53 protein-coding genes (2 of these 53 only partly in view) are annotated in these 55449 nt (G+C 72.7%); 32 read left to right on the forward strand and 21 right to left on the reverse strand.

The window, feature by feature from the left end:
• Together IEZ24_RS01350 and IEZ24_RS01355 are read left to right on the forward strand one after the other, a co-directional pair.
• A protein-coding gene (locus IEZ24_RS01350) for a S8 family serine peptidase (protein WP_242498539.1) crosses the window boundary here: on the forward strand, nt 1–411 show its final stretch. It extends 1062 nt beyond the left edge of the window; 411 of the gene's 1473 nt are visible here — the last part of the coding sequence; its start codon lies off the left edge, out of view; its stop codon occupies nt 409–411.
• Between the two features lie 119 nt (nt 412–530).
• Nucleotides 531–827 carry a DUF1905 domain-containing protein gene (locus IEZ24_RS01355; protein ID WP_129455919.1) on the forward strand — a complete coding sequence of 99 codons (297 nt, stop codon included), beginning with the start codon at nt 531–533 and terminating at the stop codon, nt 825–827.
• Here IEZ24_RS01355 and IEZ24_RS01360 read toward each other — a convergent pair whose 3' ends face one another.
• On the reverse strand, nt 828–1556 hold the full coding sequence (locus IEZ24_RS01360; RefSeq protein WP_242498540.1) for a CDP-alcohol phosphatidyltransferase family protein: 729 nt from the start codon (nt 1554–1556) through the stop codon (nt 828–830).
• A gap of 145 nt (nt 1557–1701) precedes the next feature.
• Here IEZ24_RS01360 and IEZ24_RS01365 point away from each other — a divergent pair, with 145 nt between their 5' ends.
• Entirely contained in the window at nt 1702–2250 is a 549-nt protein-coding gene (locus tag IEZ24_RS01365) for a hypothetical protein (protein ID WP_129455920.1), read from the forward strand.
• Between the two features lie 63 nt (nt 2251–2313).
• On the opposite strand, the gene IEZ24_RS01370 is transcribed toward IEZ24_RS01365, so the two are convergent.
• The gene (locus tag IEZ24_RS01370; RefSeq protein ID WP_129455921.1) at nt 2314–2655 is read right to left on the reverse strand and encodes a YciI family protein; all 342 of its coding nucleotides are present in this window, start codon (nt 2653–2655) and stop codon (nt 2314–2316) included.
• Between the two features lie 111 nt (nt 2656–2766).
• On the opposite strand from IEZ24_RS01370, the gene IEZ24_RS01375 reads away from it, so the two are divergent.
• Nucleotides 2767–3183 carry a pilus assembly protein CpaE gene (locus IEZ24_RS01375; protein WP_129455922.1) on the forward strand — a complete coding sequence of 139 codons (417 nt, stop codon included), beginning with the start codon at nt 2767–2769 and terminating at the stop codon, nt 3181–3183.
• A 7-nt stretch (nt 3184–3190) separates the two neighbouring features.
• On the opposite strand, the gene msrA is transcribed toward IEZ24_RS01375, so the two are convergent.
• The gene (gene msrA / locus IEZ24_RS01380; RefSeq protein ID WP_129455923.1) at nt 3191–3841 is read right to left on the reverse strand and encodes a peptide-methionine (S)-S-oxide reductase MsrA; all 651 of its coding nucleotides are present in this window, start codon (nt 3839–3841) and stop codon (nt 3191–3193) included.
• Between the two features lie 136 nt (nt 3842–3977).
• Here msrA and IEZ24_RS01385 point away from each other — a divergent pair, with 136 nt between their 5' ends.
• The 6 genes from IEZ24_RS01385 (at nt 3978) to ilvA (ending at nt 10305) form a co-directional block, all read left to right on the forward strand.
• Entirely contained in the window at nt 3978–4661 is a 684-nt protein-coding gene (locus tag IEZ24_RS01385; protein ID WP_129455924.1) for a hypothetical protein, read from the forward strand.
• Between the two features lie 103 nt (nt 4662–4764).
• Nucleotides 4765–5925 (forward strand): cystathionine gamma-synthase, encoded by a 1161-nt coding sequence (locus tag IEZ24_RS01390; protein WP_129455925.1) that lies wholly within the window; start codon nt 4765–4767, stop codon nt 5923–5925.
• 3 nt (nt 5926–5928) lie between these two features.
• The gene (locus tag IEZ24_RS01395; protein ID WP_129455926.1) at nt 5929–6252 is read left to right on the forward strand and encodes a YidH family protein; all 324 of its coding nucleotides are present in this window, start codon (nt 5929–5931) and stop codon (nt 6250–6252) included.
• Entirely contained in the window at nt 6249–7709 is a 1461-nt protein-coding gene (locus tag IEZ24_RS01400; RefSeq protein WP_242498541.1) for a glutamate mutase L, read from the forward strand. Before IEZ24_RS01395 ends, IEZ24_RS01400 begins: the two co-directional genes overlap by 4 nt.
• Entirely contained in the window at nt 7706–9100 is a 1395-nt protein-coding gene (locus tag IEZ24_RS01405; RefSeq protein ID WP_242498542.1) for an AI-2E family transporter, read from the forward strand. The genes IEZ24_RS01400 and IEZ24_RS01405 overlap by 4 nt, the downstream gene beginning before the upstream one ends.
• Entirely contained in the window at nt 9097–10305 is a 1209-nt protein-coding gene (gene ilvA, locus IEZ24_RS01410) for a threonine ammonia-lyase (RefSeq protein WP_129455927.1), read from the forward strand. Before IEZ24_RS01405 ends, ilvA begins: the two co-directional genes overlap by 4 nt.
• Nucleotides 10306–10384: 79 nt before the next feature.
• Here the strand turns inward: ilvA and greA are convergent, their stop codons facing one another.
• Both greA and IEZ24_RS01420 read right to left on the reverse strand, forming a co-directional pair.
• Nucleotides 10385–10876, reverse strand: a complete 492-nt coding sequence (gene greA, locus IEZ24_RS01415; protein ID WP_129455928.1) for a transcription elongation factor GreA — start codon at nt 10874–10876, stop codon at nt 10385–10387.
• 177 nt (nt 10877–11053) lie between these two features.
• The gene (locus tag IEZ24_RS01420) at nt 11054–11470 is read right to left on the reverse strand and encodes a DUF4307 domain-containing protein (RefSeq protein ID WP_129455929.1); all 417 of its coding nucleotides are present in this window, start codon (nt 11468–11470) and stop codon (nt 11054–11056) included.
• 37 nt (nt 11471–11507) lie between these two features.
• Here IEZ24_RS01420 and mca point away from each other — a divergent pair, with 37 nt between their 5' ends.
• The gene (gene mca / locus IEZ24_RS01425; RefSeq protein ID WP_129455930.1) at nt 11508–12419 is read left to right on the forward strand and encodes a mycothiol conjugate amidase Mca; all 912 of its coding nucleotides are present in this window, start codon (nt 11508–11510) and stop codon (nt 12417–12419) included.
• Between the two features lie 23 nt (nt 12420–12442).
• Nucleotides 12443–12691, forward strand: a complete 249-nt coding sequence (locus tag IEZ24_RS01430; protein ID WP_129455931.1) for a hypothetical protein — start codon at nt 12443–12445, stop codon at nt 12689–12691.
• Here the strand turns inward: IEZ24_RS01430 and IEZ24_RS01435 are convergent.
• From IEZ24_RS01435 to IEZ24_RS01450, 4 genes are all read right to left on the reverse strand, one after another.
• Entirely contained in the window at nt 12616–13314 is a 699-nt protein-coding gene (locus tag IEZ24_RS01435; RefSeq protein ID WP_129455932.1) for a class I SAM-dependent methyltransferase, read from the reverse strand. The two genes, IEZ24_RS01430 and IEZ24_RS01435, sit on opposite strands and share 76 nt — an antisense overlap.
• 74 nt (nt 13315–13388) lie before the next feature.
• Entirely contained in the window at nt 13389–15524 is a 2136-nt protein-coding gene (locus IEZ24_RS01440) for an alpha-galactosidase (RefSeq protein ID WP_129455933.1), read from the reverse strand.
• The gene (locus IEZ24_RS01445; RefSeq protein WP_129455934.1) at nt 15521–16336 is read right to left on the reverse strand and encodes a DeoR/GlpR family DNA-binding transcription regulator; all 816 of its coding nucleotides are present in this window, start codon (nt 16334–16336) and stop codon (nt 15521–15523) included. Before IEZ24_RS01445 ends, IEZ24_RS01440 begins: the two co-directional genes overlap by 4 nt.
• The gene (locus tag IEZ24_RS01450) at nt 16336–18393 is read right to left on the reverse strand and encodes a beta-galactosidase (RefSeq protein WP_129455935.1); all 2058 of its coding nucleotides are present in this window, start codon (nt 18391–18393) and stop codon (nt 16336–16338) included. Before IEZ24_RS01450 ends, IEZ24_RS01445 begins: the two co-directional genes overlap by 1 nt.
• A gap of 188 nt (nt 18394–18581) precedes the next feature.
• On the opposite strand from IEZ24_RS01450, the gene IEZ24_RS01455 reads away from it, so the two are divergent.
• Genes IEZ24_RS01455 through IEZ24_RS01465 form a run of 3 tightly spaced genes read left to right on the forward strand, consistent with a single transcriptional unit; the run spans nt 18582 to nt 21802 of the window.
• Nucleotides 18582–19910 carry an ABC transporter substrate-binding protein gene (locus IEZ24_RS01455; RefSeq protein ID WP_207206863.1) on the forward strand — a complete coding sequence of 443 codons (1329 nt, stop codon included), beginning with the start codon at nt 18582–18584 and terminating at the stop codon, nt 19908–19910.
• Between the two features lie 3 nt (nt 19911–19913).
• Nucleotides 19914–20861: a carbohydrate ABC transporter permease gene (locus IEZ24_RS01460; RefSeq protein ID WP_129455936.1), complete on the forward strand. Its 948-nt coding sequence runs from the start codon at nt 19914–19916 to the stop codon at nt 20859–20861.
• Nucleotides 20858–21802: a carbohydrate ABC transporter permease gene (locus tag IEZ24_RS01465; protein WP_191192795.1), complete on the forward strand. Its 945-nt coding sequence runs from the start codon at nt 20858–20860 to the stop codon at nt 21800–21802. The genes IEZ24_RS01460 and IEZ24_RS01465 overlap by 4 nt, the downstream gene beginning before the upstream one ends.
• Before the next feature lie 34 nt (nt 21803–21836).
• Here IEZ24_RS01465 and IEZ24_RS01470 read toward each other — a convergent pair whose 3' ends face one another.
• Both IEZ24_RS01470 and IEZ24_RS01475 read right to left on the reverse strand, forming a co-directional pair.
• On the reverse strand, nt 21837–22994 hold the full coding sequence (locus tag IEZ24_RS01470) for a phospholipase D-like domain-containing protein (RefSeq protein ID WP_129455937.1): 1158 nt from the start codon (nt 22992–22994) through the stop codon (nt 21837–21839).
• 33 nt (nt 22995–23027) lie between these two features.
• Complete coding sequence (locus IEZ24_RS01475; RefSeq protein ID WP_129455938.1) at nt 23028–28319, reverse strand: CHAT domain-containing protein; 5292 nt, start codon at nt 28317–28319, stop codon at nt 23028–23030.
• A 277-nt stretch (nt 28320–28596) separates the two neighbouring features.
• Between IEZ24_RS01475 and IEZ24_RS01480 the strand changes: the two genes are divergently transcribed.
• Both IEZ24_RS01480 and IEZ24_RS01485 read left to right on the forward strand, forming a co-directional pair.
• Nucleotides 28597–30864, forward strand: coding sequence for a hypothetical protein (locus IEZ24_RS01480; protein WP_165356129.1), 2268 nt, complete (start codon nt 28597–28599; stop codon nt 30862–30864).
• Nucleotides 30861–31619, forward strand: a complete 759-nt coding sequence (locus IEZ24_RS01485; protein ID WP_129455939.1) for a hypothetical protein — start codon at nt 30861–30863, stop codon at nt 31617–31619. Before IEZ24_RS01480 ends, IEZ24_RS01485 begins: the two co-directional genes overlap by 4 nt.
• Nucleotides 31620–31626: 7 nt before the next feature.
• Here IEZ24_RS01485 and nagA read toward each other — a convergent pair whose 3' ends face one another.
• The 3 genes from nagA to IEZ24_RS01500 are packed head-to-tail and all read right to left on the reverse strand — an operon-like array spanning nt 31627 to nt 34798.
• Nucleotides 31627–32757, reverse strand: coding sequence for an N-acetylglucosamine-6-phosphate deacetylase (gene nagA / locus IEZ24_RS01490; RefSeq protein ID WP_129455940.1), 1131 nt, complete (start codon nt 32755–32757; stop codon nt 31627–31629).
• A gap of 2 nt (nt 32758–32759) precedes the next feature.
• Nucleotides 32760–34031, reverse strand: coding sequence for a PTS transporter subunit EIIC (locus IEZ24_RS01495; RefSeq protein ID WP_129455941.1), 1272 nt, complete (start codon nt 34029–34031; stop codon nt 32760–32762).
• Nucleotides 34031–34798: a GntR family transcriptional regulator gene (locus IEZ24_RS01500; RefSeq protein WP_129455942.1), complete on the reverse strand. Its 768-nt coding sequence runs from the start codon at nt 34796–34798 to the stop codon at nt 34031–34033. Before IEZ24_RS01500 ends, IEZ24_RS01495 begins: the two co-directional genes overlap by 1 nt.
• 94 nt (nt 34799–34892) lie before the next feature.
• Between IEZ24_RS01500 and IEZ24_RS01505 the strand changes: the two genes are divergently transcribed.
• The 4 genes from IEZ24_RS01505 to IEZ24_RS01520 are packed head-to-tail and all read left to right on the forward strand — an operon-like array spanning nt 34893 to nt 37297.
• A complete protein-coding gene (locus IEZ24_RS01505) occupies nt 34893–35945 on the forward strand; it encodes an SIS domain-containing protein (RefSeq protein WP_224744652.1) in 1053 nt (350 codons plus the stop codon).
• Nucleotides 35946–35961: 16 nt separating this feature from the next.
• Nucleotides 35962–36195, forward strand: coding sequence for a glucose PTS transporter subunit EIIB (locus IEZ24_RS01510; protein ID WP_056908300.1), 234 nt, complete (start codon nt 35962–35964; stop codon nt 36193–36195).
• Complete coding sequence (locus tag IEZ24_RS01515; protein WP_242498543.1) at nt 36192–36662, forward strand: PTS sugar transporter subunit IIA; 471 nt, start codon at nt 36192–36194, stop codon at nt 36660–36662. The genes IEZ24_RS01510 and IEZ24_RS01515 overlap by 4 nt, the downstream gene beginning before the upstream one ends.
• On the forward strand, nt 36659–37297 hold the full coding sequence (locus IEZ24_RS01520) for an HAD family hydrolase (protein ID WP_129455943.1): 639 nt from the start codon (nt 36659–36661) through the stop codon (nt 37295–37297). Before IEZ24_RS01515 ends, IEZ24_RS01520 begins: the two co-directional genes overlap by 4 nt.
• A gap of 22 nt (nt 37298–37319) precedes the next feature.
• Here IEZ24_RS01520 and IEZ24_RS01525 read toward each other — a convergent pair whose 3' ends face one another.
• Nucleotides 37320–38309, reverse strand: a complete 990-nt coding sequence (locus IEZ24_RS01525) for a YihY/virulence factor BrkB family protein (protein ID WP_129455944.1) — start codon at nt 38307–38309, stop codon at nt 37320–37322.
• A 339-nt stretch (nt 38310–38648) separates the two neighbouring features.
• Between IEZ24_RS01525 and IEZ24_RS01530 the strand changes: the two genes are divergently transcribed.
• Genes IEZ24_RS01530 through IEZ24_RS01550 form a run of 5 tightly spaced genes read left to right on the forward strand, consistent with a single transcriptional unit; the run spans nt 38649 to nt 43695 of the window.
• Complete coding sequence (locus IEZ24_RS01530; protein WP_129455945.1) at nt 38649–39164, forward strand: SigE family RNA polymerase sigma factor; 516 nt, start codon at nt 38649–38651, stop codon at nt 39162–39164.
• Nucleotides 39161–40417 (forward strand): hypothetical protein, encoded by a 1257-nt coding sequence (locus IEZ24_RS01535; protein WP_129455946.1) that lies wholly within the window; start codon nt 39161–39163, stop codon nt 40415–40417. Before IEZ24_RS01530 ends, IEZ24_RS01535 begins: the two co-directional genes overlap by 4 nt.
• A complete protein-coding gene (locus tag IEZ24_RS01540; RefSeq protein WP_129455947.1) occupies nt 40414–41496 on the forward strand; it encodes a hypothetical protein in 1083 nt (360 codons plus the stop codon). Before IEZ24_RS01535 ends, IEZ24_RS01540 begins: the two co-directional genes overlap by 4 nt.
• A 59-nt stretch (nt 41497–41555) precedes the next feature.
• Nucleotides 41556–42719: a phosphatase PAP2 family protein gene (locus IEZ24_RS01545; protein ID WP_129455948.1), complete on the forward strand. Its 1164-nt coding sequence runs from the start codon at nt 41556–41558 to the stop codon at nt 42717–42719.
• Between the two features lie 52 nt (nt 42720–42771).
• Complete coding sequence (locus IEZ24_RS01550) at nt 42772–43695, forward strand: DUF1353 domain-containing protein (protein WP_129455949.1); 924 nt, start codon at nt 42772–42774, stop codon at nt 43693–43695.
• Here the strand turns inward: IEZ24_RS01550 and IEZ24_RS01555 are convergent.
• Together IEZ24_RS01555 and trhA are read right to left on the reverse strand one after the other, a co-directional pair.
• Nucleotides 43682–44089, reverse strand: coding sequence for a hypothetical protein (locus IEZ24_RS01555; RefSeq protein WP_129455950.1), 408 nt, complete (start codon nt 44087–44089; stop codon nt 43682–43684). The genes IEZ24_RS01550 and IEZ24_RS01555 overlap by 14 nt on opposite strands.
• A gap of 101 nt (nt 44090–44190) precedes the next feature.
• Nucleotides 44191–44931, reverse strand: coding sequence for a PAQR family membrane homeostasis protein TrhA (gene trhA, locus IEZ24_RS01560; RefSeq protein ID WP_191192796.1), 741 nt, complete (start codon nt 44929–44931; stop codon nt 44191–44193).
• An 80-nt stretch (nt 44932–45011) separates the two neighbouring features.
• On the opposite strand from trhA, the gene IEZ24_RS01565 reads away from it, so the two are divergent.
• The 3 genes from IEZ24_RS01565 to IEZ24_RS01575 all read left to right on the forward strand — a co-directional run bounded on the left by IEZ24_RS01565 (nt 45012) and on the right by IEZ24_RS01575 (nt 48304).
• A complete protein-coding gene (locus tag IEZ24_RS01565; RefSeq protein ID WP_129455951.1) occupies nt 45012–45791 on the forward strand; it encodes an isoprenyl transferase in 780 nt (259 codons plus the stop codon).
• Nucleotides 45792–46011: 220 nt separating this feature from the next.
• On the forward strand, nt 46012–47334 hold the full coding sequence (locus IEZ24_RS01570) for a PhoH family protein (RefSeq protein ID WP_129455952.1): 1323 nt from the start codon (nt 46012–46014) through the stop codon (nt 47332–47334).
• Between the two features lie 286 nt (nt 47335–47620).
• Nucleotides 47621–48304 (forward strand): aggregation-promoting factor C-terminal-like domain-containing protein, encoded by a 684-nt coding sequence (locus IEZ24_RS01575; RefSeq protein ID WP_165356130.1) that lies wholly within the window; start codon nt 47621–47623, stop codon nt 48302–48304.
• Between the two features lie 204 nt (nt 48305–48508).
• On the opposite strand, the gene IEZ24_RS01580 is transcribed toward IEZ24_RS01575, so the two are convergent.
• The 3 genes from IEZ24_RS01580 to IEZ24_RS01590 all read right to left on the reverse strand — a co-directional run bounded on the left by IEZ24_RS01580 (nt 48509) and on the right by IEZ24_RS01590 (nt 51267).
• Nucleotides 48509–49276: a DUF4396 domain-containing protein gene (locus IEZ24_RS01580; protein ID WP_224744653.1), complete on the reverse strand. Its 768-nt coding sequence runs from the start codon at nt 49274–49276 to the stop codon at nt 48509–48511.
• A gap of 183 nt (nt 49277–49459) precedes the next feature.
• Nucleotides 49460–50842, reverse strand: a complete 1383-nt coding sequence (locus tag IEZ24_RS01585; protein WP_129455953.1) for a class II fumarate hydratase — start codon at nt 50840–50842, stop codon at nt 49460–49462.
• Between the two features lie 107 nt (nt 50843–50949).
• Complete coding sequence (locus IEZ24_RS01590; protein WP_129455954.1) at nt 50950–51267, reverse strand: hypothetical protein; 318 nt, start codon at nt 51265–51267, stop codon at nt 50950–50952.
• A gap of 220 nt (nt 51268–51487) precedes the next feature.
• Here IEZ24_RS01590 and IEZ24_RS01595 point away from each other — a divergent pair, with 220 nt between their 5' ends.
• Nucleotides 51488–53383: a penicillin-binding transpeptidase domain-containing protein gene (locus IEZ24_RS01595; protein WP_129455955.1), complete on the forward strand. Its 1896-nt coding sequence runs from the start codon at nt 51488–51490 to the stop codon at nt 53381–53383.
• Between the two features lie 10 nt (nt 53384–53393).
• Here IEZ24_RS01595 and IEZ24_RS01600 read toward each other — a convergent pair whose 3' ends face one another.
• On the reverse strand, nt 53394–54077 hold the full coding sequence (locus tag IEZ24_RS01600) for a spermidine synthase (protein ID WP_242498544.1): 684 nt from the start codon (nt 54075–54077) through the stop codon (nt 53394–53396).
• A 103-nt stretch (nt 54078–54180) separates the two neighbouring features.
• Between IEZ24_RS01600 and IEZ24_RS01605 the strand changes: the two genes are divergently transcribed.
• The gene (locus IEZ24_RS01605; protein ID WP_129455956.1) at nt 54181–55050 is read left to right on the forward strand and encodes a MerR family transcriptional regulator; all 870 of its coding nucleotides are present in this window, start codon (nt 54181–54183) and stop codon (nt 55048–55050) included.
• A gap of 8 nt (nt 55051–55058) precedes the next feature.
• Nucleotides 55059–55449 carry the 5' end (the start) of an alpha/beta fold hydrolase gene (locus IEZ24_RS01610; protein ID WP_129455957.1) on the forward strand. 443 nt of this gene lie beyond the right edge of the window, so 391 of the gene's 834 nt are visible here — the first part of the coding sequence; it begins with the start codon at nt 55059–55061; its stop codon lies beyond the right edge, outside the window.

Raw genomic sequence — 55449 nt, forward strand, 5'->3', positions numbered from 1 at the left:
ACCCGCGACGGCGTGGTCTCCGACTACAGCTCGCGCGGCCTCGCCACCGACCCCTCGACGTGGCCTGACCTCTCTGCCCCCGGCGAGAACATCACGTCGTCGTGCCGCCTCTACCTGGCGATCTGCTCCACCGGGCTGGACTTCCGCAACGGTCCCGGCGCGCTCGACATCGGCACCTTCAACACGATCAGCGGCACCTCGATGGCGGCCCCGCACGTCGCCGGTATCGTCGCGCAGCTGTTCCAGGCCGACCCCGACGCCACCCCCGCAGACATCGAGCGGGCGCTGAAGGTCTCGGCCCACAAGTTCACCGACGGCGCCGGCTACGAGCCCGGCGCGGTCGGCACCACGTCGTACGACAAGGGCCACGGCCTCGTCGACGTCGTGGCCGCGGTCGCAGCCCTCGGGTAGGTCCCGGGGCTGACCAAGACCCTCTCCAGGGGAGGGCCGTCGCGCAACAGGGGCGCGACGAGCGGCGGGCGGGAGTTCTCGGACTCCCGCCCGCCTTCGGCATTTGGTTGGGTGGAGCCATGGACACCGGTCCGGAGATCGAGTTCAGCGGGCAGGTCGTCGAGTGGCGCGGTCCCGCTCCGTACGTCTTCGTCCCGCTCCCGCCCGACGCCGCCGACCTCGTCGACGAGGTCAAGGCCGACGTCGTCTACTGGGGCGTCGTGCCGGTGCGCGCGTGGATCGGGGGCACCGGGTTCACCACGGCGATGTTCCCCCGCGAGGACACGTGGTTCCTGCCGCTGAAGGTCGCCGTACGCCGGGCTGAAGGTGTCGAGCTCGGCGACGTGGTCGACGTACGGATGCAGGTGGGCCGCTAGTCAGGCGACCGCGGGGACCGTACGGCTGCGACGGGTCGTCAGGTAGAGGCTGAGCGCGACGTAGTAGACGACGTAGGCCACCGAGATCGCCAGCCACACGGGGCTGGGGTCGGGGAGCTGCAGGAGGAGCACGGCGTAGGCGGCCAGCCAGAGGCAGGTCAGCGCGAGCGTGGTCGTCTGCAGGGTGGTCGTGCGGGACGGGTAGACGTAGCCGACCGGCACGAACACGAGGACCGCGCACACCAGCAGCACGACGGCGACGGCGGTGGTCGACAGGTCGAGCACCACGACGTAGAACGCTGCGATGTTCCAGTAGCTCGGGAAGCCGAGGAACAGGTGGTCGTCGGTCTTGGCGTCGACCCGGCAGAACTGGTAGGCCGAGGCGATCAGGGGGATCACCGCCAGCACGGTCGCCGAGGTCCCCTCGCCGAGGTAGCCGGCGCTCCACAGCAGGAGCATCGGCATGAAGGCGTAGGTGATGTAGTCGACGATGTTGTCCAGGAGCGCGCCGTCGAACGACGGGGCGTACCGCTTGACCTGGACCCACCGCGCCAACATCCCGTCGGTGCCGTCGACGACCATCGAGATGAGGAACAGCCACAGGGCACGGACGGTGTCGCCCTCCATGACGGCGACGAACATGAGGAACGCCAGGACGACCCCGGAGGCCGTGTAGGCGTGGACCAGCCAGGCGGCGACGGTGTGTCGGTACTGCGATGGGGCGGGCACGCGACTCCTCGGTCGGACGGGTCCTGCTGCGCAAGGCGGATCATGTCAGACGCAGGTGAGATCGGATGCAACCTCCGGCGGCGCGGCCGCGTCCTCACCATGCACCCCGGCCCGCGGGATGCACGTACGAGAACGGAACAGCACCATGCGCAGCACCCTCCTGGGCGCCGCGACCCTGTCGGTCGCCGCCACCCTCGCCCTGACCCAGCTCTCGCCGGCCAGCGCCGACAGCATCGGCGTCAAGGACCCGAAGGACCTCGCCCACGGCGCCGACCTCAGGTCGGTGCAGGTCGAGCACAAGACCCGCAACATCGTCGTGACCACGACCCACACCGACCTGCGCCGGTCCTTCCGGTCCGGGTCGTCGGGCGCGGTCTACCTCGACACCGACCCGGCCGACCCGGGCCCGGAGTACGTCTTCGCCGGCGGCTACTTCGTCGGCACCGACTACCAGCTGCTCGAGGTCGACGGCTTCTCCAACAAGACCTGGGGAGAGCCGGCCGAGGGGTCGTACGCGATGCGGATCGACTACGACGCCGAGCACGTCCGGATGCGGATCTCTCGCGAGACCCTGGGCTCGCCCGACGAGGTCCGCGTCGCGGTCCGCGTCGCCGGCTCCCGCCCCGACGGCAGCAACACCCGCCGCGACTGGCTCGGCGAGCCGCGCAGCTTCACCGAGTGGGTCGCGCAGTAGCCGAGCGAGGAACCAGCGAGGTGTGTCGAGACCCGGCGCCGCCAACCAGGCGGCGTCGGGTCCTCACGTGACGACCCGGACCTCCTGCGGCCAGCCGCAGCCCTCGGCCACCCGGGCGGCCCACATCTTGGCGGTCTCGATGTCGGGGACCTCGATGATCGTGATCCCGCCGAGGTACTCCGTCGTCTCGGTGTACGGGCCGTCGGTGACCACCATCGTCCCGCTGGTCCCGTCGGCGCTGAACGCCTGCTCCATGTCCTCCACGAGCCCGCCGGCGAAGACGAGGACCCCGGCCTCCTCCATGTCGCGGACCACCGCCGTGGACGGCTCGACCCGGCTCTGGAACCACGCCTCGTCGTGGTCCCCGACCCACTGCTGGTGGAAGTAGATGGCGTACTGGGTCATGAGAGCTCCTCCGTCGGGGCCGCCCCGTGCGGCCTGTCACCACTGTGACGGACGAGGGCCCTCCGATTCGACACCCGCCTCGTGTCACCGGGGCCGCGCGACACTGTGCGGGTGATCTCCCTCGACCTCGCCCTGCGCCTGCACCACGCCGGAGTGGCGTGGACGCCCGGCAACGGCGACCGCTTCTGGCTCCCCGACCGGGAGCTCGACGAGACGATCTTCACCGTCAGCGACATGGTCGTCGAGGTGCGCGACCACGCCGGCGGTCGTGTCCTCGCCTTCAACGGCACGACCGAGTGGGCGTTGGACGCCATCGAGGAGCACGAGGTGGTGTGGCTGCCGCGCCTCGACCAGCTGCTCGACCTCCTCGGCCCGCGCTTCGTGAGCCTCACCGCGCGCTCGGGCGGGCACGTCGTCCGCGTGCGGTCGGGTCAGTCCGAGCAGGAGCACGTCGACGTGGGTGCGGCCGACGCGGCGGCACGCGCCGTGCTGGGCCTGATGGAGCAGGGCGGCCGGGCGGGCGCCTGACGCCGGTTCAGGCGGTCTCGGGGAACGCCACTCCAGTGTTGGCGTGGCACCGGTAGCCGAACGGGTTCTTCGCCAGGTACTGCTGGTGGGCGTCCTCGGCGTAGTAGTACGGCGTCTCGCTGGCGGGGCGGATCTCGGTGGTGATCTCGCCGAGCCCGCGGCGGGCGAGCTCGTCGCCGTAGACCTTGGTCAGCTCGCGGGCCGTCTGCTCCTGCTCGGGGGTGGTCCAGTAGATCGCCGAGCGGTACTGCGTGCCGACGTCGTTGCCCTGACGCATCCCCTGCGTGGGGTCGTGGATCTCGAAGAACTTCTTGAGCAGGTCGGCGTACGACACCACGGACGGGTCGAAGACGACGCGGATGGCCTCGGTGTGGCCGGTGTGGCCGCTGCAGACCTCCTCGTACGTCGGGTGGGGCGTGCTGCCGCCGGCGTAGCCGACCGAGGTCGACCAGACGCCGGGGAGCTGCCAGTAGATCTCCTCCGCGCCCCAGAAGCAGCCGAGACCGAGGATCGCGACCTCGTGGCCCTCGGGGACCTCGTCTGTGACGACGGGCGCGTCGAGCACCACGTGACGGCCCAGCGACCACGGCTGCTGCGAGCGTCCCGGGAGCGCCTGGTCGGCGGAGGGCAGGGTCGTGGGCTTGCCGAATCCGAACATGCGCCCATTCTCCCCGGTCGGGCAAGCGGTTCCACGTTCAACTGGACTAGACGTCGTACTACTACCGATGACCCGATGTCAGCGCTGGGCCACCGTGAGCGGTCACAGCTCTTTCCCGTCTGAAAGGAATCGCGTCATGTCTTCACGTCGATCGGTGCGGCAGGTCCTCGTCGCCGTCCTCCTCGGAGTCCTGGTCGGGGGCGGGCTCATGGCCGTCACGCCCGCTGGGGCCGAGGTGAGCAGCGCGGTGGCGACCAACTGGAAGAAGATCTGGAAGAAGAACCTCAAGCCGCTCGCCGACAAGCGCTACTACACCAAGAAGCAGAGCGACGCGAAGTACCAGCCCAAGGGCAGCTACGAGACGGCAGGCTCGGGCTACTCCAAGGCCGAGACCTACAGCAAGACCGAGGTCGACTCGAAGCTGGCGCCGTTCGTGAACTCCGTAGCGGCGCACGCCGGCGGTGACCAGGCCCTCGCGCTCTCGACCACCGACACCGTCGTCCGCTCGGTGAGCATCATGCCGCCCGCCAACGGCACCGTGATCGTGTCGTCCGGCGGATACATCTGGGCAACGGCGGCCAGCGACGTGGTCGCCCGCTGCTCCGTCACGCCGGGGACCGTGCTGGATGGTGACTCCTACCAGTACGTGAACATGCCTGGGGCGGCGATCGCCCAGAGCGAGGTGATCGGAGCCTCGCGCGGCTTCGCCGTCACCAAGGGCTCGCTCTTCACCGCGAACCTGGTGTGCGACGTGTTCGCCGGATCCGCGAGCGCGTCAGTCTCCGACAGCAGCCTGACCGCGATCTTCGCGCCCAACTGATCCCCCGGTCTCCAGGGAAGAACGGCCGTCACGCCCCATACGTGGCGGCCGTTCCGCTGTCCTCCCTGCGAGGCGCGCCGCGGGCTGGGTCTACGCTCGCGGTGTGACCCAGGAACGTGCCGACAAGGCGGGGTTCGAGACGCGTGCGATCCACGCCGGCTACGAGCCCGACGCGATGACCGGGGCGGTCAACCCGCCCATCTACGCCAGCAGCACCTACAAGCAGGACGGCGTCGGCGGGCTGCGCGGCGGCTACGAGTACAGCCGCTCGGCCAACCCCACCCGTACGGCCCTCGAGGGTGCGCTGGCCGCGGTGGAGGAGGGGGAGCGGGGCTTCGCCTTCGCCTCCGGCCTCGCCGCCGAGGACACGATCATCCGGGCCCTGACCGGCCCGGGCGACCACGTCGTCATCCCCGACGACGCCTACGGCGGCACCTTCCGCCTGTTCGACAAGGTCGCCAAGGTCTGGGGCCTCGACCACAGCCCCGCCCCGGTCGCCGACACCGACGCCGTGGGCGCGGCGATCGAGCCGGGCCGTACGAAGCTGGTCTGGGTCGAGACGCCCACCAACCCGATGCTCACCATCGGCGACATCGAGGCCCTCGCGACCGTGGCGCACGACGCGGGCGCGCTGCTCGTCGTCGACAACACCTTCGCCTCGCCCTACCTCCAGCAGCCGCTCACGCTCGGCGCGGACGTGGTGGTCCACTCGACGACCAAGTACGTCGGCGGGCACAGCGACGTGGTCGGGGGAGCGGTCGTCGTGCGCGACCTCGACCTCGCCGAGAGGATCGGCTTCCACCAGAACGCCATGGGTGCCGTCGCCGGCCCCTTCGACGCGTTCCTCACCCACCGCGGCCTCAAGACGCTGGGCGTACGCATGGACCGCCACTGCGACAACGCCGAGCGCCTCGTGGCGTTCCTCGACGGTGACCCGCGGGTCGCCGAGGTGATCTACCCCGGGCTCGCGGCCCACCCCGGCCACGAGGTCGCGGCCCGGCAGATGAAGCGCTTCGGCGGGATGATCTCCTTCCGCGTCGCGGGCGGCGAGCAGCAGGCGCTGGCGGTCTGCGAGCGGGCCGAGGTCTTCACCCTCGGCGAGTCGCTCGGCGGCGTCGAGTCGCTCATCGAGCACCCCGGCCGGATGACGCACGCCAGCGTCGCCGGCACCGACCTCGAGGTCCCCGCCGACCTGATCCGCCTCAGCGTCGGCATCGAGAGCGTCGACGACCTCGTCGCCGACCTCGACCGGGCGCTGGGCTGAGGCGTGGACGCACCCGAGGTGCCGGACATCCGGTTCTCGCTCGCCAACGAGCGCACGTTCCTCGCCTACGAACGCACCGCGATCGGCCTGGTCGCCGCGGCGCTGGCGGTCTTCCACCTGCTCGAGCCGTCGGTGACGCAGAAGGTGCTCGGCCTGCTCCTCCTGGCGTCGGCAGTGATCGCCGCGGGCGGTGGCTGGCTGCGCTTCCGGCAGGCCGACCGGGCGATCCGGTCGGGCCGTGACCTGCCGGCCGGCACCACCGTCCACCTGATGGCGGCCGCGGTGCTGGTCGTGATCGTCGCCGCCGGCATCTCGGTGGTGGTGTGAGCACCGGGACCGTGGCCGGCTGCGTGGTGTGCGTCGACTTCGGCTCCACGTTCACCAAGGCGGCGCTCGTGGACCTCGCGACCGGCGACCTCCTCGCCACCGCCAGCCACCCGACGACGCTGCCCGACGCGGACGGGCATGGTGACGTGCTCGACGGGTACGACGCCTGCGTGGCCGCACTCGTCGAGCAGGACCCCCGCGCAGCCGGCGCCGACGTCCTCGCCTGCTCGAGCGCGGGCGGCGGCCTGCGGATCGCCGTGGTCGGCAACGAGGAGCTGGTGACCGCCGAGGCCGGGCGCCGCGTCGCGCTCTCGAGCGGCGGCAAGGTCGTGCTGGTGCTGCACGGGGGCCTCGACTCCGACAAGCTCATCGCGCTCCGCGAGGCCGAGCCCGACGTCGTCCTGCTCGTCGGTGGCACCGACGGCGGCAACGCCGAGGTGCTCGAGGGGGACGCCGCCTTCCTGTCCCGGGTGCCGTGGCCCGGGCCCGTCGTCGTGGCCGGCAACGTCGAGTCGCAGCCGCTGGTCGCCGACCTCCTGGCGGCGTCCCGCACGCCGTACGTCCTCGCCGACAACGTGGTGCCGAAGATCGGCGTCCTGGCGCCCGACAGCGCACGCCGCGCGATCCGCGAGATCTTCCTCAGCCACGTCATCGGCGGCAAGCACCTCAGCAGCCGCACCGACGCCGACGGGCGCAGCTTCACCGAGATGGTGCGCGGCGCCACCCCCGACGTGGTGCTCACCGGCGTCGAGCTGCTCGCCCGCGGCCTCGACGACGAGCACCCCGGGGCCGGCGACGTCGTGGTGGTCGACGTCGGCGGCGCCACCACCGACGTGCACAGCGTCGTCGAGCTCGACCCGGAGGACAGCGGGCTCGCCCGCGAGGTCGTCGCCACCACGCCCGTCACGCGCACCGTCGAGGGCGACCTCGGCATGCGCTGGTCGGCGATCTCCACGGTCGAGGCCGCATGGGGCTCCGACCCTTCGACGGGCCCAGGACACGACCTGCACGCCGCCGCCGTACGCCGCCGCACCAACCCGGACCTCCTGCCCGACGACTGCTCCGACCCGACCGCCGAGCGTGATGCCGACCTCGCCATCGCGGCGGCCGCCGTACGCCTCGCGCTCGAGCGCCACGCCGGCCGGTCGAAGGTCGTCGTGAGCCCCGAGGGGCGCGTCGTCGAGCGCAGCGGCAAGGACCTCCGCGAGGTCGACCTGCTGGTCGGCTCGGGTGGCGTGCTGCGCCACGGCGGGCCCGACGCCGTACGCCGGGTGCTGGCCCCCGCGACCGGTGACGCCTTCGAGGGCGGCTGGCAGCTGCCGCGCGACCCCGCCGTCGTCGTGGACCGCGACTACGTGCTGGCCGCCGCCGGCCTCCTCGCCGACGAGCACCCCGTCACGGCGCACCGGCTCGTACGCCGCCTGGACCCGTCGACGATCGGTAGCGTGACCACGTGAGCGAGCAGCCCCCTCGCGGGCACGACGAGCCCGACGGGTCCTCGGCCGTCGCCGCGGACGAGGAGACGGGGCGCCGGCGTCTCTTCCAGGCGCTCGGTCGCGGTGACGACGACGACCGGCTGACCGAGCGGTTCGTCGCGCAGTGGGCGCAGATGCGCGCGGAGCGCCGCGCCGAGCCGGTCGTCCCCACCGGACCCTCCAACTTCACCCGGGCGCAGGTGCCGTGGGGGCTCGACCTCGCCGCGGCGTGGTCGTGGCGGCTGGTCGTGATCGCCGCGGCCGGCCTCGGCGTGCTGTGGCTGATGCGCTTCTTCGCCGTGATCACGCTCCCGATCGCCATCTCGCTGCTGATCGCCGCGCTCGCCAGCCCGATGGTCCACGCGCTGCGCCGCATCGGGCTGCCCCGCGGCCCGTCGACCGGCGTGGTGATGGTCGTCGGGATCGGCACCGTCGCGATGCTGCTCACCTTCGTGGGCCAGCAGGTGGCGCAGGGGGCGAGCGACCTCGCCGACTCGGTGGTGACCGGTCTCGAGCAGATCCGCGACTGGCTGCGCAACGGGCCGCTCCACGTCTCCGAGTCGCAGCTCGACGCCTACCTCGAGCAGGTGCAGGGCGCCGTCTCCGACAGCACCGGCACCGACGGCATGGTCACCCGGGTGACCGAGGTCGGCACGGCGGTGGGCCACGTCGTCGCCGGCTTCTTCATCGTCCTGTTCTCCACCTACTTCTTCCTCGCCGACGGCGAGCGGATCTGGGCGTGGCTGGTGCGCCTCGCCCCTCGGGCCGCGCGCGAGCGGGCCGACGCCTCGGGCCGCGTGGCGTGGGTGTCGCTGACCCAGTTCGTCCGAGCCACCGTCCTCGTCGCCCTTGCCGACGCCGTCGGCATCATGGCCGTCGCCTGGTTCCTCGACGTCCCGTTCGTCGTCGCGATCGGCGTGCTCGTCTTCCTCGGCGCCTTCGTGCCGATGATCGGTGCGACCATCGCGGGTTCGGTCGCGATCCTCGTCGCGCTCGTCGACCAGGGGCCGTGGACAGCGCTGCTGATGTTCGGCGGCGTCATCCTCGTGCAGCAGATCGAGGGCCACGTCCTCCAGCCGTTCCTCATGGGCCGCTTCGTCTCGCTCCACCCGCTCGGCGTGATCGTCGCGATCGGCTGCGGCGTCCTCGTCGCCGGCATCGCGGGCGCGCTCATCGCCGTACCACTCGCCGCCGCGGGCAACGCGGTCGCCCAGCACCTCGCGTCCTACACCTCCATCGGCGAGGAGGGCCACGACGACGCCCTCGACCTCGACATCGGACCGCCACCGACCGAGGCCGACCTGCTGCCCGACGACGACAGCCCCCTCGCCGGCCCCGAGGCGCCCGACGACGACGACAAGGACCCGTCATGACCGACGAATGCACCCTGGCCGACATCCTGGCCGCGCGCGAGATGCTCGAGGGCGTCACCGTGACCACGCCCATGGAGGAGTCGCGCTGGCTCTCCGCGCTGGTGGGCGGCCCGGTGTCGCTGAAGTGCGAGAACCTCCAGCGCACGGGCTCCTTCAAGTCCCGCGGCGCCTACGTCCGCATCGCCCGGCTCTCCGCCGAGGAGCGGGCCAAGGGCGTCGTCGCGGCCTCGGCCGGCAACCACGCCCAGGGAGTGGCCCTCGCCGCCGCGACCCTCGGCATCTCCTCCACCGTCTTCATGCCAGAGGGGGCGCCGATCCCCAAGGAGAAGGCCACCCGGGGCTACGGCGCGGACGTCGTCTTCCACGGTCGCTACCTCGAGGACTCGCTCGCCGCGGCGCGCGAGTTCTCCGAGCAGACCGGTGCTGTCCTGATCCACCCCTTCGACCACGTCGACATCGTGGCCGGCCAGGGGACGCTGGGCCTCGAGGTCCTCGAGCAGTCGCCCGACGTACGCACGGTGCTGGTGCCGACGGGCGGCGGCGGGCTGCTGGCCGGGGTGGCGATCGCGATCAAGGCGCTGCGCCCCGACGTACGCGTGGTGGGCGTGCAGGCCGAGGGCGCGGCGGCGTACCCCGGGTCGCTCGCGGCGGGGCACCCCGTGCCGCTGGAGTCGATGAGCACGATGGCCGACGGCATCGCGGTCGGGCGCCCGGGCGACATCACCTTCGCCGCGGTGCGCGACCACGTGGACGAGATCATCACCGTCTCCGAGGAGTCGCTCTCGCGGGCGCTGCTGGCGCTGATCGAGCGGGCCAAGCAGGTCGTGGAGCCCGCGGGCGCCGCTGCGGTGGCGGCGCTGCTCGACAACCCCACCGGCTTCGAGACCCCGGTCGTCGCGGTGCTGTCCGGCGGCAACATCGACCCGCTCCTGCTGAGCAAGGTCATCCGGCACGGCCTCGCCGCCGCCGGGCGCTACCTCTACCTGCGCGTGTGCATCCCCGACCTCCCCGGCGGGCTCGCGTCGCTGCTGTCGGAGATCGGCGCCGAGGGCGCCAACGTCCTCGAGGTCGCCCACGAGCGGATCTCGCCGTCGCTGACGCTCAACGAGGTCGAGGTGCGCATCCAGCTCGAGACCCGGGGCGAGGCGCACGCCGAGCACCTGATGGAGCGGCTGCGCGAGCGGGGCTACCGGGTCAACGACTGAGCGGTGAGTGGCGCAGGTCCTGCGGTCGCAGAACCTGTCTCACTCACCGCTCCGAGGCGGCGGTCGCGCGCGAGAGCGCTCAGGCCTTGTAGGGCTCCGCGTCGACGATCGTGACGCTCAGCTCCTTGCCGTTGGGCGCGGTGTAGGTGACCTTGTCGCCCTTGGACTTGCCGTTGATCGCGGCGCCCATCGCCGACTCGGGCGAGTAGACGTCGAGGGTGTCGCCGTCGGAGAGGTTCTCGCGGGCGCCGAGGAGGAACTTCTCCTCGTCGCCGCCGCCGAAGTCGACCGTCACGACCATGCCGGGCTCGACGACGCCGTCGTCGGGCGGCGTCTCGCCCACCTCGGCGCGACGCAGCATGTCCTCGAGCTGCCGGATCCGGGCCTCCTGCTTGCCCTGGTCGTCCTTGGCCGCGTGGTAGCCGCTGTTCTCCTTGAGGTCGCCCTCGTCGCGCGCGGCGGCGATCTTCTCGATGATCTCCTGCCGCTTGGGGCCCTTGAGGTCGTCGAGCTCGGCCCGCAGCTTGTCGTAGGCCTCCTGGGTCAGCCAGATGGTGCCCTGGTCGGTCATGTCACTACTCCTGCTCACGTGGTGCTGGGATGCGGGTGTGCCTCAGCGCACCCGCATCGGGTCGATTGATGTCTTCCGTCCGATCGGAGTCGGCGCGGCGACGGACGTCGGCCAGCGCACCCGGACGGGCAGAACGTTCAGGTTAGCAAGACCCGGGCAAAAGCGCAGGTGGACGACTCAGCGCGGACGCGGCTGGCCCTCCGCGGTGCAGCCGAGCTTCTCGACGGTGGTCGCGCGCCGCTCGGTGCGGACGACCACCTCGTTGGTGCCGGCGACAGGGGTGAACTCGAGCTCGCCGACGGCCGACTTGTCCTCCGACAGGGCCCGCACCCGGCAGCTGGCGTCCCGCACGCCGTCCTCGAGGCGTACGTCGACGCGGGCGCGGATCTCGTAGTCGCTGGTCACCTCGTAGGTGATGACCTCCGACGACACCTCCGGCGTGCTGTGGAACCACGCGGTCCACGCCAGCCAGGTGAGGCCGACGACGGCGAGGAGGGCGGCGAGGCCGATCACCACCGGGCGCTGCCAGCGCGACGGCGCACCGTAGCGGTCGGCGAGGCGCTGTCCTGCGCCTGTCGAAGGGTCGGTGGTCACGCGTCAAGCGTAAGTGGCCCCTCCTAGACTGAAGACCATGCCCCAGCCCTCCGCAGACCGGCGCACCGACAAGCCCCGCGCCGGGCTCCGCCTGATGCACGTGCACGCCCACCCCGACGACGAGTCGAGCAAGGGAGCGGCGTCGACCGCCAAGTACGTCTCGGAGGGCGTCGACGTCCACGTCGTCACCTGCACCGGCGGCGAGCGCGGCTCGGTCCTCAACGCCAAGATGGACCGCCCCGAGGTCTGGGAGAACATCTCGGAGATCCGTCGCGAGGAGATGCACCGCGCCCGCGACATCCTGGGGGTGCGACAGGACTGGCTCGGCTTCGTCGACTCCGGCTGGCCGGAGGGCGACCCGCTGCCGCCGCTGCCGGAGGGTTGCTTCGCGCTCGTGCCGCTGGAGGAGGCGACCGAGCGCCTCGTGCGGCTGATCCGCGACTTCCGCCCGCACGTGATGACGACCTACGACGAGCGCGGGGGCTACCCGCACCCCGACCACATCCGCTGCCACGAGGTCTCCGTGGCCGCGTACGCCGCCGCGGGCGACCCGGAGCGCTTCCCCGACGCGGGGGAGCCGTGGCAGCCGATGAAGCTCTACTACCACCACGGCTGGAGCTGGGCGAAGACCCATGCCCTCCACGAGGCGATGCTGGCCCACGACCTGGAGTCGCCCTACGAGGAGCGGCTGAAGAACTGGGAGCGCGAGCCCGAGTGGGACGAGCGCATCACGACCCGGGTGCCGTGCGGTGACTTCTTCGGGGTCCGCGACCAGGCCCTGCTCGCCCACGCCACGCAGATCGACCCCGACGGCATGTGGTTCGCCATCCCGCGCGAGATCCAGCAGAAGGTGTGGCCGACCGAGGACTACGAGCTCGTCGAGTCGACGGTCGGGCGCGACCTGCCCGAGGACGACCTGTTCGCCGGGATCCCGACGCCCGCGCCCTGACGGGGGAGTGGGATGATGGAGGCATGCTCGACCTGCTGATCGTCCTGGTCCAAGACCCGACTCCCGAGCCCACCCAGGTGAAGGCCGGGCCGCTGGGCTTCGCGATCTGGATCTTCATGATCCTCGCGGTGGTCGTGATCGCGTTCAGCCTGGTCAAGCAGCTGCGCAAGGCCCAGGCGGCCAAGGACGCCGGCGTCTACGGCGACGAGCCGGTCCGGCGCACCGATGAGACGGACACCTCGGGCTCGTCCACCACCACCGACGAGCGCTGAGCCGCACCGGCCCGGTCCGCCCGAACCAGCCGCACCAGGCAGTCCCAGGCCGTACGCCGCTGCTCACCGCCGTGCGGGTCCTCGGTCGCGACCTCCCGGGCGACGCGCTCGGCGCGCAGCACCTCGACGTCGATCCCCTCGAGATCGCCGAGGACGTCCTCGGCGGTCATCAGCACGGACGGGTCCTGCGGGCCCCCGGTGCCCTCGGCCAGGTTGGTCGAGTCGTGCGCGACGAGCAGCAGGGTGCCGCCCGGGCGCAGCATCCCGACCGCGCTCCGCACCGCCCGCCTCCGGTCGGCGACCGGCAGCTGGAGGTAGGCGACCACCACGAGGTCGACCGGATCCGACGGCTGCCACGTCGTCACGTCGGCGCAGACCCACGTGACGTCGAGGTCGCCCGCGACCCGCGCGCCCTTGTCGAGCGCGACCTGCGAGAAGTCCACGGCCGTGGCCGACCAGCCGCGCGAGGCGAGCCAGATGGCGTTGCGTCCCTCGCCCGCGGCGAGGTCGACGGCCCGCCCCGGAGGCAGGTCGGCGAGCTCGGCGGCCACGAACTGGTTGGGCTCGCGCGACCAGACCAGGTCGCTGGCGGCGTACCGCTCGTCCCACGCGTGTGCGTCCATGTCCTCAGGGTAGGCCCGTGCTCCCCGTCGCCAACCGGTGAGTTGGCGGGAGCAGGCCCGCCCCAGAACCGACCTCAGCCCACGGCCACCAGCCGCAGCACCCGCGCCTCCTCCGGGTCGAGGACGGGCAGCGCGATGCCGGCCGTGGCGAGCACCCGGCCGGTGAGCTCCGTGCCGTGGGCGGACCAGGCGCCGGTGAGGTCGGCGCCGCCGGGTCCGCGGGGCATCTCCTCGGTGACCCGGTAGCGGCGGTCCGGGTCCAGGCCGGTCAGGCGCAGCGGTGCGGGGTGCTGGGTCGCGGTCGCGGCCACCGTCGCGACGACGTACCACGCCTCCGAGCGGTCCGCGCCGACGACGCCGGTGACGAGCAGCGCCGGGTCCGGGTGGTCGGGGTGGACCAAGGTGCCGCTGCCGATCAGCGGGCGCACGCGCTTGTGCAGCTCGATCCACGACCGCAGCTCGGCGAGCTCGCCCTCGTCCAGGCGGGACATGTCCCACTCGATGCCGAACCAGTGGAGCAGGGCGGTGGCGGCGCGGTAGCGCAGGGTGTGGGTGCGCCCGGTCGTGTGGGACGTCGGTCCGCCGACGTGCGAGCCCATCAGCTCCGGCGGCACCAGCAGCGAGGTCCACCGCTGGAGGTGCTGTCGTTCGAGCGAATCGATGGTGTCGCTGGGCCAGATCCGGTCGGTGCGGGCCAGCACCTCCGCGTCGACGCGCGCGCCGCCCGAGGAGCACGACTCGATCTCCAGGGCGGGGTGGGCCTCGCGCAGCTCGTCGAGCAGCCGGTACGCAGCGAGGGTCTGGCCGTGGACGGCCGGGCGCCCGTCGTGGGTGGCGTCGGTGAGGTCGCGGTTGTGGTCCCACTTGAGGTAGGCGACGTCCAGCTCGTCGAGCAGCGCGAGGAGCGCGGCGCGCAGGTCGGCGTACGCTCCCTCGTCCTGCAGGTCGAGGACCTGCTGCTGGCGCCACTCGGGCGGCGCGGCCGCGCGGCCGCGCAGCACGCGCTCGGGGTGGGTGCGGGCCGTCTCGGAGTCGAGGTTGACCATCTCGGGCTCGACCCACAGCCCGAACTCCATCCCGCGCCCGCGCACGTGGTCGACCAGCGGGCCCAGGCCCTGGGGCCACACCTCCGGGTCGACCGTCCAGTCGCCCAGCCCGGCCGTGTCGTCGCGCCGGCCGAGGAACCAGCCGTCGTCGAGGACGAAGCGCTCGACGGCGACCGCGGCCGCGACGTCGGCGAGCTCGGCGATCCGCTCGAGCGAGTGGTCGAAGTAGACCGCCTCCCACGAGTTCGCGATGACCGGCCGCTCGGTGCGCGCCCGGGGCGTCACCGACCGCAGGTGGGCGTGGAAGCGGTGGCTCATCGGGTCCAGCCCCGCAGGGGAGAACGAGCCGAGCAGCCAGGGAGACTCGTAGGTCTCGCCGCGGGCGAGCACGACCTCGCCGGGCGCGAGCAGCTCGCCGCCGCCGAGGAGGACCTCCCCCTCGGGCGTGCGCTCGGCGTAGTGGGTGTGGTTGCCGCTCCACGCGGTGTGCACCGCCCAGAGCTCGCCTGCGCCGAAGTCGAACCCGGGGGTGCCGGCGACCATGACCAGGGTGGCGTCGTGACCCGTACGCCCGTGGCGGGCGTCGCGGCGGTGGGTGCCCTGCACCCACGGGTGCCGCTGCGGGGTGCGCTCCTTGCACCAGCGCCCCGTCAGGTCGAGCAGCTCCGTCGCGTGCGCGCCCACCGGCAGCGCGGTGAGGACCGAGGCGAGGTGGAGGGCGCCGTCGGCCGTGTTGGTCACCGACGTCCGCGCGTGCAGCAGGCCGGCCTCGTCGAGGGACAGCACGACCCGGACGGCCCACCCGGCCTCGTCGTCGGTGGAGCTGCAGGTGAGGTTCGCGTCGTCGGCCCTCACGTCCCAGTCGACCAGGCTCGGCGCCGCCGCGGTGGCGCTGCCGCCGACCCGGTGCCCCGCCAGGGCGGGGGTGCCGGAGTAGCCGCGGGTGCCGTCGGGGACGAGACCGGTGCTGCGCGGGCCGTCGTACGCCGAGCGCGCGGCCCCGGGCCGACGTGCTGTCGCCAGGGCGGCCAGGCCGGCGGCGTCGAGCTCGCCGAGCGCGGCACCCCAGTGCAGGACGACCGGGATGCCGTGGTCGTCGCGGCCGAGCACGAGGCTGACGCCGGCACGGGTGAGGTGGACCGGGGCGTGGGCAGGAGCGCTCATGCGTCGTCCGCCAGGTCGAGCTCGTCCTCGTCGTCGTCGACCGGGTCGACCACGACCAGCTCGCCGACGTGGTCGGCCAGCGCGCCGCTGGCGTGGGCGGAGAGCCCGGAGTCGGTGACCAGCACCGCCGCCTCGGACAGGGCGGCCATGCTGCTGAGGCCCACGACGCCCCACTTGCTGGAGTCGGCGCACACGATCAGGCGCCGCGAGCGCTCGATCATCGCCCGGTTGGTCTCCGACTCGAGCAGGTTGGGCGTGCTGAAACCGGCCCTGACGTCCATGCCGTGCACCCCCATGAAGAACGCGTCGACGTGGAGGCTGCGCAGCGACGACACCGCGACCGGTCCGACGAGCGCGTCGGACGGGGTGCGCAGGCCGCCGGTCAGCAGCACCGACGTGGTGGCGTCCCCGGTGCGGTGCAGGACGTCGGCGACCCACACGGAGTTGGTCACGACCGTGAGGTTGGGGATGCGGGCGATGTGCTCGGTCAGCGCGTGGGTGGTGGTGCCGGCCGAGACGGCGATGGCCATCCCGGTGTGCACCATGTCGGCGGCCGCGCGGGCGATCGCCTCCTTCTCGCGTCGACGCTGCACGGACTTGGCGGCGAAGCCCGGCTCCGACGACGACGGCTCGGCCACGGCCAGTGCGCCGCCGTGGACCTTCTCCAGCAGCCCGTCGCGGTGCAGGGCGACGAGGTCACGGCGCACGGTCATGTCGGAGACGCCGAGCAGCTCGACGAGGTCGGTGACGCGCACCGTCCCGTCGCGGCTCAGCTCGGCCAGGATCCGGCTCCGGCGCTGCGCGGCGAGCATCAGCTCCTCCCGCCCGGCACCGAGGTGTCGCGGACGGCCTCGCGGACCACCTCGCGGACCACCTCGCGGACGACGGCCACCCCGCCGGCCGGCACCTCCAGGTCGCCGGCGACCTCGCGTCCGGCGACCAGGTCGGTGCCGTGCACGTCGACCGCGGCGGGGGCGTCGCCGTGGTTGATCACGAACAGCCAGCTCGCGTCGGCGCCCACCCGCCTGGTGACCTCGACCAGGTCCGCGGCGCCGGGCAGGGTCTCGATGCCGGTCTCGGCCACCAGCCGGTCGACGAGTCGGTCGGTGCCGCCGCGGTCGAGCCGCGTCGCGACGTACCACGCGACCCCGGAGCCGACCTCGCGCCGCGTCACCGCGGGCAGGCCCGCGGCGGGCCCGTCGGCGTACGTCGCGACGGCCTCGGCGCCGGTGAGCTCGAGGTCCTCGGCCCAGGTGTCGGCGGTGACGGCGCCGCTCCCGAGGCCGTCGACGCGCACCGTCTCGCCCGCTAGCAGGGGCAGGAGCTCGGTCGTCCGTACGCCGAGCAGGTCGCGGAAGGCACCCGGGTAGCCGCCGAGGCGGATGTGGTCGTTCTCGTCGACGATGCCGCTGAAGTAGGTGATCACCACCGTGGCGCCGGCCTCGGCGGCAGCCGTCAGCGCGGCCACGGTGGCGTCGCTGACGAGGTAGAGCGTGGGGACCACGACGAGCCGGTAGGCGGAGAGGTCGGCGCTGGGGTGGACCACGTCGACGCCCACGCCCCGGGCCGACAGGGAGCGGTGCAGGTCCTCGGCCCGGTCCCGGTAGCGCACGTCGATGCTCGGGTGGGAGTCGAGCTCGCACCCCCACCACGCCTCGTAGTCGAACAGGATCGCCGCGTCGTTGCGCGCCGTGCTGCCCGAGACCTCCTCGACGGCGTCCAGGAGCCGCGACAGCTCCACCACCTCGCGCCACTGGCGGGTGTCGGTGCCGGCGTGGGGCAGCAGGCCGGAGTGGAACTTCTCCGCGCCGGCGCGCGACGCGCGCCACTGGAAGAACAGCACCGCGTCGGTGCCGTGCGCCACGTGGGACAGGCTGTTGCGGATCATCTCGCCGGGCCGCTTGGCCCGGTTGCGCGGCTGCCAGTTGACGGCGCTGGTGCTGTGCTCCATCAGCAGCCAGGGGCGACCGTCGGCGGTGCCGCGGGTCAGGTCGGCGCTGAAGGCGAGCTCACGGTGCCCGTCGTCCTCGGCGGCGATGAGGTAGTGGTCGTTGGACACCACGTCGAGCTCGCGGCCCCAGCGCAGGTAGTCCATCTGCGGCGTCTGGCGCATCACCATGAAGTTGGTGGTGACCGGGACGCCGGGGGAGAGGCGGTGCAGGACGTCGCGCTCCACGACGAAGTTGTCGAGCAGCTGGTCGGAGGAGAAGCGGGCGAAGTCGAGCTGCTGGGTCGGGTTGGCGTGCGTCGGTGCCGAGCGCGGCGGCAGCACCTGCTCGAAGTCGTCGTAGCGCTGGGACCAGAAGGCGGTGCCCCAGGCGTCGTTGAGCCGGGCGACGTCGTCGTCGTAGCGGTCGCGGAGCCAGGTCCGGAAGGCGGCCGCGCTGGTGTCGCAGTAGCAGCGCGCGTTGTGGCAGCCCAGCTCGTTGGACACGTGCCACAGCGCCAGGGCCGGGTGGTCGTGGTAGCGCTCGGCCATGCGGGTGCACAGCTCGAGCGCGTGCTCGCGGTAGACCGGCGAGCTCGGGCAGAACGACTGCCGCCCGCCGGGCCAGAGGGTGCGCCCGTCCGCGGTGACCGGGAGCATCTCGGGGTGCCGGTGGGTCAGCCACGGCGGCGGCGATGCGGTCGCGGTGGCGAGGTCGACCCTGACCCCTGCGGCGTGCAGGTCGTCCATCTGCCGGTCGAGCCAGCCGAACTCCCACTGGTCGGGCCCCGGCTGGAGCCAGGCCCAGGAGAAGACGGCGAGCGTGACCAGGTCGACGCCCGCCTCGCCCATCAGCTCGCGGTCCTCCACGTGGGCTGCGGCGGGCCACTGCTCGGGGTTGTAGTCGCCTCCGAAGGCCAGCGCGGGCAGGGATGTCGGCATGCGACCACTGTGTCGACCCTCACAGGCCGAAGTCAACGCTTTGTGGGGGAAAACGGTTTGGAAATGTTTGATCTGGTGCGAAAACGACACCCGAAAGGGTTGACGGGTCTGTGTCAGTCGTCACATGCTGTCCATCTCTGTTCGGTTTTGTCCCCGTTTGCTCAGTCCGGCTCGTCCAGGAGGCCCCCGTGTCACTGCCCCGCTCCAGCGCGATCCCCCGCTCCGCGCTCACCACCATGGCCGCCTCGCGTCGGTCCGTCCTCCGCGGCCTCGCGCTCAGCGGCCTCGCCGTGGGCGGCGCCAGCGCCCTCGCCGCCTGCGGCGGCGACTCGGGGGGCCCGGCCACCGGCGAGGGCGCCACCGTGAAGTTCGGCATCAACGAGGCGTCCGGCTCGGGGCCCGCCTACGACCGCCTCAAGGCGATCGCCGACGCCTACGCCGAGGAGAGCGGCACCGAGGTGGCGCTCAACGCGGTGGACCACAACACCTTCCAGGAGAGCATCAACACCTACCTCCAGGGCACGCCCGACGACGTCTTCACGTGGTTCGCCGGCTTCCGGATGGCGCAGTTCGCGGAGAACGGGCTGATCACCGACCTGAGCGACCAGTGGCCCATCGACGGCCTCAACGACTCGTTCAAGCAGGCCGCCACCGCCCCCGACGGCAAGCAGTACTTCGTGCCGATCAGCTACTACCCGTGGGCGGTCTTCTACCGGAAGTCCGTCTTCGAGAAGAACGGCTGGGCGCCGCCGGAGACCAACGACGACTTCATGGCCCTCATGGACGACATGCAGGGCAAGGGCGTCACCCCGTTCGCGTTCGGCGACAAGGACGGCTGGCCCGCGATGGGCACCTTCGACATCCTCAACATGCGCCTCAACGGCTTCGACTTCCACATGAGCCTGATGGCGGGCGAGGAGGCCTGGGACGGCGACGAGGTCAAGCTCGTGTTCGACACGTGGCGCAAGCTGCTGCCCTACCACCAGGCCGACCCGCTCGGCCGTACGTGGCAGGAGGCCGCGACCGCGATGGGCAAGGGCGAGTGCGGCATGTACCTGCTCGGCACCTTCGTCGTGGACGCCCTTGGCGAGAACGGCGACGACCTCGACTTCTTCACCTTCCCCGAGCTCGACCCGGCCATCGGCTCCGACGCCCTCGACGCCCCGATCGACGGCTTCTGCGTCGCGGCGGCCGGGCAGAACCAGGACGCCGGCAAGGCGATGGCCAAGTGGCTCGGCAGCGCCGCCGCCGCCGACGCCGGCAACAGCGCCGCCGACGCTCCGTTCATCGCGGCCAACTCCGGCGCCAGCACCTCGACCTACAGCGACCTGCAGAAGAAGTCCGCCGAGGTCGTCGGTGCCGCCGCCAACATCGCCCAGTTCATGGACCGCGACACCAACGCGGACTTCGCGAACACGGTGATGATCCCGTCGATCCAGGAGTTCCTGAAGAACCCCGACGACATCGACGGGGTCACGGCCAGCATCCAGGAGCAGGCCGACTCGATCTTCGGCTGAGCCATGGCACACATCGACGAGGCGCCGCGAGCCACGAAGCCCGGGGAGACGGCCGAGGCGCCGCCGCAGGGCCGGGAGAAGAAGCTGCCCGGGCGCGACCGCTTCACCGTCGTCACGATGGTGACCATCCCGTTGCTGCTCGTGCTCGGGCTGGTGTGGCTCCCGGCGCTGCTGTCGGTGGTGCTGTCGTTCGGCAAGTGGAACGGCTTCGGCGACCTCGACACGATCGAGTGGGTCGGCTTCCAGAACTACCGCGACATCGTCACGATCTACCCCGCGTTCTGGCCGGCGATCCAGCACAACCTCATCTGGCTGGCGTTCCTGTTCTTCCTGCCCACCCTGTTCGGGATGTTCCTCGCGGTGCTGCTCGACCGCGAGATGCGCGGCAGCCGGATCTACCAGACCGCGTTCTACATGCCGGTCGTGCTGTCGCTGGCCCTCATCGGCTTCATCTGGCAGCTCTTCTACTCCCGCGACCAGGGCCTGATCAACGACGTCTTCGGCTCGCAGGTGGACTGGTACGGCGACCCCGACATCAACCTGTGGGCGGTGCTGGTCGCCACGGCGTGGCGCCACACCGGCTACATCATGCTGATCTACCTGGCCGGGCTGAAGGGCGTCGACGCCAGTCTCCGCGAGGCCGCGGCGGTCGACGGCGCCAGCGAGGTGAAGACGTTCTTCCACGTGATCTTCCCGGTGATGCGCCCGATCAACATGATCGTCATCGTCATCGTCGTGATCGAGTCGCTGCGCGCCTTCGACCTCGTCTGGGTCGTCAACAAGGGCCGCAACGGCCTCGAGCTGATCGGCGCCCTGGTCGCCCAGAACGTCATCGGCGAGGCGACCAGGTACGGCTTCGGGTCGGCGCTCGCCGTGATCATGATGCTGATCTCGTCGATCTTCATCACCGTCTACCTGCGCAACGTCTTCCGTGAGGAGCGTCGAGGATGAGCACCCAGGCACTCCCGGCATCGACGGGCCCGACCCCGCCGGACGAGGCAGTGCGGGCCACGCCGCCCAAGCGCGTCGAGGGCGGCGTCATGAGCAAGCCTCGCGGGGTGGTCGTCACGGTGATCGTCGCCCTGCTCGCCCTGGCGTGGCTCTTCCCGCTGCTGTGGGCGCTGGTGAACTCCTTCCGCGAGTACGAGTACACCCAGGCCAACGGCTACCTGTCGTTCGGCGGGTGGACCACGTCCAACTACGAGGAGGCGTGGTCGCGGGGCAACTTCGGGCTGCACATGAAGAACTCGCTGCTCATCACCGTCCCGGCCGTGCTGCTCACCCTGTGGCTGTCCTCGATGGTGGCGTTCGTCCTCGCCCGGTTCAGCTTCCGGTTCAACCTGACGATGCTCGGCGTCTTCCTCGCCGCCAACCTGCTCCCGCCGCAGGCGTTGCTGATCCCGGTCTTCCGGATGTTCCGGGAGATCCCGCTCCCGCTGTTCATGAGCGACTCCGGCTCGATGCTCAACAGCTTCTGGGCGTTGATCCTGGTCAACACCGCGTTCCAGATGGGGTTCTGCACCTTCGTGCTGAGCAACTACATGAAGACGCTGCCCTACGAGATCTACGAGTCCGCCGAGCTCGACGGCGCGAGCGTGTGGCGCCAGTACTGGCAGCTGACGATGCCGCTCGTACGCCCGGCGCTGGCCGCGCTCGCGACGCTGCAGGTGACGTGGATCTACAACGAGTTCTTCTGGGCGACGGTGCTGATCCAGCAGGGCAACAAGCTGCCCGTCACCTCGGCGCTCAACAACCTGCGCGGCCAGTTCTTCACCGACACCAACCTCGTCGCGGCCGGCTCGATCATCGTCGCGCTGCCCGTGCTCGTGGTGTTCTTCGCCCTGCAGAAGCAGTTCGTCTCCGGCCTCACCCTGGGCTCGACGAAGGGCTGAGGCCGGTCGGGCCGCAGCGTCGTCCGGCGGGCCCTCAGCCGGGGGTCCACGGCTCGCTGTTGGCGATGATGCGCTCGACCTCGGCCTTGAGGTGGCGGGCGACCACCCGGCACGGCTGCTCGGCGACCTCGATGCCCTCGACCTCGGCGTGGACCGAGCCGATGACGAAGATGTTCTCGTCGTTGAACTCGTTGGCGGGCGCGGTGTAGTTGAAGCTGCCGGCGACGACGACCTGCTCGTCGATGACCATCAGCTTGTGGTGCAGCTTGCGCAGGCTCGAGAAGACGCCGGAGCGACGCGGCACGAACAGCTCGATGTTGTCGTGGACCAGCCACGCGGGAGCGGCCCAGGCGTGGGCGGCCTGGGTCCGGTCCACGACGCCGCGCACCTTCATGCCGCCGCGGGCCAGGGCGAGCATCGCGTCGTCGATCCCCGAGGAGCCGGCGAAGGTGAAGATCGCGAAGACGATCTCCTCGGTCCCCTTGAGCATCTGCTTGACGATCTCGAGCTCCGGCGTGTGGTCGGGAGCGAAGAGCACCTTCACCGGGACGCCGGCCAGGTCGTAGACCTTCGGCACGTCCCCGTGCAGCCCGCGGCCGAACGAGCCGGCCCGCAGCTGCTCCACCTCGGAGAGGTACTGGCGGCACACGAAGGCACTGCGGAAGACGAAGACGTGGTTGAGGTTGCGGTGGGTGTCGGTCAGGGTGAAGTTCGCCGACCCCGACAGCAGGGCCGAGGTCGGCCGGGCGCGGCCGTCGTAGTCGCGCAGCACGAACTTCTGGTGGAAGATCCGCGGGTTGTAGTCGCCGCGCACCTGCACGTCGGAGCGCAGCAGCGCGGCGAGGATCCGGCGGTTCTCCGCGAGCTCGGTGTCGTCCTCCAGCCACTGCACGCGGTGCAGCGCCTCGGCGGCGGTCTCGCCCGGTCGCGGGACCGGTGCCTTCGGGGGGTCGCCGACGAGGGGGGAGCGCAGGTAGTCCTGCTCGAGGAACAGCTCGACCCGTACGCCGCGCCAGCTCGCGTCGACGAGGGCCTGGGCGATGGCCGGGCTGTCGAGCTCCTGCACGGCCACGCTGAGGGTGGACCGGGCGCCGGCGACGAAGTCGGTGATCACCGCCTCGAGGTCGTCGGCGGCCCCGAGCTCGGTCGGGCCGACGTACGCCTCGATCCTGCCGTCCGCGAACACCGCCATGCCGTCCTCACCCCACCCCGGTCGTGACGCGCCTCATCGCAGCTCGTCCGTGACGACGACCAGCAGCTGCTCCCGGGCCAGGTGGCCGGGAGGCAGCAGCCGCTGGAGCAGCTCGAGGTAGTCCGTGACCGATGCCCGCTCGCGCTCGCTGACGCCCTTGCGGAACGCGTCGCGGTAGGCGTCGGTCAGGTCGAAGACGCCGGAGGTGAAGGCCGCCAGCTCCTTGGCGGTCGGCTGCCTGCCCACCGGGGTCCTCAGCAGGGCGTCGACCAGGAGGCAGTCCGCCGCCGCGAGCTGGGCGAACGGCTTCGGGGACCAGCGCTCCCTCCGCGCGTTCCGCAGCAGCTCGGTCACCGTGTCGAGGTCCTGCTCGGTGGTGCCGGCGACCGTGCCGTCCCGTTGCTGGCGGAGCCACCGCAGGGTGACCTCGCCGAGCCTGCAGTAGCGGTCCTGGCGTCGCGCCCGCTCGTACGCCGTGGTGGCCCGCTCGAACGCGAGGTGTGCGCGCGCGAGCGCCGCGGGGTCCTCCGGGTCGATCCAGAGGCGGTGCAGCTCGAAGTTCGCCGTCAGCTTGAGGCGCTCCGGAGCCTGGGTGACCGCCTCGTCGTCACGTACGGGGCGTCCCAGCCCGTTCATGGTGCGGATGACCCGCTCCGCCTTGGCGAAGCTCCGCTCGGCAGCGGTCTTCTGCGACTTGCGGGCGTGCTCCGCGCCGAGCCGGACGTACGCCGAGACCAGCTGGTCGACGACGTTGAGCGCGGCCACCGAGCTCCAGGTCTCGAGGGCGTCCTGGAAGGAGGAGATCGCCCGCGCGTACGAGCCGAGGTTGCGCCAGACCTCGCCCACGGTCTGCTGGACCTCGCCGTCGATCCAGGCCTGGGGCGCGCCGCTGAGCGCCGCCTCGAGGTCGGCGGTGATCCGCTTGACGGCCCTGGCCCGCAGGTCGGGGTCGGCCGGGAGCCGGGAGGACTGCCGGGCGAGCGAGTCGAGCCACTCCCGCACGGCCTTGGGGTTGGTGAGGTCGAGCTCGCGGGTCGCCGGCGGCAGGCCCTGGATCTTCATCGCTGGAGGGCCGTAGACCTGGTAGGCGCCCCAGGTCGAGGTGTTCCTGTGCTCCTTGAGCACGACCTTGCGAGCGGTCAGGGTGGCGGGTCCCAGGTCCCGACCCGAGAGGAACTCGTCGTAGAAGGTGCCGGCGAACGTGGCGGCCGCGTCGTCCGCCACCGCCCACCCGGCTGCCACGACCGCCCGCACCCCGTTGTCGATGAGCTGGCGGGAGATGCCGGCGGCGAAGCGGTCGGGACGCCAGTCCCGGCGCTCCCACGGGAGGGCAGGCTGCCCGGGCGCCATCGGGGCCAGGGCTGTGGCGAGGTGGCAGCAGTTGAGGAACACCAGGTCCGGCGTCGTCTGCAGCTGCTGGATCTCGAGCGCCGTGAGGCGGTCGTGCTCCCCGATGATCACGCCGGGCCGTCCCGTGGTGTCGCCGTGCGCTGCGAGGTGGATGATCCGGTAGTCGTGGGCGAACAGGGCGTCCAGGATGCTCGTGGTGCAGACCGAGTCGTCGTCGTCGGACGCCGAGATCTGCCGCTCGACCTCGTAGCCGTGCGCCTCGAGCGACGCGGCGACGCGGTTGGCCTCCAGCCGGGCGCCGGGCAGCGGGGGCCAGCCGCGAGCCCGCGGGTCGCCGATGACCAGGGCGCGACTGCCCGAGGCGGGCCGGACCCACTGCCTGAACGTGCTCGTCTCCAGCCGGCGGATGATGCCGACCTCGGCGGCGAGGGGGACGATCGTGTCGTCGTACGACCGGGTGGCGAGCATCTCGAGGGGCAGGCTCGCGGCGTGCGCGTCGAGGATGAACATGATGTTGTCGCTGGGTCGTCCCTGGCCCTTCATGTGGAGCGGCACGAGGAGCTCGTACAACGTGTTGTGCGTCTGCCGCGCCGGCTCGATGTCGCCCTGGATGGAGGTCCTGATGACCTGGTCGATGACCCGTCGCTGCGCGGAGGTCACCGTGGTCTCCGCGCCCGCGCTGCGACCCACCTCCGTGAACGTCAGCTGCACGAGGTCGTCGTCGGCCGCCGGCGGCTGCGGTGGCGCCTCGCCCGGCTCGAGCAGGGTCGCGGACGCCGACGCGGTCACCTTGATGGTGCGCCACCGGTCGTCGAGGTAGCCCGCGGTGCTCCCCTTCCGGCCGCCCACGCCGACCTGGAGCGCGGTGACCACCTGGAGGACGTCCTCGTCGGTGCTCCCGTCGCTCTGGGCGAGGTTGGTCGCGGCCTGGAGCGCCAGGACGGCACGGTCCTCGTAGAGCTCGATGAGCTGCAGGGAGCCCACCACCGGCGGGCTGGCCCAGGCGTCGGGCCGGTTGTCGTCGGGGGTCTGCTGCAGGTCACGCAGCTTGCGGTTGGCGCGGCGTACGCCGGTGATGACGGCGTTGACGGCCGTCTCGATGGGGAGTGCGCCCGATCCCACCGTCCCGGCGAGCACGCACGAGATCTCGAAGCCGCGGTGCTCCTGCAGGTGCGCCTGCCGGGCGACCGGCCCGACGTGCACGTTGGCCGCGGCGAGTCGCAGCACGGCCTGGGTGACGCCGGTGGTCAGCTGGCCCGGCGTCACCTCGCCCGGGGCCCCCAGGCCGATCACCGCCGCGGCCGCACCCTCCAGGTCCGGTCCGGTGAACAGCTGGAGGGTGCCGGCCGGTCCCGGGTACTGCCCCAGGATCCGGTGCGTCGACAGTGCCCCGTCGAGGCGCTGGTCCAGCGCCTTCTCGGCCCCGCCGATCGGCGTGCCGTCCTGGGCGCCGACGATCCAGGGGCCGTCCCCGACGCGGAGGTCTCCGTGGGTGACCCGCACCAGCAGGCTGACCGGCTGGGGGCCGGGGACCGTGCGGATGCCGAGGGCCATGCGTGCCAGCTCGTCGGCGGTGGGGAACAGCAGCTCCCGCTCCGGCTCCGGGTGGGGCGCCGGAGCCGGTGGCGACGCGCTCGGCTGCCCGGCCACGAGCCCGACCGGGCTGCGGCCCTGCACGAGGCGCCGAAGGTCCTGGAGCACCTCCGGGCTGGTGAGGATCGAGCCCGCCGGCGCCCGGCTCAGGTAGTGCTGGCACGGCAGGGTCAGATGACCGTGGCCGGCGTGCACGTTGTCGTGGACGCACACGAAGAGGGGAGGCTCGACCTCCCAGGGGTGGATGAGCGAGAGTCCCTCGCTCCTGACCCGGAAGGCCTCGAGGGCGGCCAGCTGCTCGCCCACCGCTCGCGGCTCGGTCTCGCCGTCGACCAGCGCGAGCGTCCTGGTCAGGTCGTCCTGCCCGGCGGCCCGTCGTGCCATGCCCCTGCGCTCCTCGAACGGAGGGTCGAGGAGGACGGGCCGCAGGCCGGTGCCCGCACACGCCTCGAGGGCGAGCAGCGCGCCCACCCCGTGACCGAGCACCAGGCAGTCGGCCGCGTTCCCGGGCTCGCCGTCGACCGACTCCGACAGGCCGGTGAGGGCCGCACGGAGCTGGGCGGCGGAGTCGCTGAGCGGCAGGCGCCAGTCGTACGGGAAGGCGCGCACCACGAACGTGTGGCGCATCACCTCCACGAGGTCGTCGTACGGCGACACCAGGACGTCGGGCGTGGGCTCGACGAGGCCCGGCACGTCGTCGTCGTCCACCGGGTCCGGGGTGAGGACGGAGGTCACGCCCCGACGTGCGATCGCGCCCGGGGCGGGCCAGATCGTCCGCTCCGCCTCGCTCGCCGAGTGGAGCACCGACCCCATCAGGTCGGGCACGATCACCAGGGTCGGGCCGTGGACGGCGTCGCCGCGACGACGGCTGGACGGAGCGGGCCTGTCCTCGGCGGCGGCCGGGACGGCTCCACGCGCTCCCCGAGGTCCGGGCACGGTCTCCGTGGGCACGAGGGCCGTGCGGATGGCCTCGCGGGAGCTCGGCGTCCGGAAGTAGCCGAAGTGGGTGTGGTCGGAGCTGCGGAAGAGCTCCGCCCGCATGTCGGCCCGGGGCATGCCGCCGTCCATGGCGCTGGTGTTGACGACCAGGTCGTGGTCGCCCTCGAAGAACAGGGTGGGCAGCGCCAGGGCGATCTTGCCGAGGAGCCCCTTCGACTCCAGGTCGCCCTTCACCGCGAACAGTCCGTCGGCGACCGGGTGCTCCACGCCCGCGAGGGTGGCGACGAGTGCGGACTCCGGCACCATGCACTCCAGCCCGGGGACCGCGCGCACGTCGAGACGCTGCTCCAGCAGGACGAGCACCACCTTCTTCACCACGCTGAGGACTCCGGCCGCGTCCAGCCCGGGCACCAGCTTGAGGGCGTTGAAGAAGTAGCTGGCCCACTTGTCGACCTTGCGCGAGGCCAGGATCGTGCCGCGCGCCGGGCACGCGACGCGCACGAACCGCTCGACCCGGATCCCCTTGCCCTGCACGAGCTCGGTGAGCTCGGCCCACGCCGCGACGTCGGGGTGCGTCTCCTGCTTGCGGCGGTCGTAGGCCTGCGTCGAGGGGGCGCCCTGTGCGGCGCAGCTGAGGACCTCGCCGACCAGGCCGCCCCGCGAGTGGCTCAGCATGTGCACGCGGGCGCCCTCGGGCAGGGCCTGTGCCAGGACGACCGCGTTCTCGACCGGCGTGAGCCCCAGGGTCGGGTGCTCGAGCGCGACCAGCCGGTCGTCGTAGCTCCCCAGCATGGCGTCCCAGTCGGTGTGGTCCCGGGCGAGCAGGCCGCCGAAGGACGCCTCGGTGTTCGAGAACGTCCCGTGCAGCAGGACCAGGAACGGGTCCCCGGCCGCGTCGAGGTCCTGCACGAGGCTGTCCGGGCCGAGACGCAGGTCGTGACCCACCCGGTGCACCCCCCGTACGCGCGGATGACCGCGGTCCGGGCTGGTGCTCGGCCGGTCGAGCCTGCCGGTCAGGGCTCGCACCGTGGCCCGGGCGGCCGGCTGCAGCAGCATGTCGAGTCCCCAGTCCGCCACCCCCCGCCCGAGGCCGGCCAGGTCGCTGTCGATCGTGCTCTGCACGACCTCGCGGATCGCCGTACCCGTACCACGGGTGACGGAGGGGACGGCCAGGTCGAGGCGACCGCCTCGCGAGCGCGCCTCGTCCCGGGCGGACTCGGCCGTCCAGAACGTGGTGACGCCGTTGGTGTCGGTGATCTCGAGGAAGTGGCCCTCGTCGACCTCGAGCTCGATCTCCTGGCCGCCCGAACGCGCGGCGACCGTGGTGTTGACCCGGGTGACGACGCGGTAGCCGATGTCATCGAGGACCGTGGCGACCGCGTCCTCCCGGGCCCCGGGGTCGGCAGGCAGGATCTCCCCCCGAACCGTCAGCCTCTCGACCATGGATCCTCCCCCTGAGCGCACTCGCACGACGTCGGCGGGACGGGGGACCCGGCCTCGCCGGTGTCGACGGGCTCTGCCGGACACGGAGGCCCGAGACGTGAACGGCCGTCCCGTCCACGGTCCTCCCGCCGCACCCGCCTGACAACAGCGCGCTCGCCGCGGTCTGGACCAGCGCCGGCGAGTCACGCAGGAGTCACGCAGGCGGGCGCACAGTGCCGCGCGGGGGACGGCCGTCCCCCGTCGTCGGCTCGCCCGCGGGGCGGGAGGGAGGCTCGCCATGACGCACCACGACAGAGCAACGGGGACCTGCGGGTGCCAGGACCAGCCGGCCCTGGTCTTCGACGAGCAGGGCGACCTCGTCGAGGACGTGTCCGTGCTGGGGCCGCCGCCGACCACGATCCCGCACGCGCCACTGCCGTCGCTCGGGCTCCGGCGACCGTGCACCGCGGCCCGGCTCAACGGGTCGTGGCTGCTGCAGGTCCGTCCGCTCGTCCCGGCGTTCCCGATGAGCGAGGTCCGCGGACCGATGCGGATCGAGGTCGGCCCCTCGTCCCTGCGCATCAGCGGCGACGTGTACGTACGGCGCAGCGGCGTCATCGGTCCGGTCGTCACGCACCCGATCGGCGTTCCCGTCCGGGCCGGCGGCGACCATGTCTTCGACGACGACCGCGATGAGGACTTCGACCAGGAGCTCGGCGAGGACCGGGGCGGCGTGCTCTTCCCGCCCCTGCGCTGGTACCCGCAGCTGCCGAAGAACGAGTACAGCTGGTACTTCCGCTCCACCGGCGTCACCTGGTCGGGGGGCGAGCTGTCCTTCTCGTTCGTGCGGCACCTCTGGGACCGGACCACGCAGGACTTCGTGTCCACCGACACCGGGCGGATGACGCTGCGCTGCCACCAGCCGCTGCTCGAGCCGATCTTCCGTCCCGCCACCATGCAGGGCACGGCGACCATCGGCCGGCGCCGGTATGCGCTGACGGCCACCAAGACCTCCACCTTCTACCGCGGGTGCCGCGTCGAGGTCGACGCGATGACCGGGCGCGCCTGGCCGGCCTCTGCCACGACGGCGGGTGGTGTGACGTCGACCTTCCGCAACATCTACGCCTCCGCGGGCTGGGACACCCCGACCACGCTCGACGAGGTCGACGTGCCCGACGACGCATCGCTGACCAACGCCGAGCTGCAAACCCTGATCAGCACCCATCAGGGCTCGGCCACCGCCGACCAGTGGCGGCTGTGGCTGCTCGTCGGCTCGGCGCAGGGGACGACCTTCGGCGTCATGTTCGACCAGGACGCGGTCCCGCGCGAGGGTGCGGTCGGCTTCGCCGACGCCACCTTGTCGGACTCGCCGATCATCGAGGCCGGTGCCCGCAACCGCCCGCTCGACGAGGTGCCCGCGGCCTTCCTGCGCACCCTCGTCCACGAGGCCGGCCACGCGTTCAACCTGTTCCACCCCAAGCACGACGTCCACGTCCCGGGGGTGGGCACCGAGATCATGAACCAGACCGGTGACGTGATGGGGTTCGCCACCGCGGCCAACCCCTATCCGGGCAACGCGACCTTCGCGTTCAGCTCGCACGACCGGACCTCGCTCATCCACTCGCCGGACCCGCAGGTGCGCCCCGGCTGGAAGGGCTTCGGCTGGGGCCACGGCAGCCTGTCGGCAGGCCTCCCGGAGCCGACCGACGCCGAGGGCCTGGTCGCCCAGGACGACGCCGCCGACCTGACGCTCGAGCTGCGGCTGCCCGACGAGGTCTTCGTCGGCCAGTACGTCACCGCGGAGGTCGTCCTCACCAACACCGGCGACGAGGCGCGCGAGGTGAGCTCGCGGCTGAACCTCTCCGAGGGCGACCTGCGGCTGCTGCACGCCCTGCCCGGCGGGGACGTGGAGCAGGTCCGTGACGTCGTGCTCGCCTGCGGCCCACCGCAGAGCACGGTGCTGCAGCCCGGCGAGTCGATCACCTCGCACGTGCAGGTCTTCTTCACCAGCGAGGGCGTCACGTTCGACGTCCCCGGCCGGCACCTCGTACGGGCGGAGTTCGACGCGCTCGGCTGGGCGGCCGTACGCAGCCAGCGGGTCGCGGTGCAGGTGCGGATGGCCGGCACGGAGGAGGAGCGCGGTGTCGCCGCGGTCACCCTGGACCCCGGTGTGGGCGCGGCGTTCGCGCTCGGGGACTTCGGTCGCGACGAGGCCGTGAAGGCCGGGCTCGCGACCGTCGCCGAGGCCCATCCGGAGTCCGACACCGGCGGGGCGGCGGCGCTCGTCCTCGCCAACTCGCTCGCCCGGACGCACCAGGACTACCGGACCGGTGAGACCCGGGCCGCCAGCGCCACCGAGGCCAAGCACTTCATGGACCTGGCCGCCCAGGGCCGTACGGCCCTGGAGCTCGTGACGCTCGCGACGACGGTGCCCAGCCCGATCGAACGTGAGGCACCCGTCGTGGCCGACGCGCTGGCCAGGGCCCGACGCGCCCGCAAGCCCAAGGCCGACCTGGCCCTCGCGGAGGAGCGGGCCGCGGACTTCGTGGCACCATCGGGACGGTGACCGGACTGACGCTCACCCTCGAGGCTCCCGCCGAGGTCCCGCTCGACGAGGCGCTCGTCGTCGTGGTGCGCCTGCGGAACGACGGGGCCGAGCCGGTCGCGACGAGCAGCCGGCTCGACCTGGCCGAGGACGACCTGTCGGTGTGGGTGGGTCGCGAAGGTGCGGACCGGGTCCGCGCCGAGTGGCCGTGGCCGGTCGACTCCGCACGGCGGGAGGTGACCCTGGCGCCCGGTGAGGAGCTCGTGGGGTCCGCCCTGCTGCTGGCGCCGGCCGCGCGGCTCTTCCCCCAGCCCGGCGACTACTCGGTCGTGGCCACGTTCGCGCCCCGGCCCGACACGGAGGTCGCGTCGGTGCCGGTGGCGGTGCGCCGCGTGGAGGCGTTCGACGAGGCGGCCCGCGCGCGCCGGCGGGCGCTGGAGGACCCCGAGGTCGTGCAGAGCATCTGCTCCCTGAGCGTCATGGGCACGGCCGCCGAGGGTCTCGACCTGCTCGCCGGGCCCGGCGGTGCTCCGGTGGCCCGCCTCCTGTCGACCACGGTCACGACCACGACGGCCGACCTCCGCGCGGCGATCGACGATGCGGTCGCCGCGACCGGCGCCGTGACGGTGGCCGCGGCGCTGGCGTCGGTCCTGCCGCCGGGGTTGTTCCCCGGCGACGAGCGGCTGGCCGTCGCCGCCGACGTCGTCGCTGACGCCGACTCCGGGGACGCCACCGCGGCGGCGCTGCTGTCGGGCGCCGCCACGATCCACGGCTGAGGGGCGATCACCGGCCGAGCCAGGCCCCCTCGCGCATCACGCGGACGACCTCGAGCCGGTCGTCGAGCACGACGAGGTCGGCGCGGCGACCTGCCTCGATCGCGCCCACGTCGGTCAGCCCCCACGCGGCGGCGGGAGTGGTGCTGGCGGCGTGCACGACGTCGAGGAGGGGGAGTCGCGCGGTGCGTACGGCGAAGCTGACCGCCGCGTCCATCGTGAGCGTCGAGCCGGCGATCGCGCCGCCGCCGCTGCCGTCCGCGAGCCGGGCGACGCCGTCGCGGACCTCGATGGCCATCGGGCCGAGGCGGTAGTCGCCGTCGGGCGCGCCCGCGGCGGCCATCGCGTCGGTGACGAGGATGCAGCGTCCGGGCTTGGCGGCGAAGACGGTGCGGAGCACGGCCGGGTGCAGGTGCACGCCGTCGGCGATGAGCTCGACGTCGACGGGCGCGTCGAGCAGGGCGCCGACGGGGCCGGGGTCGCGGTGGTGGAGCGGCCGCATGGCGTTGAAGAGGTGGGTGCCGAGGCGGGCGCCCGCGTCGATCGCCGCCCGCGCCTCGTCGTACGTCGCGTCGGTGTGCCCGATCGCGACCAGCACGCCGGCGTCGTCGAGGCGGCGTACGGCGTCGAGGCCGCCCGGCAGCTCGGGGGCGAGGGTGACCATCCGGACGGCGCCGCTGCCGGCGGTCAGCAGCGCCTCGATCGCGGCCGGTGCGGGGTGGGTGAGCGCGCCGGGCTGGTGGGCGCCCGAGCGCCGCGGGCTCAGCCACGGCCCCTCGAGGTGGATCCCGGCGAGCCGCCCGTCATCGACCAGGAGCGCCAGCTCGCGCACGGCGTCGGCCATCCGGTCGGGGGTGTCGGTGACCAGGCTGGCGGCCATCGACGTGGTGCCGTGGGCGAGGTGGGCGGCGGCCGCGACGTCCGCTGCGTCGGCCGTGCCGGTGTCGAAGGAGGCCCCGCCGCCACCGTGCACGTGGAGGTCGACGAAGCCGGGGGTCACCGTGACGGAGCCGAGGTCGACGTCGGCGGGGCGGGGCGGGGCACCCTCTCCGACCTCCACGATGCGGTCGCCGTCGAGGAGCAGCCACCCCGGCGCGAGGATCCGCGCCGGGGTGACCACCTGTGCTGCCGTGAGGATCACGTTCAGGCCTTGTTGTCCTGCTCGAGGAGCGAGCCGCCGTCGGCCGTGTCGGTGTCGTCCTCGCGACCGGGCGTCCGGAGGTTCCACTTGCGGATCACGAACCGGAACAGGAAGTAGTAGACGGCCGCGTAGGCCAGGCCGATCGGGATGATCAGCAGCGGCTTGGTCGCGATGTTGAAGTTGAGCACGTAGTCGAACAACCCGGCCGAGAAGCCGAAGCCGTCCTTGATCCCGAGGGCGTTGGTCAGCGCCATCGACGAGCCCGTCAGCAGGGCGTGGATGACGTAGAGCGGGAACGCGACGAACATGAACGCGAACTCGAGCGGCTCGGTGACGCCGGTGAGGAAGGCGGTCAGCGCGGCGGAGAGCATGATGCCGCCGACGAGCTTCTTGTTCTCCGGGCGTGCCTCGTGCCAGATCGCCAGCGCCGCCGCGGGGAGGGCGAACATCATGATCGGGAAGAAGCCGGTCATGAAGGCGCCGGCCGTCGGGTCGCCGGCGAGGAAGCGGCCGATGTCACCGTGGTAGACCTGCCCGTCGGCCGCGGTGTACTCACCGAAGATGAACCACGGCGGGTTGTTGAGGATGTGGTGCAGGCCCAGCGGGATCAGCAGCCGGTTGAGGGTGCCGTAGACGAAGCCGCCGAGGATCGCGTTGTCGGTGACCCACTCGCCGAGGCCGGTGATGCCGGCGTCGAAGGCGGGGTACACGAAGCTCATCAGCACCGAGATCACCAGCATGGCGAACGCGGTGATGATCGGGACGAAGCGGCGTCCGCCGAAGAAGGCGAGGTAGGGCGGCAGCGAGATCCGGTGGTAGCGCTGCCAGAGCCAGGCGCTGACCAGGCCGGTGACGATGCCGCCGAGGACGCCGTAGTTGATGAGCTCCTGCTCGGCGTCGCCCTCGGGCGCGCCCAGGATCACCGGGGACATCGCGTCGCCGACGCCCTGGAAGACGAGGTAGCCGACGACCGCGGCCAGCGCGGTCGAGCCGTCGGACTTCCGGGCCATGCCGATCGCGATGCCCACCGCGAACAGGAGCGGCAGGTTGGCGAAGAGCGCGTTGCCTGCCGCGCCGATCACGGCCGCGACGTCGTCCCAGCCGAGCCCGTCGGCGCCGAGCAGGTCGGGCTGCCCGAGTCGCAGCAGCAGCGCTGCGACGGGGAGGGCGGCGATCGGGAGCATCAGGCTGCGCCCGAACTTCTGGACCGGCGCGAGGTTGAGCCTGCGCTTGTCCGTGGTGGTGCCGCCCGCGGCGGCGTCCTGCGTGGTCATCAGGATCGATCCCTTCTGGTGGTGCTGGGTTTCCCGGTGGCACCCGTGGCGGCGCCGAGGTTCATGTGGACCTGGTAGCGGTCGCCGCGGTAGCGCGAGACGACGTGCTCGACAGGTCGGCCGGCCGCGCTCGAGACGCGGCGGAAGACGAGGAGGGGGGTGTGCACGGGGGCCTCGAGCCGGCGCGCGGTGGCGCCCTCGGCGGCCTCGCCCCACAGGGTCTGCTCGGCGGCGTCGATGACCAGGCCGTACTGGTCGGCGAAGAGCGTGTAGAGAGATCCGGAGAGGTCCGCGGTGTCGAGGCCGGGCAGGAGCGAGCACGGGTACCACCCCTGCTCGATCGCCATCGGCTGTCCGTCGGCGAGGCGTACGCGGTCGATGCGCCAGGCCGTGCCGCGCGCGCCCAGGCGGAGCGTACGGACGACGTCGGCCGGCGGACGCTCCTCGTCGACGCGCATCAGCCGGGTCGAGGGCGTCAGCCCGCGGCGGCGCATGTCCTCGGAGAACGACGCCAGGTGCAGGTGGCTCTCGACACGGGGCCGGGCGACGAAGGTGCCCTTGCCCTGGATGCGCTGCAGCAGCCCGTCGGCGACCAGGCCGTCGATCGCCTTGCGGACCGTGGCGCGGGAGACGTCGTACGTCGCCATCAGCTCGCGCTCCGACGGGATGGCCGTGCCCGGACCGAGGTCGCGGGTCGCCAGCTCGGACAGTGCGTCGCTGAGCTGCGCGTGCTTGGGCCGGGGGCCGTCGTCGATCCTGCGGACCATCTCACCTCTCGACTCTGTGTCGATCCATTGGTACGGTCTGGTACGTACCAGTTGGGAGCATGGCTCCCGCGCACCGACCTTGTCAAGGACTCGCATGACCAGTTCCACTGCTTCCACTGCCACCCGGATGGCCTCCGAGATCGCCGAGCAGCCCGAGGCGGCCCGCCGCACCCTCGAGCACCTGGTGCCCGAGCAGGCCCGGCTGCGCGAGGTCTTCGCAGGGCGCCGTCGCGTGCTCCTCGTGGCGCGCGGCTCCAGCGACAACGCCGCGATCTACGGCCGCTACCTGCTCGAGGTCTCGGCCGGCGTCCCCGCCGCCCTGGCCGCGCCCAGTGTCGCGACGCACTACCGCGCACGGCTCGACCTCTCCGACTCCCTCGTGGTCTCGGTGTCGCAGTCGGGTGCCACGGCAGAGATCGTCGAGACCCAGGAGTGGGCCCGCGCGTGCGGCGCGGCGACGGTCGCGGTCACCAACGTGGCCGGGTCGCCGCTGGCCGACGCCGCCGACGTGGCGCTCGTGACGCAGGCGGGCCCCGAGGTCGCGGTGCCCGCCACCAAGACGTACCTCACCCAGCTGGTCGCGCTCGCTGTCCTGGCCGACGCGCTCGGCCCCGAGTCGTCGCTCGCGGGCGACCTCGCCCGGGTGCCGGACGTCGTGGCGGGGCTGCTCGACGCCGACGTGTCCACCGCGGCCGAGGCGCTCGCCGGCGCCGACGACGTGGTCGTGTCGGGGCGCGGGCTGCTGCTCGGGACGGCGCTGGAGACGGCGCTCAAGATGGAGGAGACCTGCCTGCGCCCGGTGCGCGGCTACTCGTACGCCGACCTGCGCCACGGCCCGATCTCGGTGGTCGGCGAGGGGCTGCTGGCCGTGCTGGTCGCCTCGGCGAGCGGACCGCTCGCCGAGCCGATGGCCGACCTCGTGCGGGACCTCCAGGAGCGCGGTGCCCGCGTGCTCGGCATCGGCGGCACCGCGGACTTCGGCGGGCTCTGCGACCTGCACCTCGCCGGCCCCGACCTGCCCGAGACGGTCGAGCCGATCGCCTCGATCGTCCCGTCGCAGATGATGATCGAGCAGATGGCCCGACGGCTCGGGCTCGACCCCGACAACCCCCGCGGACTCCACAAGGTCACCCAGACCGACCGCTGACACGAGAGGAAACACCATGAGCAGCAAGGCAGAGCAGATCCTGGCCGGCCTCGGCGGCGCCGACAACGTCGTCGAGATCGAGGCCTGCATCACCCGTCTCCGCACCGAGGTCAAGGACGGCTCGCTGGTCGACCAGGCCGCCCTCAAGGCCGCCGGCGCCCACGGCGTGATGGCGAGCGGCACCGTCGTCCAGGTCGTCGTCGGCCCCGAGGCCGACAACCTCGCCGACGACATCGAGGACCTGATGTGACCCCTCCTTCCCAGCAGGTCCTGGCCCCCTGCCCGGGGCGCGTCGTCGCGATGGCCGACGTGCCCGACCCGGTCTTCGCCGAGGAGATGGTCGGCCCCGGCGTCGCCATCGAGCCCGCCCCGGGCCCGACGACCGTCGTGGCGCCCATCGCCGGCACGGTCCTCAAGGTGCTGCCGCACGCGTTCGTGGTGCTCGGGGACGGCGTGGGGGTGCTGGTCCACCTCGGCATCAACACCGTCCGCCTCGAGGGCGAGGGCTTCGAGGTGCTCGCCACCCAGGGCAGCGAGGTCGCCGCCGGCGACCCGATGATCGCCTGGGACCCGGCCGCGCTGCCGGCGACCGCGGGCGGCCAGGACGTCTCCCCGGTCGTCCCGGTCGTGCTGATGGACGGTGCGAAGGGCTCGGTGACCAGCGACGCGATCGGTGGCACCGTCGCCGCCGGCGACCTGCTGTTCGCGACCCCATGACCGGGGTGGCGGCCTTCCTCCTCGACCTCGACGGCACCCTCGTCGACTCCGAGCCCCTGCACCGCGCGTCCTACGTCGCGTGGTTCGACCACCGGGGCTGGGAGCTGCCGGACCTCGGCATCTTCACCGGCCGGCGTGCCGAGGACGTCTTCGTCGCCGAGCCCGGCCCCTGGTCCGGGCTCGACCCGAGCGCGCTGGCCCGCGAGGTGGTCGCGTTCGTGCCCGACGACCCGCCCGCGGCGGTGCCGGGCGCGCGCGAGCTCCTCGTCGCGGCCCGCTCGGCGGGCGTACGCCTCGCGATCGTCACCTCCGCCGGCCCCGACTGGGTGGAGCGCTCCCTCGCGGCGCTGTCGCTGCCGCTCGACGCGGTCGACCTCGTCGTCACCGCCCGCGACGTCGCCGACGGCAAGCCGCACCCGGCCGGCTACTGCCTCGCGTGCGAGCGGCTCGACGTCGACGCGGCGCACACGGTCGCCGCGGAGGACTCACCGGCGGGGGTGCGCGCGGCCCTCGGCGCGGGCGTACGACGCGTGCACGGCATCCGTACGACGCACGCGGCCGAGCAGCTGAGCGCCGCCGGTGCGGTCGAGGTGCACGACGACCTCCGCCCGCTCCTGGCGCTGCTGCCGTCGTGATGGGTGAACCGGCGCGAGCCGGTCAGCCCGTGGCCTGGTCGCCCACCGTACGGGCGTGCGGGCGTCCCGGGTCGTCGAGCGCCGGGGTGGTGTCGCCGGCGCGCAGCGCCTCGAGCTGCGCGCACACGGCCGTGCCGTAGAAGAACGCGATCGACGACAGCAGGGCCCACAGCAGCAGGGCGAACACGCCGGCGAGCGGGCCGTACACGCTGCCGAACGACCCGCTCAGCGACACGTACGCCGCCAGCCCGGCGGTGGCGACGGCGTTGAGCACGACCGCGATGCCCGAGCCGAGGGCGAGCCAGGACAGCGCGGGCTGACGGCGCCGCGGGGCGTGGTCGAGCAGGACGGCGATGGCGAACACCAGCAGCCCGATGCCGAGCGGCCAGCGCAGCACGTTCCACCAGAGGACGGAGCGCTCGGACCAGCCGTAGTTCTCGGCCATCGCCTCGCCGAGGGCGAGCCCGCCGACGATCATCACGAACCCGACGCCGACCGGCACGGCGAGCACGGCCGTCAGGACCGCGGCGCGGCCGTACTTGTGGAGCGCCTTGCGGTCGCGCCGGATGCCGTAGATACGGTTGGCGCCGCGCTCCACCTGGGCCATGGCGGTCGTCATCGACAGGAGCGCGAAGCCCAGGCCGAAGAAGAGCGCCACCTCCCCGGCGAGCTCGGACGTGTCGGAGTCGTCGATCGCCGAGGCGAGCGCGTCGCCGTCCCCGGAGCCGGGGGAGAGGGAGTCGACCACGTGCGCGACGACGGCTGCCGGACGCTCCTCGTCGAGGTCGGAGGCCAGCCCGGTCAGGGCGAGCATGAAGGGGACGACGGCGAGGCAGGCCTGGAGCGCGAGCGCCCGCGAGTTGGTGAAGCCGTCGCCGTAGCGGAACCGGACGAACGACTCCACCGCGATCTTCTTCAGCCCGTGCTCCCGCGCGAGGTGCCAGGCGTCGAGCGCGTCGAGCTCGTCACCGTCCATCTCCGTGGTGACGGGCACGGTCCGCGCGGTGGTCATGGGCGCACACTAGGCCTCCTCGCGTGGAGGTCAGGACGCTGCCCGGGCGCACGACGTAGGCAGCTCGTCCGTGAGCGCGCCCGCCTGAGCGTGGGCAGACCGCTCGGTGGCGCGAACTGCCTGCTGGAGAGCTGGTGGGGAGGGGACGCCGCCAGGCCCCAGGGCGTCGCCGGCCGCCGGGGAGGTCTAGACATCCGGGCCCGAGCGCGCCACCGAGGCGCTCGCGCAGGCGGGCGGCCGGAGAATTTGCAGGACTGTCGTCGTACGGACCCAACCCTCGTCCCGCCCACCGGCATTCAATCGGTGTCGGAGGAGAGCGGTGGGCCGGAGGGAGGCGAGATGCGACCCGACGAGGAGGAGCGCTTCGCCGACTTCGTGCGTGCGCACAGCGCCACGCTGTTCCGTACGGCCTACCTGATGACAGGCGACTACCAGCGCGCCGAGGACGTCCTGCAGGACTCCCTGGTGAGGATCTGCCAGCGCTGGTCACGCATCGACCAGATGGCCTCGCCGCTCGCGTATGCCCGCAAGGTGGTGGTGAACCGGGCGGCGTCGTGGTGGCGCACGAAGTCCTCGCGCGAGACCCCGATGCAGCTGCACCACGATCCTGCGTGGGGCGGCCACCTCGACGAGGTCGTGGAGCACCAGCGGGTCTGGCAGGCGGTGCTCGCCCTGCCGCCTCGGCAACGCGCTGTCATGGTGCTGCGCTACTACGAGGACCTGACCGAGGCGCAGATCGCCGAGACCCTCGGCGTGGCGACCGGCACTGTGAAGAGCCACAGTCACGCGGCCCACCGTCGCCTGCTCGAGGTCCTGGGCGAACCGGCCCTTCCCAGCGAGGGGGCGACGCCATGAGCATCGACCAGATCCTCGGCGACGCGGCACGCGGGCTGGCCGCGGACCTCGTGCCCCCCGAGGTGGACCTGGGCGCCGTGCACCGCGGTGCGCGAGCCCGGCGGCGGCGTACGCAGGCGGTGGTCGCCGCCGCGGTCCTGGCCACGGTCACGACGGGTGCCCTGCTCGTGGACGGCAGGCCCGACAGCACCCCGCAGCCCGTCGTGCCGGTGCCGACGCCGACGAGCACTCCGACCCCCACCCCGACCCCCACCCCGGCGAAGGACGAGGAGACGGCGTGGACCCCGGACGCGCAGTCCGCGCGGGACGTGGTGCTCGACGAGCGTGCCAGGGCGAGCGCCACCGGGGTCGCGGCCGGTGCCCCCGACACCCGCCTGGCGATCTGGGCCGCCGGAGGGCGCACGGGTGTCGCCGTGACCACGGACGCCTACCGGACCACGACCTACGTCTCGGTCCCGGGGCTGCAGGTGGGTTCCCACCAGGTCCTCAGCCCGCGTGACGACCTGTTCCTCCTCTCGCACGTCAACCACACCGACGAGTGGCTGGTCGGTGCCGACGGCACGGTGCGCAGCGTCGACCGGGTCCGTGGCGAGGTCCTCCCCCAGGACGAGCGCCTCTGGTTCCAGTGCGCCGTCGGTGGAGGTTGGCGGTCCACGTGGTGCGCCCTCGACCCGGACTCCGCCACGGCGTACGTCTGGCCGGACGCGTGGGACGGCTCGGCGGTGCACCCGGGCAGCGGGGCGACGCCGTGGGGGGCCAACCCCGAGCCCCGCTCCGTGGGAGGGACAGGGCGCCTCGAGGTCTGGTGGGGGAGCGGTGACGAGCGAGAGGTGCGCACACTCGCCACCGCGCAGTTCGGTGACTACGTCCTGGACTGTCCCGCCGACGTGATGGCGTTGTGGTCCGTCTCCGGGCCCGGCGAGGGCGTGGACATCCACTCGAGCAGCGACGGCGGCGCCACCTGGCAGGTGACGTCGTACGCCGCCCCGACCGCGGACCAGTGGTGGAAGGTGCGGTGCGCACCGGACGGGTCGTTCGTCGCCGTCGACAGTGAGCGGGGAACGGTGCTGTGGCGGGCAGCGCGTGGCGACGCCGCCTTCCGGCAGGTGCTCGCCGCGCCGGGGGTGGCCGCCTCGATCGGCGGCGCCGACGTCAGGACCGTGGACGGACGCGTGGTCGCGAGCGGCGAGGGCGTCGCGGCGATCTCCGAGGACGCGGGATCGACCTGGACCAGAGTGGAGGACTGGCGATGAGACGAGTGCCCCTGGCGGTGGGCGTGGTGGTGGCGCTGGCGCTGGCGGGCTGCGCCGAGGATCCGGCGACCGACCCGACACCCCCACCGGCGCCCGCGGAGTCTGCCTCCGACGCCGCCGGGACCTCGCCGGCCTTCGAGCCGGGGAGCGCCGCCCCTGTCTGGTGGGACGCAGACGGCCTCCACCGCGGCGACCTGGTCGAACCGACCGCGGTCCCGCTGAGGACCACAGAGGCCACCATCGGTGGCGCGGCGACCAGGCACCTGGCGCTGGTGCGCACGGGCGCGCTCTACCGCGACCACCGCGACGGGCGAGTCTGGTTCCACCCGTGGGGCTCCCCGCCGCGCGTGGTCGGCAGGAGCACCGCCGCGGGGCCGGGTGGGGACCCGGAGGGCGACACCGCGGCCTGGTTCGACGGAGACGAGCTCGTCGTCTACGACACAGTGCGTGACGAGGTGCTCTCGCGCACGCGGGAGCCGGTCGCCGTGAGCGACCGGGCGGAGTACGTCGAGCACGTCGGCCACGGGAACGGCTGGGTCCACGTGTCGCCGACGCAGGTGGTGTGGCGCTACGGCGGCGACGCGTCCTACGCGGTGGCTCGGCGCGACCTCGTCGCGGGGGCCTCGCAGTCGCCGTGGCGACCGCGGCCGTCGGCCGGGGCAGCCCGACGCTTCGTCGACCTGAGCAACCACACCGCCGTGTGGGTGGCCGGGCGCGCGCACGAAGGACTCGGCACCTTCGCCTACGACAGCGACGAGACGGAGGGCACCACGGCCATCGACGCGGTGCTCGAGTACCCGGGCCGACTGAGCCCGGACGGCTGGTGGCTGCTGACGGCGGAGCTCGACGACGGTGCCCACGGGGTCGCGTTCACCGACCTGCGCTCGGGCGAGACGTGGAAACCCTTCGACGAGGCCACCTACGCCTTCTTCTCCTGGGCCTATGGCGACGTCGCCGTCATGCGCACGCAGCGCCAGGTCGGCGACGGGCCCTGGCTGCTGACCAGCTGCTCGGCGTCGACCCGGTCGTGCGTCGAGCTTCCCACCGCGGGCGACGTCGTCGTCCTGCCGAACCCCTAGCGCCACCACCGCCGTCTCTCGGGATCTCGGACCCCATCCGCACGACAGAGGAGATCCACATGTACCGCATCCATCGTTGCCTCTCGGGCCTGACCACCGCGGTGGTCGCCGCAGGACTCATCGCCGCTCCGGGCGTGCCCGGCGCCGTGGCGGTCGCCCCCACCCCCGCCGAGGTCGCGCTCGACTGGCAGGGAGCCGCCCTCACGACCGTGCCGTTCTCGCCGGCACAGGGGCTCTACCTCTCGTTCACCAGCACGGCGGTGGACCGGGCGGCTCGCAAGAGCCTCAGGACGGCGGGCTCCTCGGAGGTGGCCGCCGTCGCCCGCGCGGCGCACGACGTGCTGGTGGAGTACTTCCCCGGGTCGGCCGGCGCCCTCGGGGCGAGGCTCGCGGCCACCCTCGCCGAGGTTCCCGACGGTCCCGCCGAGGACCGGGGTTCCCGGATCGGAGCGGACGCGGCGGCGGCGGTCATCGAGTCGCGTGAGGGAGACGGTCGGGGCGATGCCTCCATCGTCTACACCGCGAAGCCCGGCGTCGGCGTGTGGGTCGACCCGCGGCCCATGGCGACGGCCTGGTACGGCTTCGTCGACCGCGTCGACGGTGGACGCCCCGTCGTCGTCGACGGTCCCGACCCGGTCGGCAGCGCCGCCTACCGCGCCGACCTGGCCGAGGCCCGGGACGACGGTCGTGCCGGCGCGGACCCCGTCAAGGCGGCGACGGCGACGTTCTTCAACGTCCCGGCCTTCGCGCTCTACCGCAATGCCCTGATCGCGCACCTGCGCGCACACCCGCTCGGCCTGGCCGAGGTCACGGACCTGTTCGCCGACCTCGACCGAGCCACCGCCGAGGGCATGCGGCAGACGTGGCGGCACAAGTTCGACGAGGGCTTCTGGCGACCGGGTGCGGCACTCACCTCCGACGACGGGGATCCGCTCACCGAGCCGGTGCCGGGATGGACCCCGGTGCTGCCCGTGCCGCCGTACCCGGACTACCCCAGCGGCCACGGGACGCTGACCGGCGCGTTCGCCGAGACGGTGCGGTGCCACCTCGGTGACATCCCGTTGACGTTGAACGGGGCCGGTGCTCCCCGCACGTACGCCAGCCTGGCGACGCTCGAGCAGGACGCCTTCATGTCGCGCATCTGGGGAGGCATCCACTTCCGCGACGCCATGGACGACGCCTACCTGATCGGCCACACGGTCGCCAGGCACGCGTGCGGCTGAGTGCACGGGACGCGCTGGCCGGGTGTCGGTCGGCGCCGCCAGACTGGGACCCATGACGGCTCGGGAGCACATGACGCAGGTGGAGCAGCAGTCCCGCCGCTTCTACGACGGCGGGACGTTGCCCACCGCGGCCGGTCCGGGTGAGCCGCCCGACCCCGGCTCCGATCCGCGCATCGTGCTGGAGCGCCACGCGGAGGAGGACGTCGAGCTGTTCGAGCTCGAGCGGCGCATCGCCTACCTCGACCGCCACCTCGGCGAGCTGCTGGTCCCCGCCGACGCCGACTTCCGCACCGACCTGACGTCCGTGCCGGCGCTGTTCACCTGGCTGGTGCCCAAGACCGGCGCGCACCTGCCGGCCGCGCTGCTCCACGACGCGCTGGTGGCCGGTCGGCGCGACCCCACCTCCTACGTCTCGACCGAGGGGCACGAGGTCGACCGGGTGGAGGCGGACCGGGTCTTCCGCGACGCGATGGCCGACACCGGCACCGGGGTGGTCCGGCGCTGGATCGTGTGGACCGCGGTGACGGTCGCGACGATCTTCGTCGGGCGGTCGGTGCCGTGGACGCGGGCGCGGCACTGGTCCTACCGGATCGCCGCCGGTGTCACGATCGCCTCGATCGTCTACCTCGGCTACAGCGCCACCAGCGACCTGTTCGACCGCTCGTGGGCCGGTGCGGTCGACGTGCCCTGGATGGGCGACCGGCCGTGGTGGGCCGAGGTGGCTGGCGGGTTCGCCGGCGCCGTCGTGCTGCCGCTCGCGCTCAGCCTGCTCTGGGGGCGGTTGCGGATGGCGGGGGCGATCGCCGGGGTGATGCTCGCCGTGCTGCTCCACGTCACGGTCGGGCTGGCGCTCATCGGAGCCACGTACGTCCTGCTCGAGCGCCTGGCCCGGCGCTCGTCGCTCGCGGCGTGGGCCGTCGCAGGCGTGGTGGTGGTCGGTTCGCTGGTGGTCTTCGCCGTGCTCAGCCTCGCCTGACGCCGATCTCCGCCAGCCAGCGCGCGGCGAAGGTGTCGCGCGGCAGGTCCTGCGTGACGAGGTCGAACCCCGCCCGGCCCGCGACGACGACCAGGCCCAGGGCGACGGCGGTCACCACCATCCCGTTGGCGTTGCGCGGGAACCGGCTCGGCACCGTCCGGACGCGGTGCCAGCCGCCGACGAGGCCCGACGTCACGATCGCCGACACGACGCTGGCGACGGCGGCGCCGATGACGGTGCCGAGGAGGTCGAGCCGGCTGATCAGGATCGCCGACGTCGCCGCGGCCGTGGCGCCCGCGACGAGCTGCGGGAGGCTGAGGTCGAGGAGGGGCTGGCGGTCGGGCCGGTCTGGCTGGTCGGGCTGGTCGGGTCGGTGCGTGGGGGAGTCAGTCATCTCACGGTGGGGGTGGGGGACAGGGCTTCCCCCGTACGACGCCCCGGCCGGGCCGATCGTTTCCGATCGTGAGCGACCTCACCCGCTCGATGGCGCAGGGGTCAGCGCAGGGAGTACGTCGCGAGCGAGACCCCGACGTAGTGCGCGGCGAACGCCAGCACCGTGAACGAGTGGAAGACCTCGTGGAACCCGAACCACCGCGGCGACGGGTTGGGGCGCTTGAGCCCGTAGACGACACCGCCGAGGGTGTAGAGGATCCCGCCGACCGCCACCAGCACGAGCGTCGCGATCGCGACCCCGCTGCTGAACTTGTCGGCGCCCTCCATGAACTGGGGGATGAAGAAGACGGCCGCCCAGCCGAGGGCGATGTACATCGGGGTGTAGAGCCAGCGCGGCGCGTCGGTCCAGAACACCCGGAACAGCACACCGCCGATCGCCGCGCCCCAGACGACGACCAGCAGGGTCGTACGGGCCGAGCCGTCCAGGAAGAGCAGCGCGTAGGGCGTGTAGGTGCCGGCGATCAGCACGAAGATGTTGGCGTGGTCGAAGCGGCGCAGGAACGCCCAGGTGCGCGGCGACCACGTGCCGCGGTGGTAGATCGCGGACACGGTGAAGACCAGGAGCGCCGACAGCGCGAAGGCCGCGGAGCCGATGCGGGTGGAGGCCGTCGGGGACATCGCCACCAGCACGATGCCGGCCGCGAGCGCGAGCGGGGCGGTCGCGGCGTGCAGCCAGCCGCGCAGGTGCGGCTTGACCTCGGCCATCTTGTCGGCCATCACCTCGCCCGCGCGCTCCACGGCGTGCTCGACGCGGTCGCGCGGGGTGATGCCGTCGTTGTCCATGAGGCGAAATTACCCGCCCGGGGGTGAGGCGCGCACTCGCCGGCGCCGAGTGACCGGTCACACGGCGTTACGATCGGTCGGTGGTCAACGTGAAGGACGCCGTACGACGGGTGCTCTACCCGGCCTACGAGTCCCGGGTGGTGAAGCGCCTGCCCCACGACCAGATCCCCCAGCACGTCGGCGTGATGCTCGACGGCAACCGTCGCTGGGCCAAGGCGGTCGGCCTCAACACCGCCGAGGGATACCAGGCCGGTGCCGACAACATCCGACCGCTCCTCGGCTGGTGCGAGGAGGTCGGCGTCAAGGTGGTCACCCTGTGGCTGCTCTCGAGCGACAACCTCACCAACCGCCCGCCCGAGCAGCTCACCGGGCTGCTGACCATCATCGAGGGCGCGGTGGAGTCGCTCGCCGAGGCCGGTCGCTGGCGGATCCACCCCGTGGGCGCGCTGGACCTGCTCCCGACCGGGACCGCCGAGCGGCTCAAGGCGGCCGAGGAGGCCACGCGCGACATCGACGGCCTGCTCGTCAACGTCGCGGTCGGCTACGGCGGGCGTCGCGAGATCGCCGACGCCGTGCGCGCGCTGCTCGCCGACCACGCGACCAGGGGCACGTCGCTGGAGGAGCTCGCCGACATCATCGACGTCGAGCACATCGCCGAGCACCTCTACACCAAGGGCCAGCCGGACCCCGACCTCGTGATCCGCACCTCGGGCGAGCAGCGCCTCGGCGGGTTCCTGCTGTGGCAGTCGGCCAACTCGGAGTTCTACTTCTGCGAGGCGCTGTGGCCCGACTTCCGCCGCGTCGACTTCCTGCGCGCGATCCGGGCGTACGCCCAGCGCGAGCGCCGCTTCGGCGGCTGAGCGGGCGTCGGGCAGACGTCATCCGCCTGTCACCTCGCGTTCGGGCGTGTCGCCCCGGATCGGGGTCGTGCCGGGCGTACTTTCGCCCGTATCGGCAGGTGGGGAAGCCTGCTGAACCGGGAGGCAGTCCTTGAGCACTCAGATGGGAGCTCTCCGGTCCGTTGAATGACATCGGGCCGGGCGAGGAGTGCGCGCGCCGACCCGCAGCAAGGGGTTAGTCGTGGCCAGCAAGTCCTCTTCGCCCAGCACCACCGCCCGTCGCACGTACGTCCTGGACACCAGCGTGCTCCTCGCCGATCCGGGCGCGCTGACCCGCTTCGCCGAGCACGAGGTCGTCCTCCCCGTGGTGGTGATCACCGAGCTCGAGGGCAAGCGCCACCACCCCGAGCTCGGCTACTTCGCCCGCACCGCGCTGCGCTCGCTCGACGACCTCCGCGTCGTCCACGGCCGCCTCGACGAGCCCGTGGGCATCGGCACGGAGGGTGGCACCCTGCGGGTCGAGCTCAACCACACCGACGCCGAGTCGTTGCCGTCGGGCTTCCGCCTCGGGGACAACGACACCCGGATCCTCGCCGTCGCCCGCAACCTGGCCAACGAGGGCCACGTGGTCACGCTGGTCTCCAAGGACCTGCCCCTGCGGATCAAGGCCTCCGCGGTCGGCCTCGACGCCCAGGAGTACCGCGCGGAGGCGATCAGCGACTCCGGCTACACCGGCATGACCGAGCTCGAGGTGCCCGCCACCGACATCGACGAGCTCTACGAGGACGGTGTCGTCGACCTCGCCGAGGCGCGCGACCTGCCGTGCCACAACGGGCTCGTCCTGCTCTCCGAGCGTGGGACCGCGCTCGGGCGGGTCGGTGCCGACAAGCGGGTCCACCTCGTGCGCGGTGACCGCGACGCCTTCGGCGTGCACGGCCGCTCGGCCGAGCAGCGGGTCGCGCTGGAGATGCTGCTCGACCCCGAGGTCGGCATCGTCTCGCTCGGCGGGCGCGCCGGCACCGGCAAGTCGGCGATGGCGCTGTGTGCCGGTCTCGAGGCGGTGATGGAGCGCCGCCAGCACAAGAAGGTCGTCGTCTTCCGCCCGCTCTTCGCCGTCGGCGGCCAGGAGCTCGGCTACCTCCCCGGCTCGGAGAACGAGAAGATGTCGCCCTGGGCCCAGGCGGTCTTCGACACCCTCGGCGCCCTCACCGGCAAGGACGTCATCGACGAGGTGATGGACCGCGGCATGCTCGAGGTGCTGCCGCTGACCCACATCCGCGGACGCTCCCTGCACGACGCCTTCGTGATCGTCGACGAGGCCCAGTCCCTGGAGCGCAACGTGCTCCTGACCGTCCTGTCGCGGATCGGCGCCAACTCCAAGGTGGTGCTCACCCACGACGTCGCCCAGCGCGACAACCTGCGAGTGGGCCGCCACGACGGCATCGTCGCCGTGGTCGAGAAGCTCAAGGGCCACCCGCTCTTCGCCCACGTCACCCTCACCCGCTCCGAGCGCTCGCCCATCGCGGCGCTGGTCACCGAGATGCTGGAGGACGTCACGCTCTGACACCCGGCGCGCCGGGTGGCGAGCGTCACCCGGCGTGACTGTCGGGGCGTACGGGGTCGGTGTGCAGCGTGTGACGCAAGGGACAGCGGCAATTGTGGAGTTCGGTTTGCATGGGTCCCGGGGCTCATGCAAGGTGGCCCGTGACCGTTTCGTGATCTTGGTCGTCGGCAGGACGCAGGGAACCCTGCACCGCCCCGTCCCGCCGGGCCCTGGTCGGCTGTCACCGCACGCTCCCTCCGTACGACCCGGCGTGCACATTCTCTGTCGTCAACCCCCCTGAGCCCCTGTGTCGAAGCCTGACAAGTACGTCCCGAAGCACCGCGCCCCCGGCAAGCACAAGGCCGCGCGCGTGCCCCGCCGAGCCCTCCGCACGAGCGTCGCCCTCACCGGGCTCGCGGCCGCCGCGACGGGCGTGAGCGTCACCGGCGGCCTGATCTCGCAGGACCCCGACGCGCTGACCCCCGCGGCCGCGGACGTGGCCGCCACGGCTCCCGCCGAGACGGGCGGGGCGGCCGAGGCGTCGGCCGCCGAGCCGACGATGGACGCAGCCGCGCTCGAGGAGCGGGCCGGCCGGCAGGTCGCCTCGCGCTCGGGCCGGCGTACGGACGCCGCCAAGGCCGCGGCGCTCGAGATGACCGGAGGCTCGGGCGTCACGAGGTCGGAGAAGCTCTCCGAGGGCGACCCCCGCGACATCGCCCGCGTGCTGCTCCCGGCCTACGGCTTCTCGTCCGACCAGTTCTCCTGCCTCGACTCGCTCTACGTCAGCGAGTCCGACTGGCGCGTGGACGCCGACAACCCGACGTCCTCGGCCTACGGCATCCCGCAGGCCCTGACCCAGCTGCACGACCTGCCGGCGGACTACATGACGTCGGCCGAGTCGCAGATCCGGTGGGGGCTGGAGTACATCCAGGACACCTACGGCACTCCGTGCAGCGCCTGGAGCTTCAAGCAGGGCAACGGCTGGTACTGATCCCGTCCGGCGTCGGCCCCTTGAGCCCGACCCCGGAGCTGGACCACTGGTCCAACCGATCGTCCTAGTGCGACCCGATTCGGCTGCGGCGCTTGGTGCCGGACGGTCAGGATGCGCCTGAGTGATCAGCGGCGCAGCTCGTACGTCCCTACGCGAGCCGCCCGCTCACGACGCTGGGCCAACCGGGGGGTTGGGGAGAGGTGGTCAGCTCGACCGCAGGAGGGCGAGCTGACCACTGCCCGTGCCCGTGTCCGTGCCTGTCTCCGGGGCCGGGTGATCCGGGGCCAGGGCGTGTCCGGTCGTGGAGGACGCGCCGAGCTCGTCGGCGATCGAGACGACCAGGCCGCCGAGCATGAAGGCGGTGATGGCCGCGACCAGCGCCGAGGTCGTCAGGGCCGGGATGAAGCGGCGCGCGCCGACCGGCTCCGCGTCCATGTAGCCATGAGTGAGCGCGTGGCCCTTGCCGCGCGCCAGCAGGTAGCGGTTGACCGGCCAGGCCGCGAAGAAGGCGGCGGTCAGCGCGAGCATCATCGAGAGCCAGAAGACCGGGTTGACGAGGCCGGCGTCCATGGCGCCCGGGATGGCGGCCATCACCAGGTTGTCGACGAGCTCCATGGTCGCGATCGAGAGCGTGTCGGCGGCGAGCACGACGGTCAGCGCCGCGCCGACGCCCAGGCCGGCGCGCAGCAGCGGCAGCGTGGAGAGGGCGTATCCGAAAAGGAACGCCAGCCCGACCGCGATGGCGATCGTCGCGAGGTTGCTGAGCCCCAGGGCGGTACCGATCATCAGGCCGAGGATCTCGCCGATCGCGCAGCCGGTGAGGCAGTGGAGGGTGGCGGAGAGCGCCATCGCGTTGGTGCCCATGTCGTGGTGCGAGGTCTGGTGCGAGGTGTGGTGCGAGGTGTGGTGCGAGTCGGGGTGCGCGTCCTGGGGCGCGGCTTGGTGCGAGGTGTGGTGCGAGGTGTGGTCCATGGGTCGGAACATACCCCTGGGGGGTATCGAGGTCAAGGGGGGCGGGGCGCTGCAGAATGTCCTCGGGCACCGCACGGCGCCGCCCGGCGGACCCGGTGGCGAGCCCAGCCGCTCTCGATGTGACTCGCGAGTTGGCGCATCCGCGCCGGCCGTCCGGCGGACGGTCCGGGTGCGGCTCGGAGGTCAGCGCCCCGTCATCGAGTCCACGTCGAGGGCGGCGTCGAGCTGCTCCTCGGTGAGGTCCCCGCGCTCGACGTAGCCCATCGCGATCACCGTGTCCCGGATGGTCGCCCCGTCAGCGAGCGCCTTCTTCGCCACCTTGGCGGCCTCCTCGTAGCCGATGTGCGCGTTGAGGGGGGTGACCACCGACGGGGAGGACTCGGCGTAGCGCCGCATCCGCTCGGTGTCGGCGGTGATGCCGTCGACGCACCGGTCCGCGAGCAGGACCGTCGACGTGGAGAGCACGTGGATCGACTCGAGGAGGGCGTGCGCCATCACGGGCATCATCACGTTGAGCTCGAAGCTGCCTGCCGCGCCGGACCAGGCGATGGTGGCGTCGTTGCCGACGACGCGGGCGCAGACCATCAGCGTCGCCTCCGGGAGCACGGGGTTGACCTTGCCCGGCATGATGCTCGACCCCGGCTGGAGGTCGGGCAGGTGGATCTCGGAGAGCCCGGTGGTCGGGCCCGACGCCATCCAGCGGAGGTCGTTGCAGACCTTGGTGAGGCCGACGGCGATCGTGCGCAGCACGCCGGACAGCTCCACGAGCGAGTCGCGGGTGCCCTGCGCCTCGAAGTGGTTGCGGGCCTCGGTGAAGGGCTGCCCGGTGCGCTCGGTCAGCGCCGCGATCGCCCGCTCGGCGAAGGCGGCCGGGGTGTTGATACCGGTGCCGACGGCCGTGCCGCCCAGCGGCAGCTCGCGCACGCGGGGGAGGACCGCCTCGAGCCGCTCGGCGCCGAGGCGGAGGGTGGCGGCGTACGCCCCCATCTCCTGCCCCAGCGTCACCGGGGTGGCGTCCATCAGGTGCGTACGCCCCGACTTCACGGCGTCGGCGAACTCCTCGGCCTTGGCCTCGAACGCGGTCGCCAGCCGGTCGAGGGCGGGGAGGAGGTCCTCGACCACGGCGAGGGTCGCCGCCACGTGGATGCTCGTCGGGAACGTGTCGTTGCTGCTCTGCGAGGCGTTCACGTGGTCGTTGGGGTGGACCTCGACCCCGGCCTGCGCGGCGAGCGTCGCGATGACCTCGTTGGCGTTCATGTTGGAGCTGGTGCCCGACCCGGTCTGGAAGACGTCGATGGGGAACTCGCCGTCGTGGGCGCCCTCCACGATGGCGTCCGCAGCGGTGACGATGGCCTGCGCCTGGTCGTGGCGCACGACGCCGAGGGCGGCGTTGGCCGTCGCGGCGGCTGCCTTGACATGGGCCAGCGCCTGGACGTGCCGGGGCTGCAGGGTCAGGCCACTGATCGGGAAGTTCTCGACCGCGCGCTGGGTCTGGGCCCGCCACAGGGCGTCGCGAGGCACCTCGACCTCGCCCATGGAGTCGTGCTCGATGCGTGTCTCGTTCACGCGCTCGACGCTACTCCTCACCCGGCGGGGCGTGACCCGGCGGACGCCCCGCCGCTCCGGGGGAGGGAGTCAGCGAGGCGTCCGGGGGAGAGGTGCTGCAGGGGAGGTCAGCACCAGGGGTAGATGAACAGGCTGTCGTCGCCGGCCCGGTGGTCGGCCAGCACGACGGAGAGGGGCAGCGGGTCGGGCAGCGACGCGACGTCGGTGCCTTCGCGGGGGGCGACGCCGTACGCCACCGCGGCGGCGATCGGCAGGCCGGACTTGGCGACCGTCGAGAACAGCCCCTCGGCCTTGAGCGTGCTGATGCCGGCGCGCATGCAGTCGGTGTCGGGCTTGGCCTGGGCCGCAGCCGGGGCGAGCACGACGGTGGCGACACCGAGCGAGAGGGCGGCGAGCGAGGTGGCGGTTCGGGTGGTGCGCTTCATGGTGATCTCCTCGTGGGGGGTCAAGGTGTGGAGTCCAATGCACCACACCGGACGGCCGCTTGTCGAGGGTTTGTCCAATGTCTGTCCCAAGTCTGTCCACCCTCTGCGACGAGAGCAGTCTTGACCCGGCGTTCAGCGACCACTACCGCGCCGAGCTCTCCTGACGCCCCCCGGCGTGGTCCCTTGGAGCGATCACCGTGGACCGGGGACCATGGGGCCCATGCGACTGCGTCTCGGGACCCGGGTCGGCACGGCGGCACTCCTGGTGGGCGTCGCGTCGGCCTGCTCCGCACTCGGCGGCGAGGACGGCGACCCCGCCGGTGACCTCGCGGACGACCTCGCCGCGGCGCTCTCGGACCACTCGCTCGGGGAGGTCCCGCTCGTCGACGAGAGCGCACGGACGGCGTTCGCCGAGCTCGTCGCCCCGCTCGACGAGGTCCCGGTCGCGGTCGACGTCGTCGACGTCACGGTGGTCGAGGAGGAGGGGCGCGCCGACGCCACCCTCGCCTGGCGCTGGGAGGTCGCGGACGGCGCGGCGTGGGAGTACGAGACCTCGGTGGCGCTGACGCAGGGCGGCGACGGGAGCACGTGGGCTGTCGCCTGGTCTCCCGACGACCTCGCCCCCGACCTGGCCGCCGGCGACAGCCTGGGCCTGCGCACGCTGACGCCGGCGCGCGGCGACATCACCGGGGCCGACGGTGCCGTCCTCGTCACCGAGCGACCGGTGCTGCGCTACGGCCTCGACAAGACCAAGGTCGAGGGACCCCAGGTGGCACGCAGCGCCCGCCGCATCGCCCGCATCCTCGACGTCGACGTGGCGTCGTACGTCTCGCGCGCGGAGGCCATGGGCGCGGAGGCCTTCGTCGAGGCCGTCGTGCTGCGCGAGGACGACGCCCGCGAGGTGCTGCCGGCCTTCCGCAAGGTCCCCGGCGCGCTGGCGGTCAACGACACGCTGCCGCTCGCCCCGACGCGCGAGTTCGCAGGCGCCCTGCTCGGCCGGGTGGGGCCGGCCACGGCCGAGATCGTCGAGGAGTCCGACGGCGCGATCGTCGCTGGCGACGAGGTGGGCCTGTCCGGGCTCCAGGCGCGCTACGACGAGCAGCTGCGGGGTGCGCCCGGCACGGCGGTGGTCGCCCGCGACGCCGACGACCGGCTGCGCACGCTCTTCGAGGCGCCGGCGACCGACGGCACGGACCTCCTCACCACCCTCGACCCGGCGCTGCAGGACAAGGCCGAGCAGGCCCTCGCCACCCTCGGTGACGGTGCGCCGGCCGCCGCGCTGGTCGCGATCAGGCCGTCGGACGGGGCCGTGCTCGCGAGCGCCAACGGCGTCGGCGCGGCAGGGGCGGACCTCGCCTCGACGGGGCAGTACGCCCCCGGGTCGACGTTCAAGGTCGTCACCTCGCTCGCCCTGCTGCGCAGCGGGATGGGCGTCGACGACGTGGTGTCCTGCCCGGCCGCGACGGTCGTCGACGGCCGGTCGTTCAAGAACTACGACGACTACCCGGCCTCCGCGGTCGGTGACATCACGCTCACCCAGGCGATCGCCCAGTCCTGCAACACCGCGTTGATCGGCAACGCCGGTCGGCTCGGCGACGGCGACCTCGCCACCGCGGCCCAGGCGCTCGGGCTGGGCACGGACCACGACCTCGGCTTCCCGGTCTACTTCGGGCAGGTGCCGCCGCCGGAGACCGAGACCGGCGCGGCGGCCGACCTGATCGGCCAGGGCACCGTCCTGGCCAGCCCGTTCGCGATGGCGACGGTCGCCGCCTCGGTCTCGGCCGGTCGCGCGGTGCTGCCGGTGCTCCTGCCGCAGCACGAGGTCCAGCAGGTCCCGCCCCGGGTGCCGCTGACCGGCGCCGAGGCCGGCACGCTGCGCGGGCTGATGCGCGCCGTGGTGACCACGGGATCGGGTCGGTTCCTCCAGGACGTGCCCGGCGAGATCGGCGCCAAGACCGGCACGGCCGAGTACGGCACCCCCGATGCCTTGGGCTCGCTGCCGACCCACGCGTGGATGATCGCGACCCGCGGCGACCTCGCGGTCGCGGTCTTCGTCGCGACCGGGGTGTCGGGGTCGCAGACCGCCGGCCCGGTGCTGGAGGCGTTCCTCCGCTGACGCCCGAGGGTCAGCGCCGGGCGAGGTAGAGGAAGTACTGCTCCGGCCGGTCCTGGAGCAGCACGTCGTGGGCCTGCTCCTCGGCCTCGCCGAACACGGCGCGCATCGCCTCGAGCAGGTCGGGCGCGGCGGCCGCCGACCACACCACCAGGACGCCTCCGGGGCCGAGGACGTCGTGGCAGCGCCGGAGGAACTGCTCCTCGTAGACCGCCTCGTTGGTCTCGTGCACGAGGTAGCCCGGGCCGTTGTCGACGTCGAGCAGCACCAGGTCGTAGGTCGACCGCGCCTCCGCGATCGCCATCGCGATGTCGGCGTTGACGACCGTGGCGCGGGTGTCGGCGAGCATCGCGGGTCCGTGGGGCACGGTGCCGTCGCGCATCCACCGCACCAGCGGCTCCTCGATCTCGACCACGACCGCCCGCTCGACCCGCGGGTCGGCGAGGACGCGCTGCAGGGTGAACCCGAGCCCGAGCCCCCCGATCAGCACGGACGCGGGCGCGTCGACCAGGGCGAGTGCCTGCGCCGCCAGCTCGATCTCGCTCGTCGTCTCGAGGGTGTCCATCACGAAGACGCCGTTGACGCGCAGCTCGAGCACGTCGGGGGCGGTGCCGGACGTACGCCGCCGCAGCACCACGTCGCCGCGCTCGGTCTCGGCCCGGGCCACCTCGGTGTGCTCCACCTCCACGCTGTCCACGCCACCATCCTGCCCACCACCACGCGCCCGACTCGCGCCCCGACACGCGCTCGGGCGCGGCTAAAGGCTCCCCACGCGCCGCTTCGGCGACTACCGTGATCAGGTGTACACCGTCGGACGGGTCGCGGAGCTGACCGGCGTGCCGAGCGGCACGCTGCGCAAGTGGGAGCAGCGCTACGGCGTGGTCGTCCCCCAGCGGTCGTCCGGCAACTACCGCCTCTACGACGACGAGGCCGTACGCCGGCTGAGCGTGATGCGCAGCCTGGTCGACGCGGGATGGTCCGCCCACGAGGCCGCTCGGCACGTGGTTGCCGACGTGGCGGCGGCGGAGTCCACGCTCGCCCGTCCGGCTGAGCCGCCCTCGGAGGACCGCTTCGAGACGATCGTGGGCTGTGCCCAGGACTTCGACGTCCCGCGGCTGGAGCAGCTGATCGCCGAGGGCTTCGCCGACATCGACGTGGTGTCGGTGGTCGACGACTGGCTGCTCCCCTCGATGGTCCACCTCGGGCGGGCCTGGCAGCGCGGCCGGGTGTCGGTGGCGGGGGAGCACTTCGTCACCGCGGCCGTGCACCGCAGGCTCGCCGAGGCGTTCCAGTCCATGCAGCCCGCGCCCAACGGCGGACCGCGCGTCGTGGTCGGCCTCGCGCGAGGAGCGCGCCACGAGCTCGGCGTCCTCGCCTTCGCGACCGTCCTGCGCTCGCGAGGCGTCGCCGTGACCTACATCGGCGGCGACCTGCCCCTCGAGGCCTGGGTCGACGTCGTCCGGCTCGTCGAGCCGGAGGCGGTGGTGCTGGCCGTGCCGACCCTCGAGGACGTGCCGGCCGTGCGGGAGGCCACGGAGGCGCTGATGCCGCTCGCCACCGTCCTGCTCGGTGGCGCCCACCAGGCCGAGGTCGACGGCCCTCGGCACCTCGGTCACCTCGCCGGTGCGGCGGCCGCCACCCTCGCGACCCAGCTGGGCGCCGTCAGCTGAGCCCGGCGGTGCACTGGCGGGCGGACGACGGCCGGGACCTCCACGGCTGGCTGGGCGGTGACCCCGACGGGCCCCTGGTCGCGGTCCTGCACGGCTGCCCGGACACCCGGCACGTGGCGATGACCGGCGACGGCGCCGCGCGCGAGGTCGGCGTACGGCTCCTGTGCGTCAACCGTCCCGGCTACGGAGACTCCACGGTGCACGCGAGCTCGCACGGCAGCGTCGCCGACGACCTGGCCGCGGTCGCGACGGTGCTCGGGCACGAGCGGTTCGCCGTGCTCGGCATGTCGGTCGGCGGGGCGTACGCCGTCGCGTGCGCCGCCCGCCACCCCGACCGCGTGGCCGCGCTGGGGCTGGTGGCGACCCAGCCGCCCGGGGCCCGCACCGAGGAGGTGGACC

Source organism: Nocardioides ganghwensis (assembly GCF_014779655.1).
GTDB classification, from domain to species: Bacteria; Actinomycetota; Actinomycetes; order Propionibacteriales; family Nocardioidaceae; genus Nocardioides; species Nocardioides ganghwensis.

What these genes read in the sequence shown, in the direction of transcription:
- ilvA (WP_129455927.1), top strand. Translation starts at nt 9,097, where the DNA reads ATGACCGACGAATGCACCCTGGCCGACATCCTGGCCGCGCGCGAGATG.
- IEZ24_RS01520 (WP_129455943.1), top strand. Translation starts at nt 36,659, where the DNA reads ATGACCGGGGTGGCGGCCTTCCTCCTCGACCTCGACGGCACCCTCGTC.
- mca (WP_129455930.1), top strand. Translation starts at nt 11,508, where the DNA reads ATGCCCCAGCCCTCCGCAGACCGGCGCACCGACAAGCCCCGCGCCGGG.
- IEZ24_RS01595 (WP_129455955.1), top strand. Translation starts at nt 51,488, where the DNA reads ATGCGACTGCGTCTCGGGACCCGGGTCGGCACGGCGGCACTCCTGGTG.
- IEZ24_RS01495 (WP_129455941.1), bottom strand. Translation starts at nt 34,031, where the DNA reads ATGACCACGCAGGACGCCGCCGCGGGCGGCACCACCACGGACAAGCGC.
- IEZ24_RS01535 (WP_129455946.1), top strand. Translation starts at nt 39,161, where the DNA reads ATGAGCATCGACCAGATCCTCGGCGACGCGGCACGCGGGCTGGCCGCG.
- IEZ24_RS01445 (WP_129455934.1), bottom strand. Translation starts at nt 16,336, where the DNA reads ATGCTCGCCGCGCAGCGCCGGAGCCGGATCCTGGCCGAGCTGAGCCGC.
- IEZ24_RS01465 (WP_191192795.1), top strand. Translation starts at nt 20,858, where the DNA reads ATGAGCACCCAGGCACTCCCGGCATCGACGGGCCCGACCCCGCCGGAC.
- IEZ24_RS01480 (WP_165356129.1), top strand. Translation starts at nt 28,597, where the DNA reads ATGACGCACCACGACAGAGCAACGGGGACCTGCGGGTGCCAGGACCAG.
- IEZ24_RS01355 (WP_129455919.1), top strand. Translation starts at nt 531, where the DNA reads ATGGACACCGGTCCGGAGATCGAGTTCAGCGGGCAGGTCGTCGAGTGG.
- IEZ24_RS01550 (WP_129455949.1), top strand. Translation starts at nt 42,772, where the DNA reads ATGACGGCTCGGGAGCACATGACGCAGGTGGAGCAGCAGTCCCGCCGC.
- IEZ24_RS01430 (WP_129455931.1), top strand. Translation starts at nt 12,443, where the DNA reads ATGCTCGACCTGCTGATCGTCCTGGTCCAAGACCCGACTCCCGAGCCC.
- IEZ24_RS01385 (WP_129455924.1), top strand. Translation starts at nt 3,978, where the DNA reads ATGTCTTCACGTCGATCGGTGCGGCAGGTCCTCGTCGCCGTCCTCCTC.
- IEZ24_RS01530 (WP_129455945.1), top strand. Translation starts at nt 38,649, where the DNA reads ATGCGACCCGACGAGGAGGAGCGCTTCGCCGACTTCGTGCGTGCGCAC.
- IEZ24_RS01545 (WP_129455948.1), top strand. Translation starts at nt 41,556, where the DNA reads ATGTACCGCATCCATCGTTGCCTCTCGGGCCTGACCACCGCGGTGGTC.
- trhA (WP_191192796.1), bottom strand. Translation starts at nt 44,931, where the DNA reads ATGGACAACGACGGCATCACCCCGCGCGACCGCGTCGAGCACGCCGTG.
- IEZ24_RS01435 (WP_129455932.1), bottom strand. Translation starts at nt 13,314, where the DNA reads ATGGACGCACACGCGTGGGACGAGCGGTACGCCGCCAGCGACCTGGTC.
- IEZ24_RS01505 (WP_224744652.1), top strand. Translation starts at nt 34,893, where the DNA reads ATGACCAGTTCCACTGCTTCCACTGCCACCCGGATGGCCTCCGAGATC.
- IEZ24_RS01500 (WP_129455942.1), bottom strand. Translation starts at nt 34,798, where the DNA reads ATGGTCCGCAGGATCGACGACGGCCCCCGGCCCAAGCACGCGCAGCTC.
- IEZ24_RS01525 (WP_129455944.1), bottom strand. Translation starts at nt 38,309, where the DNA reads ATGACCACCGCGCGGACCGTGCCCGTCACCACGGAGATGGACGGTGAC.
- IEZ24_RS01475 (WP_129455938.1), bottom strand. Translation starts at nt 28,319, where the DNA reads ATGGTCGAGAGGCTGACGGTTCGGGGGGAGATCCTGCCTGCCGACCCC.
- IEZ24_RS01460 (WP_129455936.1), top strand. Translation starts at nt 19,914, where the DNA reads ATGGCACACATCGACGAGGCGCCGCGAGCCACGAAGCCCGGGGAGACG.
- IEZ24_RS01555 (WP_129455950.1), bottom strand. Translation starts at nt 44,089, where the DNA reads ATGACTGACTCCCCCACGCACCGACCCGACCAGCCCGACCAGCCAGAC.
- IEZ24_RS01510 (WP_056908300.1), top strand. Translation starts at nt 35,962, where the DNA reads ATGAGCAGCAAGGCAGAGCAGATCCTGGCCGGCCTCGGCGGCGCCGAC.
- IEZ24_RS01590 (WP_129455954.1), bottom strand. Translation starts at nt 51,267, where the DNA reads ATGAAGCGCACCACCCGAACCGCCACCTCGCTCGCCGCCCTCTCGCTC.
- IEZ24_RS01440 (WP_129455933.1), bottom strand. Translation starts at nt 15,524, where the DNA reads ATGAGCGCTCCTGCCCACGCCCCGGTCCACCTCACCCGTGCCGGCGTC.
- IEZ24_RS01470 (WP_129455937.1), bottom strand. Translation starts at nt 22,994, where the DNA reads ATGGCGGTGTTCGCGGACGGCAGGATCGAGGCGTACGTCGGCCCGACC.
- IEZ24_RS01365 (WP_129455920.1), top strand. Translation starts at nt 1,702, where the DNA reads ATGCGCAGCACCCTCCTGGGCGCCGCGACCCTGTCGGTCGCCGCCACC.
- IEZ24_RS01540 (WP_129455947.1), top strand. Translation starts at nt 40,414, where the DNA reads ATGAGACGAGTGCCCCTGGCGGTGGGCGTGGTGGTGGCGCTGGCGCTG.
- greA (WP_129455928.1), bottom strand. Translation starts at nt 10,876, where the DNA reads ATGACCGACCAGGGCACCATCTGGCTGACCCAGGAGGCCTACGACAAG.
- msrA (WP_129455923.1), bottom strand. Translation starts at nt 3,841, where the DNA reads ATGTTCGGATTCGGCAAGCCCACGACCCTGCCCTCCGCCGACCAGGCG.
- IEZ24_RS01370 (WP_129455921.1), bottom strand. Translation starts at nt 2,655, where the DNA reads ATGACCCAGTACGCCATCTACTTCCACCAGCAGTGGGTCGGGGACCAC.
- IEZ24_RS01450 (WP_129455935.1), bottom strand. Translation starts at nt 18,393, where the DNA reads ATGCCGACATCCCTGCCCGCGCTGGCCTTCGGAGGCGACTACAACCCC.
- IEZ24_RS01580 (WP_224744653.1), bottom strand. Translation starts at nt 49,276, where the DNA reads ATGGACCACACCTCGCACCACACCTCGCACCAAGCCGCGCCCCAGGAC.